The sequence below is a fragment of the Dyella sp. AD56 genome, assembly GCF_002878475.1.
Lineage (GTDB): Bacteria > Pseudomonadota > Gammaproteobacteria > Xanthomonadales > Rhodanobacteraceae > Dyella.
In genome coordinates this window covers 1-57,671 of the sequence record NZ_NRDP01000012.1, presented here as the reverse complement: position 1 = coordinate 57,671, position 57,671 = coordinate 1, and the positions used below count along the sequence as shown (strand labels likewise).

General features: G+C 63.5%; 40 protein-coding genes and 4 tRNA genes (1 of these 44 running past the window's edge). 26 read left to right on the top strand and 18 right to left on the bottom strand.

Going from position 1 to position 57,671, the window contains the following annotated elements; translation table 11 throughout:
- On the top strand, positions 1-98 hold the 3' end of the coding sequence (locus DyAD56_RS10170) for a protein phosphatase 2C domain-containing protein (protein WP_102302657.1). It extends 604 nt beyond the left edge of the window; 98 of the gene's 702 nt are visible here — the last part of the coding sequence; its start codon lies beyond the left edge, outside the window; it ends in the stop codon at positions 96-98.
- Between the two features lie 15 nt (positions 99-113).
- On the opposite strand, the gene dnaQ is transcribed toward DyAD56_RS10170, so the two are convergent.
- The 3 genes from dnaQ to DyAD56_RS10155 are packed head-to-tail and all read right to left on the bottom strand — an operon-like array spanning position 114 to position 1,984.
- On the bottom strand, positions 114-836 hold the full coding sequence (dnaQ, locus tag DyAD56_RS10165; protein ID WP_102302656.1) for a DNA polymerase III subunit epsilon: 723 nt from the start codon (positions 834-836) through the stop codon (positions 114-116).
- Positions 833-1,276, bottom strand: a complete 444-nt coding sequence (rnhA, locus tag DyAD56_RS10160) for a ribonuclease HI (RefSeq protein ID WP_102302655.1) — start codon at positions 1,274-1,276, stop codon at positions 833-835. The genes dnaQ and rnhA overlap by 4 nt, the downstream gene beginning before the upstream one ends.
- 24 nt (positions 1,277-1,300) lie before the next feature.
- Positions 1,301-1,984 (bottom strand): methyltransferase domain-containing protein, encoded by a 684-nt coding sequence (locus DyAD56_RS10155; protein ID WP_102302654.1) that lies wholly within the window; start codon positions 1,982-1,984, stop codon positions 1,301-1,303.
- A 226-nt stretch (positions 1,985-2,210) separates the two neighbouring features.
- Between DyAD56_RS10155 and gloB the strand changes: the two genes are divergently transcribed.
- Positions 2,211-2,975, top strand: coding sequence for a hydroxyacylglutathione hydrolase (gene gloB, locus DyAD56_RS10150; RefSeq protein WP_102302653.1), 765 nt, complete (start codon positions 2,211-2,213; stop codon positions 2,973-2,975).
- 221 nt (positions 2,976-3,196) lie between these two features.
- Positions 3,197-4,207 (top strand): LysM peptidoglycan-binding domain-containing protein, encoded by a 1,011-nt coding sequence (locus tag DyAD56_RS10145; protein WP_102302652.1) that lies wholly within the window; start codon positions 3,197-3,199, stop codon positions 4,205-4,207.
- Positions 4,208-4,298: 91 nt separating this feature from the next.
- On the opposite strand, the gene DyAD56_RS10140 is transcribed toward DyAD56_RS10145, so the two are convergent.
- The 10 genes from DyAD56_RS10140 to DyAD56_RS10095 form a co-directional block, all read right to left on the bottom strand.
- Complete coding sequence (locus DyAD56_RS10140) at positions 4,299-6,203, bottom strand: SurA N-terminal domain-containing protein (protein WP_102302651.1); 1,905 nt, start codon at positions 6,201-6,203, stop codon at positions 4,299-4,301.
- Between the two features lie 89 nt (positions 6,204-6,292).
- Positions 6,293-6,369: transfer RNA gene (locus tag DyAD56_RS10135), tRNA-Asp, on the bottom strand.
- 9 nt (positions 6,370-6,378) lie between these two features.
- Positions 6,379-6,453: transfer RNA gene (locus tag DyAD56_RS10130), tRNA-Val, on the bottom strand.
- A 20-nt stretch (positions 6,454-6,473) separates the two neighbouring features.
- Complete coding sequence (locus tag DyAD56_RS10125) at positions 6,474-6,746, bottom strand: HU family DNA-binding protein (protein WP_102302650.1); 273 nt, start codon at positions 6,744-6,746, stop codon at positions 6,474-6,476.
- 325 nt (positions 6,747-7,071) lie between these two features.
- The gene (gene lon / locus DyAD56_RS10120) at positions 7,072-9,588 is read right to left on the bottom strand and encodes an endopeptidase La (protein WP_102302649.1); all 2,517 of its coding nucleotides are present in this window, start codon (positions 9,586-9,588) and stop codon (positions 7,072-7,074) included.
- 173 nt (positions 9,589-9,761) lie between these two features.
- Positions 9,762-11,057, bottom strand: coding sequence for an ATP-dependent Clp protease ATP-binding subunit ClpX (clpX, locus tag DyAD56_RS10115; RefSeq protein WP_102302648.1), 1,296 nt, complete (start codon positions 11,055-11,057; stop codon positions 9,762-9,764).
- A gap of 106 nt (positions 11,058-11,163) precedes the next feature.
- Positions 11,164-11,793 (bottom strand): ATP-dependent Clp endopeptidase proteolytic subunit ClpP, encoded by a 630-nt coding sequence (gene clpP, locus DyAD56_RS10110; protein WP_102302647.1) that lies wholly within the window; start codon positions 11,791-11,793, stop codon positions 11,164-11,166.
- A 37-nt stretch (positions 11,794-11,830) separates the two neighbouring features.
- On the bottom strand, positions 11,831-13,123 hold the full coding sequence (gene tig / locus DyAD56_RS10105) for a trigger factor (RefSeq protein WP_102302646.1): 1,293 nt from the start codon (positions 13,121-13,123) through the stop codon (positions 11,831-11,833).
- Between the two features lie 85 nt (positions 13,124-13,208).
- Positions 13,209-13,293: transfer RNA gene (locus tag DyAD56_RS10100), tRNA-Leu, on the bottom strand.
- 245 nt (positions 13,294-13,538) lie between these two features.
- Positions 13,539-15,482, bottom strand: a complete 1,944-nt coding sequence (locus DyAD56_RS10095) for an SUMF1/EgtB/PvdO family nonheme iron enzyme (RefSeq protein ID WP_102302645.1) — start codon at positions 15,480-15,482, stop codon at positions 13,539-13,541.
- Between the two features lie 105 nt (positions 15,483-15,587).
- On the opposite strand from DyAD56_RS10095, the gene rnd reads away from it, so the two are divergent.
- The gene (gene rnd, locus DyAD56_RS10090) at positions 15,588-16,706 is read left to right on the top strand and encodes a ribonuclease D (protein WP_102302644.1); all 1,119 of its coding nucleotides are present in this window, start codon (positions 15,588-15,590) and stop codon (positions 16,704-16,706) included.
- Positions 16,707-16,764: 58 nt separating this feature from the next.
- A tRNA-Ala gene (locus DyAD56_RS10085) sits at positions 16,765-16,840 on the top strand.
- A gap of 127 nt (positions 16,841-16,967) precedes the next feature.
- On the opposite strand, the gene DyAD56_RS10080 is transcribed toward DyAD56_RS10085, so the two are convergent.
- Positions 16,968-17,852: an EamA family transporter gene (locus DyAD56_RS10080; protein WP_102302643.1), complete on the bottom strand. Its 885-nt coding sequence runs from the start codon at positions 17,850-17,852 to the stop codon at positions 16,968-16,970.
- Positions 17,853-18,418: 566 nt separating this feature from the next.
- Between DyAD56_RS10080 and DyAD56_RS10075 the strand changes: the two genes are divergently transcribed.
- The 3 genes from DyAD56_RS10075 to DyAD56_RS10065 all read left to right on the top strand — a co-directional run bounded on the left by DyAD56_RS10075 (position 18,419) and on the right by DyAD56_RS10065 (position 22,388).
- Positions 18,419-18,634: a DUF6229 family protein gene (locus tag DyAD56_RS10075; protein ID WP_102302642.1), complete on the top strand. Its 216-nt coding sequence runs from the start codon at positions 18,419-18,421 to the stop codon at positions 18,632-18,634.
- A gap of 88 nt (positions 18,635-18,722) precedes the next feature.
- Positions 18,723-21,557, top strand: a complete 2,835-nt coding sequence (locus DyAD56_RS10070) for a type 2 lanthipeptide synthetase LanM family protein (RefSeq protein WP_158241307.1) — start codon at positions 18,723-18,725, stop codon at positions 21,555-21,557.
- Between the two features lie 165 nt (positions 21,558-21,722).
- Positions 21,723-22,388, top strand: a complete 666-nt coding sequence (locus tag DyAD56_RS10065) for a DUF2076 family protein (RefSeq protein ID WP_102302640.1) — start codon at positions 21,723-21,725, stop codon at positions 22,386-22,388.
- Between the two features lie 54 nt (positions 22,389-22,442).
- Here the strand turns inward: DyAD56_RS10065 and DyAD56_RS10060 are convergent, their stop codons facing one another.
- From DyAD56_RS10060 to DyAD56_RS10050, 3 genes are all read right to left on the bottom strand, one after another.
- Positions 22,443-23,159, bottom strand: a complete 717-nt coding sequence (locus DyAD56_RS10060; protein WP_102302639.1) for a tetratricopeptide repeat protein — start codon at positions 23,157-23,159, stop codon at positions 22,443-22,445.
- Entirely contained in the window at positions 23,156-23,842 is a 687-nt protein-coding gene (locus tag DyAD56_RS10055) for a Fe2+-dependent dioxygenase (RefSeq protein WP_102302638.1), read from the bottom strand. The genes DyAD56_RS10060 and DyAD56_RS10055 overlap by 4 nt, the downstream gene beginning before the upstream one ends.
- A 64-nt stretch (positions 23,843-23,906) precedes the next feature.
- Complete coding sequence (locus DyAD56_RS10050; protein ID WP_102302637.1) at positions 23,907-26,201, bottom strand: TonB-dependent siderophore receptor; 2,295 nt, start codon at positions 26,199-26,201, stop codon at positions 23,907-23,909.
- 479 nt (positions 26,202-26,680) lie between these two features.
- Between DyAD56_RS10050 and tviB the strand changes: the two genes are divergently transcribed.
- The 5 genes from tviB (at position 26,681) to DyAD56_RS10025 (ending at position 33,104) form a co-directional block, all read left to right on the top strand.
- On the top strand, positions 26,681-27,958 hold the full coding sequence (gene tviB / locus DyAD56_RS10045; protein ID WP_102302730.1) for a Vi polysaccharide biosynthesis UDP-N-acetylglucosamine C-6 dehydrogenase TviB: 1,278 nt from the start codon (positions 26,681-26,683) through the stop codon (positions 27,956-27,958).
- A gap of 11 nt (positions 27,959-27,969) precedes the next feature.
- Positions 27,970-28,980, top strand: a complete 1,011-nt coding sequence (locus DyAD56_RS10040) for an NAD-dependent epimerase (protein WP_102302636.1) — start codon at positions 27,970-27,972, stop codon at positions 28,978-28,980.
- A gap of 102 nt (positions 28,981-29,082) precedes the next feature.
- Entirely contained in the window at positions 29,083-30,744 is a 1,662-nt protein-coding gene (locus DyAD56_RS10035) for a GMC oxidoreductase (protein WP_102302635.1), read from the top strand.
- Positions 30,745-30,770: 26 nt separating this feature from the next.
- Positions 30,771-31,514: a 4'-phosphopantetheinyl transferase superfamily protein gene (locus DyAD56_RS10030; RefSeq protein ID WP_158241306.1), complete on the top strand. Its 744-nt coding sequence runs from the start codon at positions 30,771-30,773 to the stop codon at positions 31,512-31,514.
- A gap of 189 nt (positions 31,515-31,703) precedes the next feature.
- The gene (locus DyAD56_RS10025) at positions 31,704-33,104 is read left to right on the top strand and encodes a TIGR03013 family XrtA/PEP-CTERM system glycosyltransferase (protein ID WP_233202371.1); all 1,401 of its coding nucleotides are present in this window, start codon (positions 31,704-31,706) and stop codon (positions 33,102-33,104) included.
- A gap of 104 nt (positions 33,105-33,208) precedes the next feature.
- Here DyAD56_RS10025 and DyAD56_RS24275 read toward each other — a convergent pair whose 3' ends face one another.
- Complete coding sequence (locus DyAD56_RS24275) at positions 33,209-33,535, bottom strand: hypothetical protein (protein WP_233202370.1); 327 nt, start codon at positions 33,533-33,535, stop codon at positions 33,209-33,211.
- Positions 33,536-33,721: 186 nt separating this feature from the next.
- Between DyAD56_RS24275 and DyAD56_RS24270 the strand changes: the two genes are divergently transcribed.
- From DyAD56_RS24270 to DyAD56_RS23890, 13 genes are all read left to right on the top strand, one after another.
- Positions 33,722-34,057 carry a hypothetical protein gene (locus tag DyAD56_RS24270; protein ID WP_233202369.1) on the top strand — a complete coding sequence of 112 codons (336 nt, stop codon included), beginning with the start codon at positions 33,722-33,724 and terminating at the stop codon, positions 34,055-34,057.
- 43 nt (positions 34,058-34,100) lie between these two features.
- Positions 34,101-34,946, top strand: a complete 846-nt coding sequence (locus DyAD56_RS10015; protein WP_102302631.1) for a hypothetical protein — start codon at positions 34,101-34,103, stop codon at positions 34,944-34,946.
- A gap of 389 nt (positions 34,947-35,335) precedes the next feature.
- Positions 35,336-35,470: a hypothetical protein gene (locus DyAD56_RS24440; protein WP_255409213.1), complete on the top strand. Its 135-nt coding sequence runs from the start codon at positions 35,336-35,338 to the stop codon at positions 35,468-35,470.
- Between the two features lie 35 nt (positions 35,471-35,505).
- Positions 35,506-41,046: a polyketide synthase gene (locus tag DyAD56_RS10010; RefSeq protein WP_199178936.1), complete on the top strand. Its 5,541-nt coding sequence runs from the start codon at positions 35,506-35,508 to the stop codon at positions 41,044-41,046.
- On the top strand, positions 40,989-42,770 hold the full coding sequence (locus tag DyAD56_RS24080) for an aminotransferase class III-fold pyridoxal phosphate-dependent enzyme (RefSeq protein ID WP_199178935.1): 1,782 nt from the start codon (positions 40,989-40,991) through the stop codon (positions 42,768-42,770). The genes DyAD56_RS10010 and DyAD56_RS24080 overlap by 58 nt, the downstream gene beginning before the upstream one ends.
- Entirely contained in the window at positions 42,767-49,213 is a 6,447-nt protein-coding gene (locus DyAD56_RS10005; protein WP_102302630.1) for a non-ribosomal peptide synthetase, read from the top strand. The genes DyAD56_RS24080 and DyAD56_RS10005 overlap by 4 nt, the downstream gene beginning before the upstream one ends.
- A 68-nt stretch (positions 49,214-49,281) precedes the next feature.
- Positions 49,282-50,370, top strand: coding sequence for a glycosyltransferase family 2 protein (locus DyAD56_RS10000; protein WP_233202368.1), 1,089 nt, complete (start codon positions 49,282-49,284; stop codon positions 50,368-50,370).
- On the top strand, positions 50,364-51,461 hold the full coding sequence (locus DyAD56_RS09995; RefSeq protein ID WP_102302628.1) for a polysaccharide deacetylase family protein: 1,098 nt from the start codon (positions 50,364-50,366) through the stop codon (positions 51,459-51,461). Before DyAD56_RS10000 ends, DyAD56_RS09995 begins: the two co-directional genes overlap by 7 nt.
- Positions 51,449-52,714 (top strand): O-antigen ligase family protein, encoded by a 1,266-nt coding sequence (locus DyAD56_RS09990; RefSeq protein ID WP_102302627.1) that lies wholly within the window; start codon positions 51,449-51,451, stop codon positions 52,712-52,714. The genes DyAD56_RS09995 and DyAD56_RS09990 overlap by 13 nt, the downstream gene beginning before the upstream one ends.
- A gap of 6 nt (positions 52,715-52,720) precedes the next feature.
- Entirely contained in the window at positions 52,721-54,085 is a 1,365-nt protein-coding gene (locus DyAD56_RS09985) for a phenylacetate--CoA ligase family protein (protein ID WP_102302626.1), read from the top strand.
- 106 nt (positions 54,086-54,191) lie between these two features.
- A complete protein-coding gene (locus tag DyAD56_RS09980; protein ID WP_102302625.1) occupies positions 54,192-55,313 on the top strand; it encodes a glycosyltransferase in 1,122 nt (373 codons plus the stop codon).
- Positions 55,304-56,485 (top strand): glycosyltransferase family 4 protein, encoded by a 1,182-nt coding sequence (locus tag DyAD56_RS09975; RefSeq protein ID WP_102302624.1) that lies wholly within the window; start codon positions 55,304-55,306, stop codon positions 56,483-56,485. The genes DyAD56_RS09980 and DyAD56_RS09975 overlap by 10 nt, the downstream gene beginning before the upstream one ends.
- A 796-nt stretch (positions 56,486-57,281) precedes the next feature.
- Positions 57,282-57,428, top strand: a complete 147-nt coding sequence (locus tag DyAD56_RS23890; protein ID WP_158241304.1) for a hypothetical protein — start codon at positions 57,282-57,284, stop codon at positions 57,426-57,428.
- Positions 57,429-57,671: the final 243 nt, after the last annotated feature.

Below are 57,671 nucleotides of genomic sequence, written 5' to 3'. Positions count from 1 at the left end.
AGCTTTCCGCCCAGGAAAGCGTGGAGCACTTGCTGCTCGCCGCGCTTGACGGCGGCGGCAGCGACAACGTCACGGTGATCCTGGCCCGCATCAACTGAGGCGAGCCAACGACCTCAGTTGATGACAGCTGCGCCTTCGCGGCGCCACACCGACGCGCCACCTGCACTCTTGTCCAGCGCATCAAGCCGCTTTTCGTGGACCGTGCTTTCGTCGGCATCCGCACGCAGCACTCGAGGACGACGATCGAGCACCACCGGTGCAAGCGTCACGGCAGCGCCTCGCTCCTGCGCGCCTTCAAAACCCAGATCGAGCACGACCTGGCCGGATGTCATTGCGATATAGACATCCGCCAACAACTGCGCATCGATCAGGCCGCCATGCAGATCGCGCGCTGAATTGTCGACGCCCAGGCGCTTACAGAGCGCATCGAGGCTGTTGCGCTGGCCTGGATAGCGCTCGCGCGCCATCATCAGCGTATCGAGCACGCTGCAACGGTCTTCCAGGCGGCCGAACGATTCACCCAACCGCGCCAGCTCACCGTTGATGAAGCCCACGTCGAACGCCGCGTTATGGATGATCACTTCTGCGCCATCGATGAAGGCAAGGAACTCCTCCACCACGTCCGCGAAACGCGGCTTGTCCAGCAGGAACTCATCCTCGATACCCGTAACCTGACGAGCACCCTCGTCGATGGCACGATCGGGATTCAGGTAGGTCTGGTAGTGACGCCCGGAGGGACGGCGCTCGATCATCTCCACGCAGGCGATTTCGATCAGGCGATGGCCCTGACGAACTTCGAGACCCGTGGTCTCGGTATCAAGCACAATCTGCCTCATGCCTTGCTCCTGAATAGCTCGGCCTGCTCACGCGCTGCCACATCCACACGCTCGTTTTCCACATGACCGTTATGGCCACGCACCCAATGCCAGCGCACCTGGTGCATCTGCGTTGCACTGGAAAGGCGCTCCCACAGATCCTGATTCTTTACGGGCTTCTTGTCGGCCGTCTTCCAGCCGTTTGCACGCCATTTAGGCACCCATTCCTCGATACCCTGCATGACGTAACGCGAATCGGTGGTAAGGGCGACATTGCATGGGCGCGTCAACGCCTCAAGCGCGCCGATCGCTGCCATCAGTTCCATTCGATTATTGGTGGTAGCCGGCTCACCCCCTGAGAGCATGCGCTCGGTGCCCTTTGCACGCAGCAGCGCTGCCCAGCCACCTGGCCCTGGATTGCCCAGGCAAGCACCATCGGTAAAAGCTTGTACTTCAGTCATTGTCACCATCGATACATAGAAAAATCAGGATGCCGCGTTGCGTCGGGCACCCGGCGCCAGACTCACGTTGACCGTGGCTGGCAAGGTCTTGGGTTTCAATCGTATGGGCGTCGCCATGCGGCGTCGCTTGCGCGCAATCAGAAGGTAGCCTCCGCCAAACGCGTGAGCAGTATCCATGCCCACGCGACTGCTTGGCCACAGGCTCCCGACGCGCTCGATGCGTTCGATATCCAACTCCCGTCGGCGCACCCATCGCTCCAGCAACAGCGGCGAATGCATCGTCGGTGCGTTTCCGCGCGTGCGCCACATCATCCATGGCAACCAGCCACTGAAGGGATGAAGCCCGGTCAACGCAAGCACTCCGCCCGGCGCCAGCACGCGCGAGGCCTCCTCGAGCATCTCCTGCGGCGTCGCGGATACCTCCAGCGCATGCCGGAGCAGCACCAAGTCGAACGCGTCGTCAACGAAGGGAAGCGGCTCATCCATCCGAGCCTTCACATCGCCACCGTAGCGCTGAGATGCCACGTTCAGACGCGTCCAGTTCCCCAGCAAAGGCAACACCGGCGGTGCATCGCCCGCGGCCGCACTCACGAGGAGCGCGTGGGGCCCGCTGCATCGCTGCAACCCCGGAGCCAAGGCGATCGTTTCCTCGGCCAACAGGTTGCGCAACGGGGCGCTGCTGTAGATGTCTTGGTCACGCTGAGACATGAAAGGCCGACCGGTCGTCACGATATCGACAGTGTAACGGGAGGCCGCCCACAACGTGCTCTGGTCGACACCACAAGACTGGCTGACACCACAAGTCTGAATACCCCTACAGCCCATTAACGTCTCACTAACGAGTGAGCCACATTAGGGCTTTATAGTCTGCCACTTCGCGCAAGCCAGGGAGAGGGCCTGCGTCAGTCGATACGAAACCCCGGAGGACGACTCCTTGCACGTCGTACCGCTACCGGCGCTTGCCGACAACTACATCTGGTTGCTCCACGACGAGGAAGGAAACGCCATCGTCGTCGACCCGGGTGACGCCAGTCCTGTCGAGGAAGCGCTTACGCTGCGCCGCCTACGGCTGCGCGCCGTCCTGCTGACCCATCATCATCATGACCATATTGGCGGCGTGGATGAGCTGCTGTCTCGCCACGATGTGCCCGTCTACGCCCCTCACGACGAACGCATCGCTCGGGCAACGCATCGCGTGGGCGACGCTGACGTAGTGCAGTTGGCAACACCTTCCGCGACCTTCAACGTCATCGCAGTGCCCGGACACACCACCACGCACATCGCCTATACCGGCGAAGGTGTCCTGCTTTGCGGCGACACGCTTTTCAGCATGGGCTGTGGGCGGTTGTTCGAAGGCACGCCCGCACAGATGCTGGCCTCACTCGACCGCATGGCGTTGTTACCGGGCAACACACTGGTCTGTTGTGCGCACGAGTACACCGCCGCCAACGGTCGCTTCGCGCAGACGATAGAACCAGCAAACCCCTCGCTCGCAGCACGCCAACAAGAGGTTTCCGCGTTGCGCGCGGACAACCAGCCCAGCCTGCCGGTGGCGCTTTCCATGGAGCAGGCTACCAACCCGTTTCTGCGTACAGATAGCGAAGCGGTTATCGCCTGGAGCCGACAGCAAGGCGTGGATGGCGATCGCATCGCGCGTTTTGCCGCATTGCGAGCCAACAAGGACGTATTCACCGGATGAAAACGACTCGACACTTACGCCCTCTTCCCCTGGCGACGTCCATCTTCCTGGCGGCGTGCGCCTCTGGCCCAGCACAGAGGCCGGCGCAACCGCCCACACCTTTACCAGTACCGCAACAAGATGCATCACACTCGACTGCATCGCACCCAGAAGTCTCATCCGCTCCTGCTAATGCAGCAGACGATGGCAATATCTGGCAAAACCTGCGAAGCAACTTCGCTATGGCTGATTGCGATGCCGACCCGAACATCACGACATGGGCGCGTCGCTACACCAGCAATCCAGATCGCTTCGAAAGCCAGATTGCCGCCGCCGCACCGCGAATCGCCTATGTCCAGCAAGTGGCTGCACGCCACCATGTGGCGGGTGAGTTCGCACTGATTCCCTGGGTCGAAAGCCAATACCGCCCCATTGCAGGCAGCAAGGGAATGCCAGCCGGAATGTGGCAGATCATGCCGCAGACCGCCAATGCCATGGGCATTCGTGTCGACAAGAATTTCGATGGCCGCATGGACGTCCCTGCCGCCACCGACGCCATCATGGCGTTGCTTAGCCGGTACCACGATGACCTGGGTGACTGGCGCCTCGTTGACTACGCCTTTAACGCCGGCGAATTCGGCATCAAGCGCGTCGTCAGCCAGCACGGCGCGCCGCCAGACGAGCCCGTGATCCCCAAGATGCCGGTCAAACCGGTGACACGAGAGCACCTGGTCAAGTTGTTGGCCATCGCCTGCGTCATTCGCGACCCTGGACGCTTCAACGTGAGTCTACCCACCCTGCCTTCGGAGCAGCGCCTGGTGACCGTGAGCGTTGACAATTCCATGCCGATTGCCCGAGCTGCTAGCCACGCAGGCATGTCGACAGACGAGCTGAAAGACATGAACGCCGCCTTCCGCAACGGCGTGGTGGATAAGAACGCATCTCCATATCTGCTACTCCCCAGCAACAAGGTCCAGCAATTCCGGAGCTCGCTGTTGGCGGAAGGCAGCAGCGGCGCACAAAGTGTGCCCGGTACGGCGACGCTTCCACCACTCGGGGCAGCACTGAGCGCCGCCGATAACAACGATGGCGACGCATCCAACAAACGCACCCACACTGTGAAGTCCGGCGAAAGCCTGTGGTCCATCGCCCACAAATATTCGGTGGACATCAAGCAGCTGGAACTCTGGAATCACTTGCAAGGGCCTGGCGTCAAGCCGGGGCAAGTGCTCAGGGTCAGCGCTCCGAGCTGATCTTGTCGTCGGAGCGGTACCCGTTCCTGCTCACATCAAAAAGAAGGGCGACCAAGTGGTCGCCCTTCTTTTTGATCGTTGATGGCCGCGCTTACATGCGATCCGCTGCAATCTTGATTTCCGTCTTGGCCTTCAGTGCATCGAGAAAGCCCTGCGTGGCGAGAATGCCGTAAGCCTGGGACATCTGGTCGCGCAGCGCGCTGCGCTGATCCGGGGTGATCTTGCTCAGGTCACCTTCCTGCACCTTATCCACGGCAACCAGAGCGTAGTTGCCATCATGCATGGCGACACGGGCAAACTGCGCCTTGCCAGCTGCAGGGTGCGGCAGCAGGAACGCCTGCTCAAGCACTTCCGGCGCCACGCCCTGCTGCATACGCACGGCGTCAGCCACGGTCTGCGCGGATGCGCCGACAGAGGATGCCACTGCCTGCATGTCATCACCCTTCTGCAGACGGGCCAGCAATGCATCAGCATGCCTCTGCTCTTCGGCAGCAGTGCGCTCGTCGAGGATCTTCTTGCGCACGTCGTCCTTTACTTCGGCCAACGGACGCGCAGCGGTTGGCACGTGCTTGTCGACGCGCACAACCACAGCATGGTCCTGACCCAGGTCGATCAGACCCGAATTGTTGCCCTGCGTGAGGACATCGTCAGAGAACGCCGCCTGGACCAGCTTCGGATTGGCGGGAATGCCCTCGCCTCCCTTGCGGGAGAACAGATCGGTCGTCTTGATCGGTAGCTTCAGCTCCTGAGCAGCAGGATCGAGCGTCGACGGGTTCTGGTAAGTCTGGTCGGTCAACTTGCCGGCAAGTTCGTTGTACTGACGATCGCGCTCGGTCGACAGGTAATCCTTGGCAATCTGATCGCGCACTTCCGCAAACGGCTTCGCGTCGCCGCTACGCACGTCGCGCAGCCACAACACGTGGTAGCCCTCGTCGGACAACACGGGCTTGGAGATCTGGCCCTTCTGCAGCGAGAACAACGCGGAGTCGAACGCCGCATTCGTCACGCCCTTTTCCAGCCAGCCCAGGTCACCGCCGGAGCGCTTGGAACCCAGGTCCTCCGAGTCCTCCGCCGCGAGCTTGGCGAAATTCTCTGGCGTCGCTTCGCCAGCGATCTTCTCCGCCTTGGCAAGCGCAGCCTTCTGCTGGTCCGGCGTCGCGTTCTTCGGAACATTGACGAGGATATGCGACACCAGTCGCTGCTCGGGCTGTACGAAGCGCTGCTTCTGGTCTTCGTAGCGCTTCTTCAGGTCGTCCTCGCTCGGCTGCGCATCGATCTTCAGATCGGCGCCATTCACCTCAATGTACTTCAGCGAGACCTGCTCCGGATTCATGAAGTCGGCCTGATGCGCCTTGTAATAGGCATCAAGCTGAGCGTCCGTGACTTCGGTGTCCGTCAGCGTCGGGCGCGGTACGGCAAACCAACGCAAGTCACGGCGCTGGTACAACAGGCCGAGATAGCGATCCATGTCGGTGTCAGTGATGACTGTGCTGGCGATGATCGCGCGTGGCAGCAGGCCCGGCTCAAGCGAAGCACGCTGGCTGCTCTCAAACATCGCCGGCGTCATGTTTTGCGCAGCCAAGATGGCGCGGTATGTGGCCGGATCGAACTGACCGTTGACCTGGAACGCCTGCTGGCTGGCAATACGATCGCGCAACTCGGCTCCGGACACCTTCATGCCGAGGTCGTCATTGGCCTGACGGAGCAGTTGCTCATTGATCAGCTGATCCAGGATCTGGCGCTTGGTTTCCGGCTTCTCGAACTCTGCGGCATCGAACTGATCGCCCATCCGCGCCATGGCGTCGCGACGCGCATCATTCATGCGTTCCTGGAAATCGCGCTGACTGATCTCGTGCTTGCCGACCATTGCCACGTAAGTGTCGGTATGCGAGGCGAAATACGACTCGATGCCGAAGAACGAAATAGCGAACACACAAATGCCCAGAATAACAATGGAAGGCCATCCGTGAAGCTTGTTACGCAATGCCTGCAGCATGGAAATGTTCCCGGGCTTTCGTTGTTCGGTGCACTAAAGTGCGGGGTACTCAAATGGCAAGGGCGCCACACGGGCGCCCTTGCGAACTGTGGCGGAGCGGACGGGACTCGAACCCGCGACCTCCGGCGTGACAGGCCAGCATTCTAACCGACTGAACTACCGCTCCGCATGTTACTGGTGGGTGCTGTAGGGATCGAACCTACGACCCTCGCCTTGTAAGGGCGACGCTCTACCGCTGAGCTAAGCACCCGAAACTAAGCAAGTAGTCGCTTAGTTTAGGGCATCCTTGAGGGTCTTGCCAGCCTTGAACGCCGGAACCTTCGAGGCCTTGATCTTGATCGTCTCGTTGGTGCGCGGATTGCGACCGGTACGGGCGGCGCGCTTGCGCACAGTGAAGGTGCCAAAGCCGACCACCGACACGTCCTCACCCTTCTTCAGCGCCTTCTGCACGGTCTCGAAGAACGCTTCGAGAGCACGGCCGGCGTCAGCCTTGGTGAGTTCAGCCTTCTCGGCGATGGCATTGATCAGATCGGTTTTATTCATTGAGACACTCCCTTAAACGGTTATGCAGCCCGCGTGGTCATTCTGGGACCAGGCGACGTCGCCTCGAGACTAGGCACCGGGACATCACCAAGCAATCCCGCATCACTGCGCACCTTGCTTGGCGTCAGGCTGCGGTGCCGCCTTTATACCAGTGGCCCCTAGGGTCCGCAATGACAAGGAATACCAAGGCTTCGCACGGTTCAGCATCATTTCGAATGCTTGCAAAGTACGTAGTGAAACGCTAAGCGACAACAGCATTCGCCCATGTGATCCAGATACGAAAACGGGCGGTCAACCGCCCGTTTTCGCTGACTTCCATCACAACTCAGTGAGGCCGCGTGTAGGACTCCTGGTCCTGCGACTCCTCTCTTGGTGCATCGACCTTCGGCTTATCGCCGTCGGCAGCCTGACGCGGCTGCAGCGGACGCTCCAGCACGATATCCAACACCTCGTCGATCCAGCGCACCGGATGGATATCCAGCGACGCTGTGATGTTCTCTGGGATGTCCGCCAGATCCTTCTTGTTTTCGTCAGGAATGATCACCGTGGTGATGCCGCCGCGGTGAGCCGCTAGCAGCTTCTCTTTGAGACCACCGATCGGCAATACACGTCCGCGCAGGGTGATCTCACCCGTCATGGCAACCTCGGAGCGTACCGGCACCTTGGTCAGCGCCGACACCAGGGCCGTGCACATGGCAATGCCCGCGCTCGGTCCATCCTTCGGCGTAGCACCCTCCGGCACGTGGATGTGGATGTCGTACTTCTCATGGAAGTCCGCCTCAATACCCAGGCGCTCAGCGCGCGCGCGCACCACTGACAAGGCGGCCTGGATCGATTCCTTCATAACGTCGCCGAGCTGACCCGTATGCACCAGGCGCCCCTTACCAGGAACCACCGAGGCTTCGATGCTGAGCAGGTCGCCGCCCACCTGGGTCCAAGCCAGACCCGTCACCAGGCCCACTTCGTTCTGCAATTCCTTGCGACCGAAGTCGAAACGACGCACGCCCAGGTAATGCTCGAGATTCTCTGAGTTCACCATCACGCGACCAGGTGCCTTAGCCTTCGATTTGGCCGTCTTTACGGCTGTGGCCGACTTCTTCGCCACCTCCTTCGAAGCCGCCTTCTTGACCTGCCCCAGCGTCAACTCCTTCACCACCTTGCGGCAGATCTTGGACACTTCGCGCTCGAGGTTGCGCACGCCCGATTCGCGCGTGTAGTAACGCACGATGTCGCGCACGGCACTTTCGTCCACGCTCAGCTCTTCCGGCTTCAGGCCATTGGCCTTCAACTGTTTGGTCAGCAGATACTTCTGAGCGATATTGAGCTTCTCATCTTCGGTGTAACCCGGGATGCGAATGACTTCCATGCGATCCAGCAGCGGACCGGGAATGTTCAGCGAGTTCGCCGTAGCGACCCACATGACCTCGGAAAGATCCAGGTCGACTTCCAGATAGTGATCGTTGAATGCGTGGTTCTGCTCAGGATCAAGCACCTCAAGCAGCGCCGAGGACGGGTCGCCACGGAAGTCCATCGACATTTTGTCGATCTCGTCCAACACAAACAGCGGGTTCTTCGAGCCCACCTTATTCAGGTTTTGCACGATGCGGCCCGGCATGGAGCCGATGTAGGTACGGCGATGACCACGGATCTCGGCTTCATCGCGCACGCCACCCAGGCTCATGCGAACGAATTTGCGGTTAGTCGCCTTGGCGATCGACTGCCCGAGCGAGGTCTTACCCACACCCGGCGGACCGACCAGGCACAGGATGGGACCACGCATGGTGTTCACACGCTGCTGCACCGCCAAGTATTCGAGGATGCGCTCCTTGACCTTCTCCAGGCCAAAGTGATCGGCATCCAACACTTCCTGCGCGAGCTGGAGATCTTTGCGGACCTTGCTCTTTTTCTTCCACGGCACACCCACCAGCCAGTCAAGGTAGTTACGCACCACCGTGGCTTCGGCAGACATGGGTGACATCTGACGCAGCTTGCCAAACTCCTGACGCGCCTTGGCCAGCACGGGCTTGGGCATGCCTGCCGCTTCGATCTTCGTCTGCAGATCTTCAATTTCGTTCGGGCCGTCCTCGCTCTCACCGAGCTCCTTCTGGATGGCCTTCATCTGTTCGTTGAGGTAGTACTCGCGCTGGCTTTTCTCCATCTGCGACTTCACTCGGCCGCGGATGCGCTTTTCCACCTGCTGCAGGTCCATCTCACCATCGACAAGCCCGATCAGCAACTCGAGACGCTGACCCACATCGGCCGTTTCCAGCACCCTCTGCTTGTCGGCCATGCGTACGGACAAGTGCGCCGCAATGGAGTCGGCCACGCGTGACGGATCATCGATACCGGACAGTGTTGCCAGCACTTCTGGCGGCAGCTTGCGGCTCTGCTTGACCAGCTGCTCGAACAACGACACCAGCGTGCGTGACACCACGTCGAGCTCGCGCTCTTTTGCACTGTAGACCGGCTCAATGACGCGCGACGTGGCGGTCAGCATGCCGCCCTCTTCGTCGTAGTTCTCGATGGCCACGCGCGACTGGCCTTCGACCAGCACCTTCACGGTGCCATCGGGCAACTTCAGTAACTGAAGCACGCCGGCCAGCGTGCCGATTTCGTGCAGGTCGCTGATCTTGGGATCGTCGATGTCCGGGCTCTTTTGTGCGACCAGCAAGATCTGGCGCTCGCCCTCCATCGCGCGCTCCAGCGCACGCATGGACTTGTCGCGGCCGACGAACAACGGAATGACCATGTGGGGATACACCACCACGTCACGCAGCGGCAAGACTGGCAGTGCGTCCAGCGTGGCTCCGGTGACTTGGGGGTTGGGGGCGGTCTTTGCCATCGAAGAGAATCTCTCGTGATGAAATCGTCTTTGCACCGACACTGCGCCGGGTGCATCTGTACGTCAAGTGGTGGCTCGGAGGCATGCACTCAAGTGCATGAACCACCACGCAAACAAAATGGCCCTGGCATTTCTGCCAGGGCCATTCAAGTCACTTGTTGCGCTTGAACTGCTCAGGCGGCGTCGCCGCCCTCGCCTGCCGCACGCGGCTGCTTGAGGTTGCCGCGATAGATCAGGTACGGCTCGGCCTGGCCCTCGATGACAGCATCGTCCACCACGACCTTGCTGACGTGCTCCAGCGACGGCAGCTCGTACATGGTGTCCAGCAACACTTGCTCGAGAATGGTGCGCAGGCCGCGAGCGCCAGTCTTGCGCTTCAGGGCCTTGCGAGCGATAGCCTGCAGAGCCTCCGGGCGGAATTCCAACTCCACGCCTTCCATCTCGAACAGCTTCTTGAACTGCTTGGTGACGGCGTTCTTGGGCTCGGTGAGGATCTTCACCAGCGCGGGCTCATCGAGCTCATCGAGCGTAGCCACCACCGGCAGACGACCGACGAATTCGGGAATCAGGCCGTAACGCACCAGATCCGACGGCTCGACCTCCGACAGCAGTTTGCCCAGGTTTTCCTTCCGCTCCTTGCTGCGGACCTCGGCCGAGAAGCCGATGCCCACAGTATCGGAACGCTGCTGGATCACCTTCTCGAGACCCGCGAATGCACCACCGCAGATAAACAGGATGTTCTTGGTGTCGACCTGCAGAAATTCCTGCTGCGGATGCTTGCGACCGCCCTGCGGCGGCACCGAGGCAAGCGTGCCCTCGATGAGCTTGAGCAGCGCCTGCTGCACGCCTTCGCCGGACACGTCGCGAGTGATCGACGGGTTCTCGCTCTTGCGGGAAATCTTGTCGATTTCGTCGATATACACGATGCCCGACTGCGCCTTGTCGACGTCGTAGTCGCACTTCTGCAGCAGCTTCTGAATGATGTTTTCCACATCCTCGCCCACGTAACCGGCTTCGGTCAGGGTGGTAGCGTCGGCGATGGTGAACGGCACGTTCAGCAGGCGCGCAAGCGTTTCGGCCAGCAGCGTCTTGCCCGAGCCGGTCGGGCCAATCAGGAGGATGTTGGACTTGCCGAGCTCGATGTCATCGCTCTTCTGACGCGACTCCATACGCTTGTAGTGGTTGTACACGGCCACCGCGAGCGCCTTCTTTGCTCGCGTCTGACCGACCACGTACTGGTCGAGCGTCTCCATGATCTCGCGCGGCTTGGGCAGCTGGCTACGCCCGGAGGCAGCCTTCTCTTCCAGCTCTTCGCGGATGATGTCGTTGCACAGCTCTACGCATTCGTCGCAAATGAACACGGACGGACCCGCGATCAGCTTGCGCACTTCATGCTGGCTCTTGCCGCAGAAGGAGCAGTAGAGAATCTTGCCGCTGTCGTTGGAACGGCCCTGCCGGTCGTCGCTCATGCCTGGATCCTGCTAGTAAATCGATTGCGGTTTGAGAATAGCACAGCGTTCCGCGTCTGCAGCCAGGCGCGGAACGACTTGCAAACCCGGGACCAAATGCCTGAAATCAGCCCGATTTCACCGATTCGATGGCACGGCGGTCGAGCACCTGATCGATCAGGCCGTACTCCTTGGCCGCCTCGGCGCTCATGAAGCGGTCTCGCTCCATGTCCCGCTCGATCTTGTCCAGGGGCTGACCGGTATGCTGAACGTAAATGTCGTTCAGACGGCGGCGCAGGTACAGAATCTCCTGGGCCTGGATCTCGATGTCGGTCGCCTGGCCGCGGGCACCGCCCGACGGCTGGTGAATCATCACGCGCGAGTTGGGCAACGAGTAGCGCTTGCCCTTGGCGCCCGCCATGAGCAGCAACGAGGCCGCGCTGCAGGCCTGGCCGATGCACATGGTGCTTACGTCCGGCTTGACGAACTGCATGGTGTCGTAGATCGCCAACCCGGCGGTGACGGCACCGCCCGGGCTGTTGATGTACAGATGGATGTCCTTGTCCGGGTTTTCCGACTCAAGGAACAGCATCTGCGCGACCAGCAGGTTGGCGACCTGATCGTTCACCTCGCCCACGAGGAAGATCACGCGCTCCTTCAGGAGGCGCGAATAGATGTCGTACGAACGCTCGCCGCGGGCGGTCTGCTCGACGACGATCGGTACCAGGTTAAGGTTTTGGATCGGGTCCATAGCCATGCTTTGTCGCTCTCCGGTTGATGGGCCTAAGGATGCCTCAGGCACTGACCGGGCGCATCACCTCGTCGAAGCCCAGGTTCTGGACGGTGGTCGTGGCGTGATCAGCCACCCACTCCGCCACCTGATCTTCCATGACGCGATTCTGCAGCCCGGACATCAGTTGGGGGTCACGGTTGTAAAGTTCAACAACCTTCTCCGGCTCCTCGTAGGTCGAGGCAATGGCGGCCAGCTGCTCGGCGATGCGGGTGCGGTCGATGACCAGCGCCTGCTTGCGGGCAATCTCGCCCATCAGCAGACCAGCGATAACGCGCTTGCGAGCAACCGGGGCGGCGGCATCGAGCAGCTGCGGCGGCACCTGCTGGCCACGCGGGATGCTGCCCTGGGCCAGCGCATGGGCCTCGGACTGCACCATCACGTTCGGCACATCCAGGTCCGGATGGGCGTTGGCCAGCTTCTCCGCCACTTCGGACTTCAGGCGAGCCATCAGGGTGGCCTTCAGCTCGCGCTCAAGGTTGGCGCGGACTTCCTTGTGGAACTTCTCCAGATCACCGTCGGTGATACCGAACAACTGGGCAAAGTCACCGTCCACTTCCGGCAGCTTCGGCTCCTGCACCTTAATGACCTTAAAGTGGCACTGGGCGGTCTTGCCGGCCAGGCTTTCATTGCGGAAATCAGCCGGGAACTCGACGTCGGCATTGAACTCTTCGTCAGCCTTGCGGCCGGTGAGCACGTCGTCCAGCGCCTTGAACAGGTTGCCCGAGCCGAGCACGCTGCCGGCCCGCTCCAGGCCTTCCGTCGGGAAGCGGTAGTCACCCGCCTGCGCGGAGTATTCGAACATCACGAAATCACCCTCGACCGAGGCGCGTTCGACCGGGTCGAAGCTGCGACGCTGCAGACGCAGGGTTTCGATCATCTTCTCGATGTCGGCATCAGTGACTTCGGCCACCGGGCGGCTGATCTCGAGCTTTGCGATGTCGACTTCCGGGAACTCCGGCATCACCTCGAAGGTGGCGGTATAGGCGATTTCGCCGTTTTCCGGGCGACCCGTCGTGTCGATCGCAGGGTTGGCGATGGGACGCAGATTTTCCTGGTTGACGGCTTCGCGCAGCGTGCTGCCGATCAGGTCGGAGAGCACTTCGCCACGCACCTGATCACCGAAACGCTGCTGGATCACTGCGGTCGGCACCTTGCCCGGGCGGAAGCCCTTCAGGCGCACCGTGCGACCCATCTCGGCGATGCGGGCGCTCACCTGCGACTCGAAACGGTCCGCGGGGAACTTCACCGTGAGCTTGCGCTCGAGCTTGCCGACGTTTTCAACCGAAACCTGCATGACGTCTCCTGGTGTACCGGTAAGGGCGCCCGTCAAAGGCGCCTGGCGGCCCGGGGCCGCCTGCAAATAAAGAAAATCCAAGGGATGGTGCGAAAGAAGGGACTCGAACCCTCACGGTGTTACCCGCTGGAACCTAAATCCAGTGCGTCTACCAATTCCGCCACTTTCGCATCAGAACTACAAAGAGGAAATGTCCGTAAGCATCGGATTTCCAAGGGAATAAACGAGTCAAAAAAACCGTTACACCCCGCCCCGCCAGCTTCCGGGCACTCCGCCCCTAAGTCGATGATTCCCTTACACGAAAGCGGGTCATTTTACGGTTCGCGTGGGCGGCAGCACAAGCGGGGCAAGAACTCTTTGGCAACCGCCGCGACAGTACCGCAACGACTAGCCTTCTCGAGCATCGGCTAATACGTCACAACTCCCGCAGCACACGGAAGCCAACGCGCCCGCTGCGCACGCTCGCGTCGGCGCCCTGCCGATAGGCCGAGCGCACTTGATCCGGCGAACTTCCCCACGAACCGCCACGTACTACCCGAACGCCACACCCCGGATTGACCCAGGCACTGCCATCGCGGGGCGCTCGCAGGTAGCTATCGTGCCAACAGTCCTGCACCCATTCGGAGACATTGCCGTCCATGTCGTACAAGCCGAAAGCATTTGGCGCAAAGCTCATGGCCGGCGCAGGCCCCCAGTAACCGTCGCGATACCCCTGGAAGGCATTGCTCCAGCGCCGGCCGCTAGGCGAGCGGTCTCCCGAGCCCGTGAGATTTTCCACCTTGCCCGTTGGTGCCCCATCACCCCACCAATAGCGGGTCGTGGTGCCACCGCGCAGTGCATATTCAAACTCGGCCTCGCTGGGCAGACGGTAGGTCTTGCCGGTTCGCTGACTTAGCCAGTCCACGTAGGCCCTGGCGTCGTTCCAGGACACGTTGACCACGGGGAGTCGACTATCCGCGTTTTTGCCGGCGTAGTCGTTCTGCCAGGTAGCGCTGGAATCGTCGCGCATGGCGCCGGTGCCCTCGTCGTACACACTGGCACCACCCAGCTTGACCGAGTCAGGCTGATAGCCGCTGGCCCGAACGAACTCACGGAACTGTCCCACGGTGACTGACGTGCGCGACAGCGCGAAACCCTTGGCGATAGTGACTTCGTGTTGCGGCGTCTCGGCATCCTCGCGCCCGGATTCGTTGTCAGGCGCGCCCATCTGAAAACTGCCAGTAGGGATAACCAACATCGACGGCGTCTGCCCCGGGATGTCAGCAAAACGGTCAGTAAAGACCTGCCCCGGCTTGTAGCTTGCATAGAGGCGCGCGTTGGTGAGCCGCTCGGCGAATTCGTTGAGACCCGCCAGATCCGGACTGATGACCTTGGCCTGGTCCGCCAATTGCTGCGCCAGTGCGAGGTTGCCCGCATCAAGCGCTGAGCGCGCCTGTGCAAGCAAGCCGTTGGCCCGCGCCTGCCGCATGCTATCGACGCGACCATGCACGTCGCGCAGCGCCTGTGAATCGGGTGCCATCTGCCCCGCCTCGGTCAGCGCTTGATCAGCGGCCTTGAAGTCGTTCTGTGCCACGGCGGCCAGTGCGCGATCGAGGATGGCGCGCTGCACCTGCAGCGTGCCCTGCGAGGCCACCGCGTTATCCGGATCCAGCTGCTGGACCTGCCGGTAGAGTTCCAGTGCATTGTTCCCGGCCGGCTGGTCGGCATTGCCTTGCTGCAACAACGCCGCTGCCTTCGCAAGTAATGGACGGACCTGGGTCAGCACCTTCAGCTTGCCTTGAAGCTGGTTCACGTCGTCCGTGGAATCAGGAATGAGCTTGAGCGTATCGAGTAGGTCGCCGGCCGAATCCGCATCACCCACGGCGACGTCCTGGTTGATCTCGGCAACCAGGCGTGCGCGCACTTCGAACAGCCCTTGGGCAGCCCGGCGGCTATCGGGCTTGTCCTTGAGCGCCAGCGCGAACAGCGCCGCTGCACTGCTCGGATCGCCGGCCAACTGCCCCGCCTTCAGTGCCTTATCGGCGCGCGCGATCAGCGCCTCGACCTCAGGCGTATCTGCACTCAGCTGATCGGGAAGGTTGGTGTTCTTCTTGCTCAGGCGTGCCACCACGACGTCCGTGGGCGCCAAGGTCAGCGGCGGCCCCGCATCCACCTCCGACGGCTCCGGCAGGCGCGACGACGATGCCGGCGCCACCGGCGTCATCGGGCCGAGATTCATCGCGCGATGCGTAGCAGTGGCCGACGGCTCGACGTGGAACACCCGCGGGAAAAAGTGATAGACGAGTGCGAGCCCCAGCACGGCGACACCCACGGCACCGCCGAAGGATCTCTGTCGTCGTACGGTTTCCTTGCTCGGCATGTTGGGCGTCCTTGGGTGGCCTGCTATGGTGGCGGTCTAAACCATAGGCACAAACCGATGTCAGGACAATGCACACGTGCACGTCCTGCGTCGCCAGGAAGACGCATGCAACAAGAAACCTCTCTCGCGCCCGACGCCACCTGGATCCAGCGGCGCGAAGACCTGCAGGCTTGGCTGGCAGCTCTGCCGGACGATGCCGCGTTGGGCTTCGACACCGAATTCATGCGCCGAAACACCTTCTATCCGCAATTGGCGCTGATCCAGATGGGCTGGAACGGGCGTTACGCGCTGATCGATCCGCTAGCCTTCGACATCGGCGACGCACTGCGCCCGCAGATCGGCGACGGCAATGCAGTCACCGTGATGCACAGTGCAAGCGAAGACCTCGAAGCGCTCTCCCCCTTCCTGCCCCACGGGCCGCGCCAGCTGTTCGATACGCAGATCGCCGCCGCCTTTGTGGGCATGGGGCTTGGCATCAGTTATCGCGCACTCGTGGCCGAATTGGCCGGCGCGGAACTGGACAAAGGCGAAACACGCTCCGACTGGTTGCAGCGCCCCCTCACCGATTCGCAGTGCGCGTATGCCACGCTGGACGTGGTCTACCTCAAGACCGTGCACGAACAATTGGCCGAACGACTCGCGCAGCGCGACCGCACGGCATGGCACGCCGAGGATTGCGAACGCCTCAAGCAGCGCGCCTGCTATCGCGGTGGCGATCCGCAACCGCAGCGTGGCTTCCGCAGCGCCTCGGATTGGCGTCCCGAGCAACGCGCCCTGCTGCGTCGCGTGCTGCTGTGGCGCGACCAGTCCGCACGTACACTCGATCGGCCTCGGCCCTGGCTGCTCGAAGATGCCGCCGCGATGAGCCTAGTGCAGCAACCGCCGCGCTCCGCCAACGAGCTCGACACACGTACGCGCGGTCAGCGTGCGCTGCGCTCGCCGCAGCGGGCTGAACTGCTTGACCTGCTGCAGCAGGCAGTCGATGCCGACGAGGTCGCCGCCACCGATGCCATTCCCGAGTCGCCGCAGGGCGAAGCAAAGCGCGCCCTCACAGCCATGAAGGATTGCGTGGACAAACGTGCCGGCGAACTCGACCTGCCCCCCGGCCTACTGTGCCCGCGCAAGGCGCTGGAGGAATACGTAGTCACCGCTAAATGGCCTGACTTCCTTGAAGGATGGCGCCGCGAAGCCCTGTTCGAGCCGCTGAGCCGCCTGCTTCCCTGAGCATGAACCCGGGGCTTGGCGAACGCCAAAGATCGCTGGTAACATCTTTGGCTCATGTGGGGCCATAGCTCAGCTGGGAGAGCGCGTCGTTCGCAATGACGAGGTCGGGAGTTCGATCCTCCCTGGCTCCACCACTTCTTTAAAACGAACAGCGCTTTATGCCCCCGGCATAAAGCGCTGTTTTGTTTTGGGCGACGACAGGCTGCCGGTCGATCGCTTCCGCAAGGGTGGAACGCCATGCAGGGAATGCGCGCGCCATCGTCAATTCACCAGCGGTGGTTCGCTCACCACCGGGCGACGCACGCTCAACGCCGTTCCGGCAGCGGCCACGATGATGGCGACGATCGCCAGCCACTGCAGCAAGCTGAGGTGCTCGCTCAACAGGACCGCACCCGCCAGCGCCGCGACGGCCGGCTCGAGGCTCAGCAAGGTACTGAACGTGCGTGCAGGCAATCGCGTCAACGCAACCATCTCCAGTGAATAAGGCAACGCCGAGCTGAGCACCGCCACGCCGAGCGCATAGGGCAACAGCGAAGGCGACAGCAAGGTGCTACCCGCGTGTGCGACACCAAAGGGAATCGCCAGCAAGGCGCCGATCGACGTACCCCAGGTGACCGCATCCCCACCGTGAGCCTCGCCGGCCTTCTTGCCGAATACGATGTACAACGCCCAACCGAGACCCGCCGTGAGTGCGTAGGCCACGCCCACCGGGTCCAGCGTTTGTACCTCGCCGTGCAATGGCAACAACAGCCCCAAGCCCGCGACGACCAATGCAATCCACGCGAAGTCGATCAGGCGGCGCGAACTGAATACCGCCAACGCCAGCGGCCCCGTGAACTCCAACGCCACCGCAATGCCCAGCGGAATGGTCCGCAGTGACATATAGAACACCAGATTCATTGCACCCATGGCGAGCCCATAGGCCCACAGCGAGCGCCAACTCGTGCCATTCAAACGCCGCCACGGCCGTCGCCAAAGTAGCAGGATCAACGCACTGAGCCCCAGGCGATACGCGGTTGCCCCCTGCGCGCCAACAGCCGGAAACAAGTGCTTGGCCAACGAGGCACCGCACTGGTACGAAACCATGCTGATCAACAACGCGCCGATCGCGAGAGCGACCGGGCCTAGGGTGGTGCGTGGGGACATGGGGAGCGCCGCAACGATGCAATGACAACATGATGCCTGTACACCCTTGCGAAGCCCACTGCCTCTGGCACGCGCTCGCGTCCATTGCTGACAGATACCGACAGCAGTGATGCGTCCCGCCTCAACAGGTCATGCGACAAGGTCTGGCTCTTTCGACGCGCACGCACTGTGGCGTCCCTGCGCAACGAGCCTCTGTACCCGACGCTCAAAGCAGAACACCGTTGCAGCATTTTCTTCCCGATACTCGGCAGCGCGTCACATCGTTGCGCGGATCAAAGCGTCAGGGCCGTGAGCTCGATTAGCTCACGCTGTCCTCACGCCCTCTCCCCGATATAGGCCGACGTGTAATGCGCCGGCCACCATGGACAGCACGCCGGCGCACGAAGAACTTGAGTGGCGCGAGCCACTCTCGTGGCGCACACCGCACCCGGGGCAATTTCGTTAGCTATCCATTGGCTTGTTGTAGCGGCCCCGTACCGTGCTGCAAGTGTGCATGTGGGAGCGGGCACTCATCTCCAGGGGATGGGGCCCGAAATCAACTTGTCAAACCAACATGGAGTTCTGCTATGCAATTCGATGACATCGTTTCCAGCTGGCTGAATGGTGAAGATAGCTTTGGCGGTCACGCCAATCCGGCCGGTCCGCTCTATATCCAGGGAGCTGGAGCTACCGAGGCCGCATTGACGAGCGACAAAACCGTCAAGAGCATGCTTACCTCGATCGGAACGACGTGCTCGACCTGCTCCATCCACTCGAGCGGTGGTGGTTGCGCCTGCTGTTGATGCGTGATTGAGTCGGCGTGCAACCGCCGATCGGTTGCGCGCCGATTTTCCCACGAATTTTCCCTTACGCACCGGCGTCGAGAGAATGATGGCTGATACCGCATCCACCAAATCCTTTGCCGCAATCATCGAGCACTTCACGTCGCCATCGCGAACGTGCCTGGAAACCTTCCTCGCGGGTAAGGCGGTGCAACTCCGCGACGGGGAATCCGCCATGATTCTTGCCACGGCGACGCAGGCCTTGAATGATGCGGCAAGGCTAAAGCTCAACCGCGTGCTTCTGCTCGAACTGCATGCCGCCAAATTGGCGGGCGAGTTGACGGCGAGCGGTGATGACGACGGATTCGATGATTTCGTCGAACGGAGTCGTCGCCCCGAGTTCGCCGCGCACCTTGATCGTCGCTACCCACCCTTGCTTGAGCGACTGGAGACCTCGCTCAGCCAGCAGGAAAAGGCGATCGAAGCGATCGTCCAACGAATGGTGCACGACCGTGCCGCGATTGCCTCGCTGCTCGGACGCCCACCAGGTCGACTCATGGCCCTGGGCCTGGGTCATGGCGATCTGCATGCAGGCGGGCAAGCCGTCGCACGACTGACCTTTGAACATGGCATCGCCATGTACAAGCCGCGCTCGCTGCGCGTGGACGCCGTGCTCGATCGATTGCTTGCCGCCACGTTCAAATCCGGCGCGCGCATTCGCGTGCCTCGTGTGGTCGAGCGGGACGATTACGGCTGGGCCGAATTCATCGAGCACCGCTACTGCGAGGGCGACGACGAACTTCGCTTGTTCTACCTGCGACTCGGCCATTGGCTGGCCGTAATGCGCCTACTGGGTGGCACCGACATCCATCTTGAAAACCTGATTGCGCACGGCCCCACACCGATCGTCATCGACGTGGAGAGTCTGTTCTCGCCGCTGCCCGGAGTCCCGCCATCGGGTTATGGAAAAGCCCACGATCTGGCCGAATCGATCGTGCGTAGCTCCGTCCTGCGCACCGGCATGGTGCCTTACCGCGCACCGGCGCTGGGTTTCGATGGCGTGGACATGTCAGCCGCCGGCGCCCTGCCCAACCAACAGCCACAAGTCAGCGCGCCCTTCATTGCCAATGAAGGCACCACAGATGCGCACGTGGAAATCGTCAGTGTCGACATGAACGTCGCACAGAACCATCCAAGCGCCAATCCGCAGGTCGCGCTCTACTGGAACCACATCAGCGAAGGCTTTCTTGAAGCCACTGCGATCTTCAAGGACATGGACAGCCGTGGCGAGCTGACGCCGCTCATCGATGCGTTCGAAGGTTGCTTGATTCGCGACATTCGCCGCCCCACCCAGGCCTACAGCGAGATCGGACGCATGCTGTGGCACCCCGCATCGCTGCATGACGAAGCCAAAGCCATTGAACGCGCCCGCGACCTGTTCGCGCGCAACGCCCTCGTCGTGCCCATCGCTCCTTCGTCTCACCAAGAGATCATGGACGAGATACGCGACCTGCGCTTCGGCGACATCCCGGTTTTCGTTGCGCCCTTGGGTCGAGATCGCATCGACACCGCACTAACCGACTGGCGGTCCATGCGCGTTGAGCTTGAGGAAATGACGATACGCAGCGCTCTCGTTGTGACCGAACTCAATGTCGGCGCGGACGAATCCGAAAAACAGGGGGACATCCTCTATTTCGCCAGACACCCTCATACGCGCCACCTTGACGAGCGTCGCCGAACCTTGGCGGCTGCAGCGGTGGAGCGACTGATCAAACTATCCGTGCGTGGCGATGACGACTCGGTCACCTGGATCACCCCGGAAACCACCAACGCGGGGTGGACCGTTCAACCCCTGCAGGCGGACAACTACTTCGGGCTGGGCGGCGTGCTGTTCGCGCTGGTCGGCTACCAACATGAGGTTATGCAAGGGCGCGCAAACGCCGTCGATGGGCTCGACCGAATCGTCGACGGCAGCCTGCGCGTCATGCAGGTACTCGACGAGGCCGAACCACCGGCTACCTTCGGCGGACTCAGCGGCTTCGGCGGCCGCCTGTGGACCTGGCTGGCCCTCTACGAATTGACCGGCCGCCCCGAATGGCTACAGCGAGCCGAGCATTGCGCAGGCATGCTTGAGACCAAGGGGTTCAATGATGATCGCCTGCTTGATTATCTCGATGGCACCACCGGCAGCATCATTCCTCTGTGCCACCTGGCCGACGCCACCGGCGACTCGCGCTGGCATGCGCTGGCAGCAAAAGCAGCCAGCCATCTTGAAGCGCAAGCCGTGGTCGACGATCGGGGAGCCCGCTGGCACACCTTGGTATTCAACGACCCCATCGGTGGATTCGCGCACGGCGCCACCGGCATCGGCTGGGCGCTGGCACGTCTGGCCTTGACGGAGGCCGGCACGCAGGATGATCGCCTGCGATGGCAGACGCTCGCGCAAAAGGCATTCGCTTTCCAGGACTCGCTATTCGATGAGGAGCTTGGAAACTGGCTCGACGCCCGCCAACTGACTCGCGTGAAAAGCTTCCACACCTGGTGCAACGGCAGCGTCGGCATCGGCCTCGCCGCGGCGGATCTGTTTGCCCGCACCGGAGACCCGCGCTATCGGATCACCCTGCGTCGCGCGGTTGCGGCCTCCCGCAACCGCTGGGGCGCGAATCACACGCTTTGCCACGGCGACTTTTCGCTTTGGGAGTTGTTCATGCGCGCGGTGCATGCCGATCCCGAAGGCTGTGCGTGCGATGTGGACGAAACCAAATCTCAGGTCATCTCCGCCATTGAAGAACACGGCGGCGTCATCGGTGGCATGACGCGCGCGGCATTCACGCCGGGACTCATGACTGGGCTGGCCGGTGCAGTGCACAGTTTCAACCGCATGCATCCCGAATGCCGCCTGCCCTCACCTCTCCTGCTAGAGCGGATGAAGGAGCACGGCTGACGGCTCACGCGATCGAAATATCCTGCGAATTGGCTGACTGCAAGGAAAACGACAGCGGCTTGCCCCTTGATGTCACGCGTGGAGGGCACACTTCCGGCACTGCACGCCGGAAAAAACGGCCGCCACAGTGATTGTCACTTGCCGTCCCACGGAGATTTGTTTGTCATGACCCCGCAGGAACAACAACTACTCGATGATTTCCTCCAGCGGCTCGCCGCCGCCGGTAGCGTGATGAAGGATCCGCAAGCCGATGGCCTGATCCGCCAGCGGCTGGCATCGCAACCCGATGCGCTTTACCTCCTCGTGCAGCGCAGCCTGTTGCAGCAGCAGGCGCTCGATGGTGCCAAGACCCAGATCGCCCAGCTTCAGTCGCAGCTCGCTTCACAGCAAGGCGGAGGCAGCTTCCTTGGCGGCCAGCCCGCGTCCTCGGCCTGGGGCACCGTGCCTCCGCCGATGCCGCAACAGCCCATGCCGCAGCAAGCCGCGCCCGGTTGGCGTGATCGGTTGTTTGGCGGCGCCCCCGCGCAGCCCGCACCGGCCGCCGCGCCAAGTTTCCTGTCGCAAGCGGCAACCACCGCCGCAGGCGTCGCAGGCGGCATGTTTCTGTTCGACGGCATCGAGAGCCTGATGGGCGGCCACCACGGCGGTGGCTTCTTCGGTGGCGGACAGCAGCCCGTGGTCGAGAACATCACTGAGAACAACACCTACTACGACAACAACAACGATCGCCTCGACAACGACCACAACCGCGACGATTTCGCCCCGAACGATGATTTCAATTCGTCGAACGACTTCGACGACAGCGGATCTGACGACAACAACTGGGCGTAACCTGCTCGCCGTTGTCGACGCATGAACGCCTCCCCGTTTGGGGAGGCGTTTCATTTATAGAGGGTCGGCGCCAGCCAGTGCCCTTAGTTGCGGGTGCCGTGATCGGCTCAGGTCCTCGCGCAGCGCTTCCACGAAATAGGTGGGCGCTGCCGCCATAACGCGGCGCAACAAAATGCAGGCTTCATCAATGCGCCCCTGCTCCGTGAGCACGGACGCCCAACTGCACTGCCCCCGATAGTCACCCTTCTCCGCGGAAAGGCGATAGAGCTCGCGCGCTCGCTCGGGATCGGCCTCGGTCTCCCAGCCGAACTCGTAGTACTGGCCGAGGAAATGCATGGCGCGGCCATGCCCGCGCTCCGCCGCACGACTGAACCACAGGAAGGCGGCCGCGCGATCTGCCTTCACGCCTCGTCCTTGCGCGAGCACGTGGGCGTAGTTGTACATGCCCCAATCGGAGCCATGCTCGGCCGATTCGCGGTACCACACCACGGCAAGCTCGTAGTCAACCGCCCCGCCCCAGCCGTTTTCCAGGCAGCGTCCCAGCATGTTCATGGCCATGGCTTCGCCATGGTGCGCGGCATGCTGGAACCAGTAGCGCGCTTCCGCACCATTGCGGTCGCACCCGATGCCTTCCAGGTACATCTGCCCCAGCGCGAGCTGCGAGGGGCCATCACCGGCCAACGCCTGCACACGCAGCATGTGCAGCGCGCTCGGAGGATCGGACCTCAGCAACTGCGGAAAGTCATCGCGGGCACCGTGCGCGGCCGTCATGTCGCTGACCACGCGCGCAACAGGTTGTGATACACGCCAGTAAGGCGCAGCACGTCCGCCTGCGGCGCATTCGCCTGCCCAAGGCTCTGGATGGAGATATCGAGTTCGAGCAGCAATCGGCGTTGGGCTTCGTCGCGTACCAAACTCTGGATCCAGAAGAACGCCGCCACGCGCTCGCCGCGCGTTACCGGTTCCACGCGATGCAGGCTGCTGGCGGGATAAAGAATCATGTCGCCCGCGGCGAGCTTGACGGTGTGTGAGCCGTAGGTGTCGTCGATCACCAGGTCGCCGCCGTCGTACTCCTCGGGGTCGTTGAGGAACAGCGTGGCGGAGAGATCCGTACGCACGGGTACGCTGGTGTCACCGCGACGGTCATAGCGAATCGCGTTGTCAATGTGCATACCAAACGACTGCCCGCCGCGATAGCAATTGAACAGCGGCGGAAAGATGTGGCGCGGCAACGCCCCAGCGAAAAAGGTGGTGTTGCGGGCCAGTGCAGCCTCGACCAACGCGCCCAATTCCCCGGCCTCTGCACAGCCTTCCGGCAACTGCAGGTTGTGCTTGGCCAGCGCGGATTGATGCCCGGCCGTGACTCGGCCATCGCCCCACGGTGCCTGTGCGAGGCGTCGCCGGCATTGGGCGAGCTCGTCGGCGTTCAGTACCTCAGGGACGTGGAGCAGCATCGTGTTTCCTCAATACGTATCGGCCGTGCCCTTCTGTAGGGCACGGCCGAGGCTCACGACCGTATCAGAAACTGATGTTAGCCGTGAGAATGCCCGCCCGTCCCGGGGCGACCGATGCGTAGTGGGACGCGTAGGCCTTGTCGAAGTAGTAACGGTTCGCAAGGTTCTGCACGTTGAGCTGCAGCGACAAATGAGAGTTCACGACGTAGGACACCATGGCGTCGAACCGCGTATACGACGGCACCCATTTGGTGTTGGCCGTGTTGCCGAACACCTTGTCCTGGTAATACGCGCCACCGCCCACCGTCCACTGCGAGGTGATCGCGTAGGTGGTCCACAGGGTGAAACTATTCTTCGGCGTATTGGGGAATACATTTCCCTGGCTGGCCGCATCGCCCGGCCCGGTCTTCACCAGTTCGTTGTCGAGGTAGGTATAACCGCCATAGACATTCCAGCGGTCGGTGACCTGACCACTGAAGCCCAGCTCGACACCATCCACGCGCTGCTCACCCGCATTGATCTGCGGACTACCGCGCCCACCCATCGCCACACGGGCATTGGTCTTTTCGCTGCGGAACACGGCTGCTGTCAGCGACAGGCGCTGGTCCAACACGTCCCACTTGGTGCCCAGCTCGATATTGCGGCTGCTTTCGGGCTTGAGGTCCTGGTTGGTCAGCGCGATGCCATCCGCGCCGTCGCCTGCATCCACACCCGGCGGATTGGACGAGGTGCCCCACGTCACGTAGACGCTGCCATTGGCGGCCGGCTTGTAGACCACACCCAACTGGTAGTTCCAGAAGTTGGAGTCATTGCTGACCCGGCTCACCGCGCTGGTGGTCGTCGTCGTTGTGGTGGAGCGCGTACTGAAGCTATCGAAGCGTACGCCGCCATTGACCGACCATTGCGGATTGAACGCCACCGTGTCGAAGGCCCATGCCGAACGCGTGTCGGTAACGATACGCGTGGGGTTCTGTCCGCCGACGATCGCGCCGTTGAACGGATCGTGCGGGGTCGGATCCTGCGCGCTGGTGCACCAATAGTTGGACCGCGCACCGATGCCGTACTTGCTGCTGCAAGCGCCGTTGACGATGGAACCGGTGTTGTGGGTGTCGCTGGCATTCTTCGCCGGATCGACCAGATAGCTGGTGCGCTGCGTCTTCTCGCTGCTCAGCTCGATGCCCGCAGCAAGGCTGTGCTTGAGCGACCCGGTTTCGAACTCGCCCGTCAGGTCGGTCTGGTTGGTGATGTTGGTCGTGTTGCTGTCGCGGTTGTTGTTGCGGCGCCACACGCCGCCGTTCACCAGGAAGTTGCCCTGGCTATCATCCGGCTGGGTCCAGATGTAATCGTTGGTGGAGCGCGCATAAACCGTGGTGTTGCGCAGCAACCAGCCATCGCCGAAATCGTGCCTGACCAGAATGCTGCCAATGTCGTTGGACTGCTTCTGGTAGTCGCGGTCCAGCCAGCCGTAGTACGTGCCGCGCGGCACCGAGTACGGGCGACCGTCGCCGTTGAGGCGGGCGTACGGGCTCGTGGCGGCAAACGGGTTGTTGTAGGGAATGCCGCTGTCCGGCGTGTCATCACTCTGCAGGTGGTAATAGCTGAGCGTGACGTTGGTCGGCGAGTGCAGGCCAAAGGTCACCGACGGGGCGATGCCCCAGCGCGACATATCGGGCCCGTTGCGGCCGGCCACATCATTGCTGTGTCCCATCACGTTGAGGCGAACGGCCGAGTCCGCGCCCACCATCTGGTTCCAGTCGACCGTGCCGCGGTAGTAGCTGTCGGTACCGACGCCCGCCGTAGCGCGCACGAAGTTCTCCGCCTTGGGCGCCTTGGTGACCAGATTGATGCTGCCGCCGACGCCGCCACGCCCGGTGTAGGCCGAGCTCGGGCCCTTCATCACTTCGACCTGATCGATGTCGAAGATTTCGCGGGACTGCGAGCCGGAACTGCGCACGCCGTCGATGAACACCGAGCTTTCGGAGTCGAAGCCGCGGATGATCGGGCGATCGCCGTTCGGGTTACCACCTTCGCCTGCGCCGAACGTGATGCCGGGCACTTGGCGCAGCACGTCCAGCAGCGAGGTCGCTGCCGTCTGCTGGATGATCTGCTGCGGCACCACGGTGACCGAGCGCGGCGTGTCCAGCAGCGGCGCCGTGAACTTGGGCGAGGTGGCATTCACTACGGTAGAACGCACCTTGATGCTGTCCAGGTTCTGCGCGTCCTGTGGATCGGCAACCGATTCGGCCGGGGCATCGCCGGTAGCCATGGCAGAAGTCGATACCAGCGCCAGGCCAAGGGCACTGGCCATCAGGCGAATCGGCGGGTTGGCCGAAGAAGAGACAAACGTCTTGGGGGTCATGCTCGATCCTTCGCGCAGGCGAACACCGGCCGCCCAGATTCAGGGCAGCCGCTCGCCGTCGGGTTGAGGGGAAAGGTGGGAGCGTGAGGGCCATGCCCTGCACGTTTCGCATGAACTTACGTTAACAATATTGAGAATGATTCGCAATATCTTCCGTCACCACACTCGCCGCCCCTGCGCACCCACCCCTGCCGCGCTCACCGAACGTCCAGTCGCGCTAGAACACATGCGTCAGTCGAGGATCGCCCAGGCGCACCACCTCACATCTACGCATACGCCATCCGGCAAGCATCCTCTGGCCTAGCGGAAAACCGATGCGACCCTGTTAGCCTTGCGCCGCCTGCACGAGCGCGCGCGCCCTTCACGGGCTTGCACGCTATGCATTCATCGGGGGCATGTACGTTCGTACGGCGTTGGGCGATCCATCGGATACCCTGCGGGTCGAATTCACGCCTCCCACCCGACAGCGGAAGAACGGCATGCAGAACCTGGAAGACACCAAGCTCGCCATCATTGGACTCGGCTACGTCGGCCTGCCGCTGGCCGTCGAATTCGGCAAGCACTACGACACCGTCGGCTTCGACATCAACCAGCGGCGCATCGACGAACTCAGCAGCGGCATCGATCACACGCTCGAAGTCAACAACGAAGAACTGGCGGAAGCCAAACGACTGCGCTTCGCCTCGCAACTGTCGGAACTGGCCGACCGCAACGTCTACATCGTCACCGTGCCCACGCCGATCGACTCGGCCAAGCGCCCCGACCTCACCCCGTTGATTCGCGCCAGCGAAACCCTGGCCAAGGTGCTCAAGCGCGGCGACACCGTGGTTTACGAATCAACGGTGTATCCCGGTTGCACCGAGGAAGTGTGCGTTCCCCTGCTTGAGAAAGGCTCAGGCCTGGTGTTCAACCGCGACTTCTTCGCCGGCTACAGCCCGGAACGCATCAATCCCGGCGACAAGCAGCATCGCGTTACCAGCATCCTCAAGGTCACCTCCGGCTCCACGCCCGAGGCGGCCGATTTCGTGGATCGCCTCTACGGCTCGATCATCACCGCTGGCACGCACAGGGCCAGCTCGCTGAAAGTGGCCGAAGCCGCCAAGGTCATCGAGAACACGCAGCGCGACCTCAACATCGCCCTGGTCAACGACCTCTCCATCCTGTTCAACAAGCTTGGCATTGACACGCTTGAGGTATTGCAAGCTGCTGGCACGAAATGGAACTTCCTGCCCTTCCGGCCGGGCCTGGTGGGCGGCCACTGCATCAGCGTGGACCCGTATTACCTCACCCATAAGGCACAGGAGGTCGGCCACCATCCCGATGTCATCCTGGCCGGCCGCCGCACCAACGACGGCATGGGCCCCTACGTGGCCAGCGAAGTGATTCGCCTGATGGTGCGCAAGGGCATCAACCCGGTGCGCGCGCGCGTGCTGATTCTTGGCCTGGCCTTCAAGGAAAACTGTCCTGACCTGCGCAACACGCGCGTGGTCGATATCGTGCAGGCGCTACGCGGCTACAACGCCCAGGTCGACGTGCACGACCCATGGGTCAATGCAGCCGAAGCCGAACACGAATATGCGCTTACGCCCATCGAAACCCCCAGCCACGGCGACTACGACGCGGTGATCATCGCCGTGGGCCATCGCCAATTCACCGCATGGGGAGCCGAAGGCATCCGCGCATTCGGCAAAGGATCGTCCGTGATTTACGACGTCAAATATGTGTTGCCGCGCGAAGCGGTCGACGGTCGTCTCTAAGGGGTTGCGTCATGAAAGTGTTGGTTACGGGTACGGCAGGCTTTATCGGTTCGCACGTTGCGCAGCGTCTGCTCGAGCGCGGCGACGAAGTGGTAGGCCTGGATAACCTCAGCGATTACTACGACGTCAGCCTGAAAAAGGCGCGACTGGCGCGTTTTGCAGACAATCCTGGCTACACGCATATCCAGGCTGACCTGGCCGACCGCGCCGCCGTGGAACAAACGTTTGCCGAGCACCGCCCGCAACGCGTGGTCCACCTGGCCGCCCAGGCGGGCGTGCGCTATGCCGCGCAAAATCCGCACGTCTACACCAGCAGCAACGTCACCGGCTTTTTGCACATACTGGAAGGCTGCCGCCACAACGGCGTGGAACATCTCGTATTCGCCTCCACCAGCTCGGTGTACGGCGCAAATACGGCCATGCCCTTCTCCGAACATAAGTCGGCTGAGCATCCGCTTACGCTTTACGCCGCCACCAAGAAGGCGAACGAGCAGATGGCGCACAGCTATGCGCATCTGTACGGTATTCCCTGTACGGGCCTTCGCTTCTTCACCGTGTACGGTCCGTGGGGTCGCCCGGACATGGCCTTGTTCCTGTTCACCCGCGCCATCCTTGCGGGCGAACCGATTCGCGTCTTCAACCATGGCAAGCACAAGCGCAGCTTCACCTATGTCGACGACATCGTCGAAGGCGTGATTCGCACGCTGGACAAAGTGCCGCCCATCGACGAACGCTGGGACAGCAATCAGCCGGACCCGGCCAGCAGCGGCGTCGCGCCGTACCGCCTGTTCAACATCGGCAACGAGCGGCCCGTGGAATTGCTGAAGTACATCGAAGTGCTCGAAGCATGCCTCGGCCGAAAGGCCATCATGGAGATGCTTCCGCTGCAACCCGGCGACGTGCCGGACACCGAAGCTGATGTAACGGACCTGATACAGGCCGTTGGCTATAGGCCGCAGGTGTCGGTAGAAACAGGCATCGCCAACTTTGTACGCTGGTACAAGGAGTACTACCGCGTGTGATCGACTAAGGCGAACACCAGTCCGGAACGACTGAGCGTAACGCCAAAGACCTGATCCACGATCAACAGGGCAGTAAACGACGTGGATCCGTAGGGGGTTGGTGTGATCATCGACTACTTGAATGGTGCGCATCCGAAGGATGTGGAAGCCGACCTGTGCATCGTCGGCGCGGGTGCCGCCGGCATTGCCATCGCGCACAGCTTCATCGGCACATCGGTACAAGTGTGCCTGCTCGAAAGCGGCGGACTCGGTGGCGAGGACCGCAGCCAGGCACTTTGCGAAGGCAGCTCGTCCGGCCATGTGGAATTCGATCCGGGCACATCGCGCATGCGCGTGTTCGGTGGCAGTTGCAATCTGTGGGGCGGCGGCTGCATCCCGCTGAGCAGCGACGACCTCAAGCCACGCGACTGGGTGCCGCACAGCGGCTGGCCGATCAGCTATGCCGAGCTGGAGCCTTACTACGCGCGTGCACGCTCGTTCTGCCAATTGGGTGACATCACCTTCACCGAGGGCACGTTCACCGAGCCCACCGCGCGCACCGTGCTTCCGTTCGATGACGACAAGCTCATCAACCCGCTGTTCGCACGCTGCAGCATCCTGTTTGGCGATGCCTACCGCGACACGCTGGATCGCGCACCCAACATCAAGGTGCTGCTGCACGCCAACCTGCTCGAACTGATGCCCTCCGCCGATGGCGTGCATGTCCAAGAAGCCGTCATCGGCTCGTTGGGCGGTCAGCGCGGACACGTGCGGGCGCGGCACTACGTGCTGGCCTCCGGTGGCATCGAGAATGCGCGCCTGCTGTTGCTGTCCAACTCCGTCGTGCAGGAAGGCCTGGGCAATCAGCGCGACGTCGTTGGCCGGTATTTCATGGACCACCCCAGCGGCACACTGGGCACGCTGACGGCCGACGAGTCGCACCGCGTCACGCGCCCTTATGAGCGCCTGCGCGGCAAGAATGCACCTTCGTCGTTTCCAGAGATTGCCCTGTCTCCGGCCTACCAGCGCTCGCAACGCGTGCTCAACGGGCGCGTCCATCCCTTTGGCGTGGAAGGCCCACTTCCGCGCGGCATCCGCGCACTGCGCGAACTGCGCACCGCCATGCGCAAAACGGTGCAGGACGAAAACGCACTGCTGGAAGCGCGCCTTTCCGAAGCGCTGCGCAACGCGCCGCCCGGAGAAGTCATCACCGCACCGTCCAGCCTCGGGCTCACCGCGCTGAAACTCGGCCTGGGCGTCGGCGACATCGCCAAGGCCTTCGTCCACAAGCTCACCGACCGACCAGCGGTACGCAATAGTCATGTCGAACTGGTCGGCTATTTCGAGCAGGCGCCCAATCCAGAAAGCCGCATCACGCTGAGCAACGACACCGATGTACTCGGACAGCGCAAGGTTTGCGTGGACTGGCGCCTTACATCGCTGGACCACCATACCTATCGACGTTCCGCCACTCTGTTCGGTAACGAACTCGCCCGCTCGTGCAACGGACATTTTGCCCTGGCCCCATGGCTGGCCGACGCGGGTCGTGCGGAACCTGACATCCACGGCACCGCCCACCACATCGGCACAACGCGCATGTCCGACAACCCCGGCCAAGGCGTGGTGGATCGCGACTGCAAAGTGCACGGCATGGACAATCTGCATGTTGCCGGCAGCTCGGTCTTTCCCACCGGGGGCTGGGCGTTCCCCACCTTCACCATCGTCGCCCTCAGCCTGCGCCTTGCCGATGAACTGCGCGTCCTGCTGATGAGCGGCTTTTTGTAGTGCGAGGCAAAGGAATGCACGCTGCGATGCTCCCCAAGATGACGTTTTCCCGCTTCACACACCGTGTGGCCGCCGCGCTGCGCGCCTGCCGGTTCGCCCCACCCGCCGCAGGCGAAGCGCGCGTCATCGTCTTCGACAGCGCGCCGTGGTGGCCGCTGCGCGAGGACGCGGCGAGCCTGCTTTCGCCCTATGAAGCCGGCCGCGCAGCGCGCTTCCGCCACGCGCTGGACCACGACACCTACACCATCGCCCACGCCTTCTGGCGCGTCGCATTGGGTGCGGCGCTGAATTCTGATCCAGCCGCCGTGGAGCTGGTCCGCTCGGCACACGGTCAGCCCCTGCTTCCGGGCAGCGGCCTTTGCACCAGCCTTAGCCACAGCGGCACCATGGTCGCCGTGGCGATCGCCCGTGGTGCCGCTATCGGCGTGGATATCGAAGGGTTTCCTTCGCGCACACCATTGCACGACCTCGCCGGCGCACTATGCACACCCCAGGAAGCCGCAGCGATGTCGGAACTCGACGGCGAAGCGCGTAGCCGCGCGCTGCTCGACCTGTGGACGCGCAAGGAAGCCCTGTTGAAGGCTTTCGGCGTAGGCCTGCGCGTCCCACCGTCCACCATCGAGGCACACCTCGATGGCCTGATCGATCCACCCGACGAAGCGAAGGACGCTCCGTCCTGCCGCCTGTTCTCACTATCGATGCCGGTGGGCTGGCTGGGATCTCTCGCCATCACCGGCGACATCGAGCACTACTCGCTGCATCACCTCTGACACATCCGACGCTGCCATCCGGCAACGATGCCGCGCGCGTTGGCCGACTCTTCTCATGTAACACCCCTGAGACAGCCGAACAGGCTGTGCCATCGGTAAACCGTTAGTTGCATCGACATGCATGAAGGCGCCGCGATAGCCTCGTTTCAGTCACCGGACGTGGCTGCCAAGGGGAAGTAGGGGGATCGGATGCTTCGTTTTCTACGTCGACAATCCATGCGTTGGCTGGTGCTTCTCGGCTTCTGCGAGCTCGTGCTCCTGGCCCTGTCGCTGACGCTTGCCACTTATCTTCGCTACGCCTACAACCCCGATGAACTCGCCGAGTTCACCGTGCATCTGCCGCAGCGCTCGCTGGTGTTCGCCGTCATCATCCTGATGGGCATGATGGCCCTGGGTCAGTACCAGGCGCACATCCGCATGACGCGCTTTGGGCTCGTTGCACGCCAGTTTGTGGCCTTCGTGCTGGGCGGCGTCCTGCTGGTCGTCGGCTACTACATCGTGCCCCAGGCCTATGTCGGCCGCGGCGTACTCGCTATCGCGCTGGCGCTGGGCTTCATCCTGGTGCTTGGCCTGCGCATGCTGTTCCTGCACCTGGTGGAAGTGGAGGCGTTGAAGCGCCGCGTGCTGATTCTTGGCGCCGGCAGCCGCGCAGCGCAGATCCACAACCAGATGCGCCGACGCACCGATCGCCGTGGTTTCTGCGTGGTGGGCTACATGCCGCGCGCCAACGAAACGATTGCCGTGCCCGAGGATCACCTCATCCGTACCCACATGCCCCTGCATGTCTTCGTGCAGCGCGAGCAGATCGACGAAGTCGTGGTCGGTGTGGACGACCGTCGCGGCCATCTGCCGATGGACGATCTACTCGAATGCCGCCAGCTGGGCATCACCATCACCGATCTCACGTCGTTCTTTGAACGCGAGTCCGGCCGCCTGCAGCTGACCATTCTCGATCCCTCGTGGCTGGTGTTCTCCGGCGGCTTCAACACCACGCCCCTGCGTCAATTGAGCAAGCGCTGTTTCGACCTCGGCGCCGCCACCCTGCTCCTGCTGCTTTGCTGGCCGCTTATGCTGCTGGAAATATTGGCCATCCGCATCGAGTCCGGCGCGGGTCAGCCCGTTCTCTATCGCCAGGAGCGCGTCGGCGCACACGGGCGCACCTTCCTCCTGATGAAGTTCCGCAGCATGCGCACCGACGCAGAGCGCGATGGCGTGGCCCGCTGGGCAGCCAAGAACGACGACCGCGTCACCCGTGTCGGCCGGATCAGCCGCAAGCTGCGCATCGATGAATTGCCGCAACTATGGAACGTACTGAAAGGCGACATGAGCATCGTCGGGCCGCGCCCCGAGCGGCCGCAATTCGTGGCCGATCTCGCCACCCAGATCCGTTACTACAGCCTGCGCCATTGCTTGAAGCCCGGCCTCGCCGGCTGGGCACAACTCAGCTATCCCTATGGTGCCACCGTCGAGGAGGCCGCCGAGAAGCTCAAGTACGACCTGTTCTACGTAAAGAACCACAACCTGCTGCTCGATATGCTCATCCTGATCCAGACCGTTGAAGTAGTGCTGTTCGGCCGTGGAGCGCGGTGAGGTACCTTGACTGCACCGGCCGCCGGGTGGCGGAAGCTCGCGACGCGATCTGACCTACCGCAGATCTCCCGCGACAGCCGCCTGGCGACCCGTGCAGTCAGTCTTCAATGAGCTGTCAGACCCGTATCCGTACGTAACGGTCGCAATGGCGAGCTACGCCATTCAACGACCTCGTCATGGTCGAAACGTACCCACGACGGGCCGTACTCCCACAGGTCACCATGCACCGCGACCGGCTCGCCCTCCAGCGAACGCACATCGTCCGTGGACATGCCGACATGCAATACGGCATCTGTCGCCACCGATTCGTGCGAGACGCCGACGGCATCCACCTGAGTGGGAACGTCTTCATCGGCACTATCGGACGTATCCTGCAGCGAGGTTTCATGCACCGTCCATCCCAGCACGGCGAGCGCAGCAATGACTAGCAAGGCGACGAGCTTCCCGCGTGAACGCGACCTTGCAGGAGGCGGTGCCTCATGCGGCACCGTGTTTTGGGAAACATGGCTGCGCCGGGAGGCAAACGGATCGGCGGCCTCATGGATGGCACCGGGCCGCCCAACGGATACGGTCGGCCCATTGGCGGGTGCCGTACGCGGCGCTCCAGGCAACCGGCCATGCCGACGATGAAATTCCATCGCAGCGCCATACTGCGCGGTGAGCCGCTGCAGCCGCGCCGCCGCGCGTGGATCAACGGGGCGCCCCTGATGACGATCGGGATGCAAGGCGGCGACATGCCTGCGATAAGCCTGTTTAAGCTCGGCCAAGTCACAGCCAGGGTCTATGCCCAGGCGGCGATACAAATCGAGAAAATCGGTTTCGTGCGTCACCACCGTCCCCCAACCATGGCGTCGAACCGTCGTCCCACAAGGACTTCCCGCCGAACATTCGCCAGTATTTCTACATCGTTTGGCCGTCCATTCAATGCACTTGGCGAGCTTGACACGACCTAAACCGAATCACAATATCGTTCCAATACGACAGGAGAATGCGCATATGCAAGCCGGTTTCTCCTCGTTCCATACCCACCCTCGCGGCCGCCGAGCTGCCTTGCTCATGCTGCTCCTCGCCTTCGCCCTGCCCGCGGCCGCCGACGACGCCATGCCGGTCATGCAAATAGCACCCACGCTCGGTGCGCACACCATGCTCACCCAGTCCGAAAGCGACGGCAGCTCACCCGCCGTCACCGCCGGGATACACACACAAGAGGAAGGCAGCTCGTTCCTGGTGCTGGTGGCAGGCCACGCCGACAACGACGCCATCCCCACCGACAGCTATGCCAATACCTGGAAGCGCATCGGCGATCCGGTGACCTACGACGGCTACGACGGTCGCTTCAACGCCAGTGCCTACCTCGCCATCGGCGCACACGGCGGCAAGCACCACACCGTACAAGTCGTGAAAGCCGGCTCGCCCAATGGCGAAATCACCATACCTTTCGTCGAGATCCTCCACGCCGGCAAATTGCAGGATGTCGCCCAGAACTACCCAACGCCCAGCGTGCCGGCCCGCGCGGCCAACAAGCTGACGCGCGCCTGGCAAGGCATGGTGGGCAGCCCGGATACCACCAACAGCCTGCTGACCAGTGGCACGGTAACCACGACCGGCCCCGCCACACTGGTCGCCGTTTGGCTGGGCGATGCCTACATCTACTCGATGACCGCGGTTCCCAGCGAAGGCTTCAAGGTCATCGACAGCTATCTGCACCTGCCGCCGAACAGCGGCGTGCAAGGCGCCGTCGCCGTTCGGCAGGTGGACGCCGCAGGCACCTATTCCGTTACCTGGAGCGGTACGCCGGCACAGGGAGCCATCCTCTGGCTGTTCGCTTTCCAGGCGCCCTAAGGCGCGTCAACGCCACACCTGTTACATCCCTGTATCACTTTTCGTCCCAGCCACCGCCGGGCTTTCTTTTGTCGCGGCAACCGTTGCCACGACACCACGCCAACGCTACCCCTAACAGCCTATTCCGTCGGCGCTGTCGCATCTGATTCGTTGCGAGCCTCTGCTGCTTTGGGCGTATTCACACCCATGCGCGCGAGACGGAGACTAACCCTGTTCCGATGTATCACCGGGTTAGCAGAAACGCCCATCGGAATGCAGCTCTGGGGGACGGCGCCACCGACGCGCGATCGGCTCGCCATCAGCCCACGCCGCGGGAACAGCGACAGTCGCCATGGGATGAATGCGATGTCGCTGCAATGCGAACCACGCTTGTGCAGGGGGAAGAAGCCATGAACGCCGATACCGGCCGGCTGATGAAGGTGGATAGCGACGCTTTCGATCCTCGCCCACGACAGGCGATGCGATACCCGGCCGCCGGCCCGTTGCTGGAACCTGACGACCCGGCCCGCGCCGCGGTCTGTTGAACGATCGCGCAACGCGCCGCGCATGGTGAACGCCCATGAATCATCCCAACATCCCGTCCACGTCAGCCGCCAGCACGGAGCTGTCCTTGCTCGACGTGTTGAGCCGTCAGACGTCGGCGCCAACCGAGAATCCGCGCGCACAGCGGACCCTCGCCATCGACTCGACCGTGATCGACGCTATCGACGCGCGGGCAGCGCGCCTGGATGTTTCGCCCGTACAGCTTCGCCGCGCCGCACTTGCCTTGGTGGATTCGCGCCTTACGGGACAAGCGGAGATCGTGCTGGCTACGCAGTCCGGCAATGTGTCCCACACCATCCCGATGGAAAGTGGCGTCGACGCATGGCTGCTCATGCACACCGTGCCCACTCCCGCTGACGAACGCAGCCCGAGCGCCATTGGCGCGTGGAGCGACGACACCCTGCCGACGGTATCGCTTCCGATCCGGTGGTCCCTCCTGCCGGGAGGCGATCATGTGCAGATCGACTACGACACCGGTGTGTTCGATGAAGCCATGGTGCTCACGCTCGCCCGTGCCCTGCAGAACGTACTGCGTTCGCTTGCGCATGAAGACGCCATTGAGTCCGTATCGGCGCTCGATGGCGAAACCGTCGAATGCCTGCTGTCCACCTGGAACGATACGACCATACCGCGCAACATCGCGGATACCGTGCACGGCCTTTTCGGCGATGCGGCAGCCCGCCTAAGCGACGCCACCGCGCTCGACGGCCCGCTCGGCAAGCTCAGCTATGCCGAGCTGGATAAACGCAGCGAACGCGTCGCCACAGGCCTGATCATGGCAGGCGTCACGCCGGGCTCGACAGTCGGGCTGCTGCTGGATCGCTCGCCTGAAGCCATCGTCGCCATTCTCGGCATCCTCAAGGCCGGCGCGGCCTATCTCCCGCTGGATCGTACGAATCCGCCAGAACGACTCGCTTTCGTTCTCGGAGATGCGCAAGCCGCGCTGCTGATTGCCCCTATCGGCACGGAGCCGCTGCCGGGCGTCGTTGCCCCGATGCGGAATATCGCCTCGCTGATCGACACCACCGGCACCGCCACCCTGCCCGCGCTCGACGGCGACGCACTCGCCTACGTGATGTACACCTCCGGCTCCACCGGCACGCCCAAGGGCGTGGAGATCCGCCACCGCTCGATCATTCGGCTGGTGCGTGACATCCACTACGTAGACTTTGGCGACGCTCCTCGCGTGCTGCATGCCGCTCCGCTCGGTTTCGACGCTGCCACGCTCGAGATCTGGGGCCCCCTGCTCAACAACGGCACCTGCATCGTCCACGACGAACGCGTGCCCAGCGGCGGTGGGCTGGCCAGCACCATTCGCCAGCACGACGCGCGCATCGCCTGGCTCACCGCAGCCCTGTTCAACGCCATCGTCGACGAAGACGGCACCCACCTGAGCGGTCTGGAACAGTTGCTCACCGGTGGCGAAGCACTGTCCGTCCCGCATGTCCGCAAGGCCCAGTCGCTACTGCCGACCACCACGCTGATCAACGGCTACGGCCCCACCGAGTGCACCACGTTCGCCACGACCTTCCGCATACCAGCGAACCTGGATGCGACAGCACGCTCCATTCCGATTGGCCGCCCTATCGCCGACACCACGCTGTACGTCGTGAATGCCCGCGGCCAACTGGTGCCGCCTGGCGTCATCGGCGAGCTGTACATCGGCGGTGAAGGCGTCGCACGCGGCTACATGGCGCGCGAGGAACTCAGCGCCGCGCGCTTCGTCGCCGATCCGTTCGCCGGTAGCGGCAAGCTCTATCGCACCGGCGACCTGGTGCGCTGGCTGCCGGAAGGCATCATCGATTTCATCGGCCGCATCGACGGACAGGTGAAGATCCGCGGCTATCGCATCGAGATCGGCGAGATTGAAGCCTCGCTGCAAAACCTGCCCGGCGTGCGTGCCAGCGCCGTGCTTGCGCGCGAAGACCAGCCCGGCCAGAGGCGCCTGGTGGCCTATTTCGTTGCCGAAGATGCCGCCGTCACGGCACGCACCCTGCGCGCAGAACTTGCGAAGACGTTGCCCGAGTACATGGTGCCTGTCGCGTATGTGCGTATGCACAGCATGCCGGTGACCACCAACGGCAAGCTGGATCGCCGCGCCCTGCCCGCACCCGGCCGTGGCCGCCCGGAACTTGCCGACCGCTACGTGCCGCCGTCCGGCGAGCTGGAGCAACGGTTATGCGCACTGTTCTCCGACGTGCTGGAGATCGATCAGGTGGGCCGCCTGGATCACTTCTTCGACCTTGGCGGTAATTCACTGCTCGCCGTCCGCCTGATGGAACGCGTGCATGCCGACATGTCCGCGACACCCACCATCCCTGCCTTCTTTGCTGACCCGACGCCCGCCGCGCTAGCCGCGCTGATCGAAGGGCGCGGCGCGCGCTCCGCCCTTGCCTCGCGCCTGTCGCGCGGACGCCAGGGCGACGCGAACGAGCCCATCGCCATCGTCGCGGCGGCGGGACGCTTCCCCGGTGCAGCCGACGTGGAAACCTTCTGGTCCCATCTGTGCGAAGGGCGCGAATCCATCACGCACTTCAGCGCAGAGGAACTCGACGCATCCATTCCCGCTTCTCTGCGCAACGACCCTGCCTACGTCGCCGCGCGCGGCATCGTCGATGGCGTGGAAGATTTCGATGCCGCGTTCTTCGGTATCTCGCCGCGCGAAGCGGAACTGATGGATCCGCAACAGCGCATCTTTCTTGAACTGTGCTGGGAGTGCCTGGAGCGCGGCGGCTATACGCCGGACCGCAACGATGTACCGGTTGGCGTGTTCGGCGGCATGTACCACGCCACGTACTTCCAGCATCACCTCACGCATCGCCCGGACCTGATCGACAAGCTCGGTGCGTTCCAGGTGTCACTGGCCAACGAAAAGGACTTCTTCGCCACGCGCGTGGCGCACAAACTCAACCTCACCGGCCCGGCAGTCAACGTCAGCACCGCGTGCTCGACCTCGCTGGTTGCCATCTGCCAGGCCGTGGCCGCGCTGCGCGCCGGGCAATGCGAGATGGCTATCGCCGGCGGCGTATCGATCACCTGCCCGCCACGCAGTGGTTACATCGCGCAGGAAGGCTCCATGCTGTCACCCGACGGCCATACGCGCACCTTCGACGCACAAGCGCAGGGCACGGTGTTCAGCGATGGCGCAGCGATCGTGCTGCTCAAGCGCTGGTCGGATGCGCAACGCGACGGCGACGATGTACTCGCCCTGATCCGCGGCGTGGCGGTGAACAACGACGGCGGCGGCAAGGCCAGCTTTACCGCACCGAGCAGCGAAGGTCAGGCGGCCGTCATTGCGATGGCCCTGACCGACGCCGGCGTGGACGCGCGCTCCATCTCCTACGTAGAAGCCCACGGCACCGCCACGCCGCTGGGCGACCCCATCGAAATCGAAGGCCTGACCACTGCGTTCCGTCAGCACACGGACGATTGCGGTTACTGCGCCATCGGCTCGGTCAAGAGCAACGTCGGGCACACCGTCATCGCGGCGGGTGCCACTGGCGTGATCAAGACGGCACTGTCACTGCACGAACGGCTGCTGCCGCCCTCGCTGCACGTGCAGGCCACTAATCCCAAGATCGATTTCGCCGGCTCGCCGTTCGTGGTTAACGACACGTTGCGCCCATGGCCAACGAGCGAGCAACCGCTGCGTGCAGGCGTCAGCTCGTTCGGCGTGGGCGGCACTAACGCGCACGTGATTATGGAAGCGGCTCCGGCGACGACTCCGTCAGATGCGGCACAAGGACCGCAACTGCTGTTTCTATCCGGTCGCACCGCATCGGCTGTCGCAGCATCCGCCGCGCGCCTGGCCAGCCACCTGGCAGCCAACCCCGATGCCAATCTCGCCGACGTCAGCAGCACACTGCTGCACGGCCGCAAAGCTTTTGCCCATCGGGCATGCGTGGTTGCCACGACGACCGATGAAGCCGTGGCCCGCCTGAATGATCTGTCCGCCGCCAACGTGCGCGAAGCCACCAAGCCGGCACCCGAGGTGGTGTTCCTGTTTCCTGGCCAGGGTTCGCAGTACGCAGGCATGGGCAAGGCGCTGTATGCCAGCGAGCCCACCTTCCGCGCCGCCATAGACGATTGCGCCGAGGCACTGCGCAGCGAGCTTGGCTTCGACCTGCGCGAGCGCCTGTTCGACGGCGATGCCGCCGCCCTGCGTGAAACCTCGTTGACCCAGCCGGCCACCTTCGCCATCGAATACGCGCTGGCGAAACTGTGGCTTTCGATGGACATCACGCCAGTCGCGATGATCGGCCACAGCGTCGGCGAGTTCGTCGCCGCCGTCATCGCCGGCGTCATGAGCCTGACGGACGGCGCGCACCTCATCGCCCGTCGCGGCCGCCTGATGCAAGCGATGCCCGCGGGCTCCATGCTCTCCGTACGACTCGGCGCCGATGCACTGTGTGCACGTCTTCCGAAGTCACTGCAACTGGCCGCGGAGAATAGCCCCAACGCTAGCGTGGTCAGCGGTGAAACCACCGATGTCGAAGCCTTCCGCCTGCAACTGGAAGCGGAAGGCGTGGCCTGCCGCCTGCTGCAGACGTCGCATGCGTTCCACTCCGCCATGATGGAACCGGTGCTCGAACCGTTCCGCACCGAAGTGGCGCGCATCGCGCTTTCGGCACCAACCCTACCAATCATTTCCACCCTCACCGGCGAGCTGCTCGACGCTGCCGACGCCACCTCGCCCGACTACTGGACCCGCCACCTGCGCGGTACCGTGCGCTTCTCGCCAGCGCTGCTCACGCAAATGGGTGAACAGCCGCGCGTATTCCTCGAAGTCGGTCCCCGCAACGCGCTGACCACGCTCGCACGCCAGCACACGCAAAGCCGCAGGCACCAGGTAGTGTCCAGCATCGCGGATGCGGAGCCGGCAGAGCGCAACGCCTGGGTCGCCGCCATGGGCGAGCTGTGGTGCGCAGGCCTGCCCGTCGCCGTGTGCTCGCTGGATCGCCGCGCCAATCGCCGCCGCGTACGCCTGCCCACCTATCCGTTCGAGCGCAAGCGCTACTGGGTGGAAGCCGCCGCACCAGTCGCCGCCACGCCCATCGCCACCACACCTATTCCCTTGGCGGACAACGTCGTGCCGTTGTTCGCCTCTTCGCCTACCTCTGTTGTGGAGCCTCCCATGGATGTCAACGTCTCCGGCGCCCATGCCGGCTCGCCCCGTCACGCCCGCCTGCTCGCCCAGCTCACCGAGCTGTTCGAAGACGTTTCGGGTGCCGAGCTGGAAGGCGTCGAGCCCACGGCCGGCTTCGTCGAGCTGGGGCTGGATTCGCTATCGCTCACTCAGGTCGCGCTGCAGTTGCAGAAGACCTTCGCGCTGAAGATCACCTTCCGCGAACTGATGGAGTCGTTTTCCTCATTCGAGCGCCTCGCCATGCATATCGATCAGATGCTGCCGCCGGATGCCGCCACTCCCGCTCCGGCCAACCCGGTTCTTCCCGCCGCATCCGCGCGTCGGTGGCTCCCGCCGCCATCGCCGCGCCGGTCATGCAGATTGCCGCCAGCGGCAACGCTGTGCAGGACCTTATCCAGCAACAGATGCTGATCATGCAGCAGCAACTTGCGTTGCTCGCCGGTGCAAGCATGGCCGTGGCACCCGCCGCGCCCGCACCCGTGCAAGCCGTCGCTGTGGCACCCGCGCCGGCTGCGCCCGCCGCCCCGGTCGCTAGCGCAACCGCTCAGCCGTCCGCACAGGATGAAGAAGCGACGCTCGCCCACACCACCTATGACGTGAAAAAGGCCTTCGGGGCCATTGCCCGCATCCACTCCACCCAAACGGACCTGACCGATCGCCAGCATGCGCGCCTGGATGCTTTCATGCGTCGCTACATCGACCGCACGCGGGCCTCCAAGGAATACACGCAGCGTCATCGCGACCATCTGGCCGATCCGCGCGTGGTGAACGGCTTCCGTCCGCTGCTCAAGGAAATGATCTACCAGATCGTGGTGAACCGTTCGAAAGGCTCCAAGGTGTGGGATCTGGACGGCAACGAATACGTCGACGCACTCAACGGCTTCGGCATGAACCTGTTCGGCTGGCAGCCTGACTTCGTGCTCGACGCCGTACGCCGCCAGCTCGATGCCGGCTACGAAATCGGCCCGCAACACCCGCTGGCCGGCGAAGTGGCCGAGCAGGTGTGCGAGCTCACCGGCTTCGACCGTGCCGCGCTGTGCAACACCGGATCAGAAGCAGTGATGGGCACCATCCGCATCGCCCGTACCGTCACCGGTCGCGACACGCTGGTGATCTTCACCGGCTCGTACCACGGCATATTTGATGAAGTCATCGTGCGCGGCACCAAGAAGCTGCGCTCAGTGCCAGCTGCGCCGGGCATCCTGCGCAACACGTCCGACAACGTGCTGGTGCTGGAATACGGCACACCTGAAACGCTGCAGATCATCCGCGAGCGCGCATCCACTATCGCCGCCGTGCTGGTCGAGCCGGTGCAGAGCCGCCGCCCGGACTTCCAACCGCGCGACTTCCTCAAGGAGCTGCGCGCCATCACCGCCGACGCCGGGGCGTTGCTGATCTTCGACGAAGTGGTCACCGGCTTCCGCTCGCATCCGCGCGGCGCGCAACAGGTGCTAGGCATCGACGCCGACCTGGCGTCCTACGGCAAGGTGGTCGGCGGCGGCTTCCCCATCGGCGTGATCGCCGGCAAGCGCCGCTACATGGACGCGCTGGACGGTGGCGGCTGGCAGTACGGCGATGCCTCCATCCCGACCGTCGGCGTCACTTATTTCGCTGGTACGTTCGTGCGTCATCCGTTGGCACTGGCCGCCGCGCATGCCGTGCTCAACCACCTCAAGCAGAATGGTGCCGCACTGCAGGAGCGCTTGAACGCGCGCACCAGCCTGCTGATGGACGAACTCAACGCCTTCTGCGCCAGCGTCGGCGCGCCCATCCAACTGGTGCATTTCGCTTCGGTGTGGAAGACCAACTTCACCGAAGACCATCCGCTGCAGGACCTGCTGTTCGCCATGATCCGCAGCCGTGGCATCCATCTGTTGGACAACTTCCCCTGCTTCTTCACTACCGCGCACAGTGAGCAGGACTTCCAGGCCATCGCCAAGGCCTATAAGGATTCCGTGCTCGAGATGCAGGAAGCCGAATTCCTGCCGCGCAACAAGAACGTGGAAGCACTGGCCATCGATGCCAATCGCCCACCCGTGGTCGGCGCGCGGCTGGGCAAGGATCACGAAGGCAACCCAGCCTGGTTCGTGCCCAACCCCGACATGCCGGGCAAATACATGAGGGTGAATGCATGAACCCGCATGAATCCGCGCAGGCAACCGACGCCAGCCCGATCGCCGTCGACTACGACCCGTTCGCCGGTGCGGCGCTGGCTCGCGTAGTACCCGCCACCGCGCCGCAACGCGAAGTGTGGCTGGCCTCCACGCTGGAGCCCGAGGCCTCGCTCGCCTATAACGAATCCGTGTCGCTGCGCCTGCATGGCGATCTCAGCGTGGAGGCCTTGCAGACCGCGCTGCGCCAACTGCCGGAGCGCCACGAAGCGCTGCGCGCCACCTTCGCCAGCGACGGCGGCGAGCTATGCATTGCTGCGGAACTGGACCTGCCTTGCCCGCTGCGCGAGCTCTCGTGGCTGGGGCCAGACGAGCAACAGGCCGAGATCGAAGCCACGCTCGCGCGCGTGGTCAGTGAACCGTTCAACCTAGACACCGGCCCACTAGTGCGCGCCGAAGTGCTGCGTCTGTCATCGCAAGAACACCTGCTGGTGTTCACTGCGCACCACATCGTGTGCGATGGCTGGTCGTTCGGCGTGATCGTGCGCGACCTTGCAGCGCTCTATGCGCAGCAGATCGGCAAGGGCGAGGAACTGCCACCTGCCGACGTGTTCGCCGACTACGCACTCGCGGAGGCGGATCACACACAGAGCGCCGCCGGCAAGGACGACGAAGCCTACTGGCTCGCCCGCTTCGCCAACGCCACACCGTCGCTGGACCTGCCCACCGATCATCCACGCCCTCGCCAGCGTAGCTTCCATTCGCGCCGCGAAGATCTATCGCTGGACGCATCGCTCGTCGCTGACATCAAGCGCATGGGTGCGCAGCGTGGCGCGAGCCTGTACGCCACCCTGCTCGCCGGTTTCGGCCTGTTGCTGCAACGGCTCAGCGGGCAGGACGATGTGGTCATCGGCATCCCCTCGGCCGGACAGGCTGCAGGCGGCCACCAGGATCTGGTAGGTCACTGCGTCAACGTGCTGCCGCTGCGCGTGATGCTCGATACGGCCGCACCGTTCGAGGACAGCCTCAAGCAGGTGCGCAGCGACATGCTCGATGCTTTCGACCATCAGCAGTACACGCTAGGCAGCCTGCTTGCGCGCCTCGCCCTGCCGCGCGATCCGAGCCGGCTGCCGCTGGCTGGCGTCCTGTTCAATCTGGATCAGGCGCTGGACGAGCGCACTGTCAGCTTCCCCGGACTCTCTTTCGAATTCGCCGGCAACCCGCGCGCGTTCGAGAACTTCGAGTTGTTCGTCAACGCCGCGCAGTTGCCGAACGGCATCCGCCTGGAATGCCAGTACAACAGCGACCTGTTCGAACCCGCCACCATCCAGGCCTGGCTGGACGCCTATGCCACCTTGCTGCGGCACGCCACAGCGGCGCCTCAGGCGGCCGGCAGCGCGCTCGGGCTTGCTTCGCCATCGGCGCTCGCAGCCCTGACAGCGCTGCAGCCATCACGCACCGCGTATCCCGCGGAACGACTCGCGCACGAATACGTCGAACAGCAGGCCGATCGCGTCCCCACCCGCATTGCCATCGCCGGCGATGCACCACTGAGCTACGCCGAACTGGACGCCCGCGCCAATCGCATCGCTCGCGTGTTGCGCGGGCGCGGCGTGCAGCGGGGCCAGTTGGTCGGCCTGTCACTCAGCCGCAGCGCGGACATGATCGCCGCGCTGCTGGCGGTGCTGAAATCCGGCGCTGGCTACGTGCCGCTCGACCCCGGCTTCCCGGCAGAGCGCCTCGCCTTCATGACGCAGGACGCCTCACTCGCCGCGCTTATCGTCGACGACGAAGCCTCGGCCATCTTTGAATTCCCGGCAGCGAATGTGCTCTCGCTCAAGCGCGACGCAGCGCTCATCGACGCAGCGAGCGTAGAGCGCCTGCCGCGCGACGAAGGCTCAGCCACGCCGGAATCCGCCGCCTACGTGATCTATACCTCCGGCTCGACCGGCAAGCCCAAAGGCGTGCGCGTACCACACCGCGCGACATCGAACTTCATCAGCAGCATGCAACGGGAACCCGGCATCCGCGAGGATGACCGCCTCGTCGCCGTGACCACGCTGTCCTTCGATATCGCTTTCCTCGAACTGATGTTGCCGCTCAGCGTGGGCGCCGCCATCGTGCTGGCGGACCACGACCATGTACGCGACGGCAGCGCGCTGCGCGAGCTGGTGGAACGCAGCGGCGCCACGATCATGCAGGCAACGCCGGCCGGTTGGCGGGTACTGCTGGAATCGGGCTGGGCGGGACACGCCGGCTTCAAGGCGATTGCAGGCGGCGAGCCGCTGCCGCTCGATCTAGCTGAAGCGCTGCTGGCACGTTGCGGCGAGCTGTGGAACGCCTATGGCCCCACCGAAACCACTGTGTGGTCCACACTGTGGCGCGCGCACGATCCGCGTACCGGCATCACCATCGGCCAGCCCATCGCCAACACCACCGTCCATGTGCTCGACGAGCACGGCGCACCCTGTCCGCTGGGCATGCCGGGCGAAATCTACATTGGCGGCGATGGCGTGACCCTGGGTTATCTCGACCGCCCGGAACTCAATGCGGAACGCTTCCTGCCCGATCCGTTCTCCGGCGAAGCCGATGCGCGCATGTATCGCACCGGTGATCGTGGCCGCTGGCTGGCCAAGGGCGAGCTGGAACACCTCGGTCGCCTTGATTTCCAGGTGAAGATTCGCGGCTACCGCATCGAGCTTGGCGAAATCGAAACCGCGCTGGCCGATCTGCCGGAAGTCGCCCGTGCCGTGGTGATGGCGCGTGAGGACCGCCCCGGCGACGTGCGCCTGGTCGCCTACGTGGTGGCCGCCGAAGGCGCAGACCTGGAAACGGTCGATCTGTGCCCGCCCCTGCGCCAGCGCCTGCCCGACTACATGGTGCCGCAGCACTTTGTGGCGATGCCGGCCATTCCCCTGCTTCCCAACGGCAAGATCGACCGCAAGTGGCTTCCCGCACCTACGCACCCCACCGCCGAAGCGCGCCGCGACCGCCTTATGCCCCGCACCGACACCGAGCGCCGCGTGGCTACCGCGATGGAAGCCGTGCTCGCCCTGCCGGAACTGGACGTTCGCGACAACTTCTTCGCACTGGGCGGCCACTCGCTGCTTGCCGCACAACTCACCGCACGCTTGAATCGGGAGTTCGGCATCGCGCTGTCCTTCCGCACACTGTTCGACGCACCGACCATCGAAGGACTGGCCCAGACCATCGACGGCTATCGCGCACCGGATACGGCCACGCCATCGGCGGACATCCCGCGCCTCGCGAATCGCGACGTGGCACCGCTCTCCTCGATGCAACAGCGCCTGTGGTACCTGGAACAACTGCACCCTGGTCGCGTGGTCTACAACACGCCCTCCGCGCATCGTCTTCGCGGCCCAATGAACGTAACGGCTTTCCGCCAGGCATTGCGCGACGTGGTGCAACGCCAGCCAGCCCTGCGCACCTCCATCGAAACCGGCGAGAACGGCGGGCTACAGCGCATTCATGCAGGGCTCCTGCCCGAGCTGCTTCTGGAAGACCTCTCCGCATTGCCTGCGGAGGCACGCCTGGACGTGCTGAAGCAGACGCTGGACGCCGACATCGCCCAGCCGTTTGACCTTGCGCAGCCACCGTTGTATCGCGCGCGCCTGTTCCGGCTGGATGACAACGACCATGTGTTCTTCTTCATGGCCCACCACATCGTGTGGGATGGCTGGTCGTTCGATCTCTTGTACGAGGATCTGTCGCGCGCCTATGTCTCGCGCTGCGCTGGCGACGGCGCCAGCCTCCCGCCATTGCCCATCGAATACGCCGATTTCTCCGCATGGCATCGCGACTGGATGCGCACCGACACCGTGCAGAAACAACTCGCGCACTGGCTCAAAACACTAGACGGCGCGCTGGAACCGCTCGAACTTCCCACCGACCGCCAACGCCCTGCGCGTATGTCGGGCGCAGGGGCTACCGAATGGGTCCGCATTCCCGCCGAGCGCGCCGCCGCCGTGCATGCGCTGGCGCAACGCGAAGAAGCCACGTCATTCATGGTGCTGCTGGCGACGTACTACGTGCTTCTGCATCGCCTGAGCGGCCAGCGCGACCTGATCGTCGGTACGCCGGTCCGTGGTCGCGACCGTGTGGAGACCGAAAGCATCATGGGTCTGTTCGTGAACGCGCTGCCGCTGCGCGTGGCGGTCGATCCCGAGGCCCCGTTCCGCGACGTACTGAAACAGGTGCGACAGGTAGTGCTTGATGCGTTCGCGCATCCCGACGTACCGTTCGAGCAACTGGTGTTCTCGCTCGGGTTGGCACGCGACGAAAGCCGGCCACCGATCTCGCAGGCGATGTTCTCCTTCCAGGATGCACGCCGTCGCATCGTGTCCTGGGGCGAGCTGTCGCATGAGCATCTGCCCGTATTCCAGCGCGGCGCCGCGGACGACATCGGCCTGTGGTTCCTCGAACAGGAACAAGGCTTGCTGGGTGGCATCACCTATAACGCCGACATCTTCGACCCGGCAACGGCAGCGCGCTTCCGTGATTGCTACGAGAGCCTGCTCGCCTCCGCGCTGGCCGATCCCAGCCAGACTGTCGCGCGCCTCGACCTGTTGCCGGAGCACGAAAGCGCCCTTCTAGCCGAGTGGAACCAGACCTCGCTAAGCATCCCCAATGCCCGTCTGCATCAGCTGTTCGAGCTGCAATGCGACAAGGCACCGGAACGCGCGGCCATCCGTTGCCGTGACGTCACACTGAGCTATCGCGAACTGGATGCGCGTGCCAACCGCATTGCGCATGCCCTGCGCGAACGCGGCGCGGCGCACGGCGCACTGGTCGGTGTATCCCTCACGCGCAGCCTCGACATGCTCGCCACGGTGCTGGCCGTGCTCAAGACCGGCGCGGGTTATGTCCCGCTGGACCCGGACTTCCCCGCCGACCGCCTGTCCTATATGGCGCAGGATGCCCGGCTCGCTGTACTGGTCACCGAATCCGCCATCGCTGCGCGCATTGATGACAACGGCGGCGCGCGACTCCTGTTGGACGAAGCCGCCGCCGAGATCGCATCCCGGCCCGATACGCGCCTGCCGACGAATGCCACGCTCGACGGCGAATCCGTTGCGTACGTGATCTACACCTCGGGCTCTACCGGCCGCCCCAAGGGCGTCGCCATCCCGCATCGTGCGGTGGTGAACTTCCTGGCTGGCATGGCGCAGCGCCCAGGCTTGCATGCAGACGAACGCCTGCTCGCCGTCACCACGCTCTCCTTCGACATCGCCGTGCTGGAACTGTTCGGCCCACTCAGCGTCGGTGGCGAAGTACTGCTCGCCACGCGCGAGGAGTCGATGGACGGCGATGCCCTGTGCCAACTACTGGACGCACACGCCGCCACCATCATGCAGGCCACGCCCGTCACCTGGCACCTGCTGCTGCAAACGCCCTGGCAGCCGGCAGCTGGTTTCCATGCGTTATGCGGTGGCGAGCCGCTGTCCGGCGATCTGGCGCAACAGTTGCTCGCACGCGGCGCCGAATTGTGGAACATGTACGGCCCCACCGAAACCACGGTGTGGTCCACCTGCTGGCGCGTCGAGCAGCCTGAACGCGGTATCTCCATCGGCACGCCCATCGCCAATACCACCATCCACGTTCTCGACGAATACGGCCAGCATTGCCCCATCGGCGTACCCGGTGAACTGTGCATCGGTGGCGAAGGTGTGGCTCTGGGCTACCTGCATCGCGAGGAACTGACCGCCGAACGTTTTCCGGCCGATCCCTTTGCACCCGGCAAGCACTTCTATCGCACCGGCGACCGTGCACGCTGGCTGGCGAACGGCACACTGGAACACCTCGGCCGCCTCGACTTCCAGGTAAAGCTGCGCGGCTACCGCATCGAGCCCGGCGAGATCGAAGCCGTAGCGCGCATGGAACCCAGCGTGCTCGATTGCGTCGTGGTGGCACGCGAGATCGCTCCCAATGACGAACGCCTCGTGCTGTATGCCGTGTGCACGGAAGACGAAGAACTCGTTTGGCCAAAGCTGCGCGCACAGTTGGCAGCGCGCCTTCCCGCCTATATGCAGCCGCAACATTTGGTGCGCCTGTCCGCGCTGCCACGCACGCCGAACGGCAAGACCGACCGCAAGGCGCTGCCGCCACCTGTCCTCAACACCACACTGACGATTGATGACGCCGAACCGGGCGTAAGCGCCAGCGATGACCCGCGCGAACGCTACCTCGGCGAAGTCTGGTGCAAGCTGGTGGGCGCGGACGACGTGCGGGCCAGCGACAACTTCTTCGACATCGGCGGCCATTCGCTGCTCGCGATCGAAATGGTCACGCTGGTGCGCAAGGAAACCGGGGTAAAGCTCAACCTGCTCGACGTCGCGACCAGCCCGCTGGCATCACTGGCGGCGGCCCTGCCGGAAGGCGACCTGACGGAACCGCAAAAAAGCGCCTCGCTGGGCGGACGCTTGCGGCAACTGTTCGGCCGACGGTGAACGCGCGTGACCACAGGGGGCGGGACATGACGACAATGGCGACATGGGTATGCAGGGGCAGCTTCTGGATGCTGCTCTACATTTTCATCGGCTACCCGCTGATCGCCTGGCTGTGCGGCAAGCTGATGCATCGACCGGTGCGCAAACAGCCGGTACTGCCCACCGTGTCCATCATCATCGTGGTGCGCGACGGCGTGAGGCATATCCGCGCCAAGCTGAAGAACCTGCGCACACTGGACTACCCTGCCGAGTACATCGAGATCATCGTGGCCTGCGACGGCTGCAAAGACCGCACCGCCGCTCTCGTGCGCCACTCGCACGACGCGCGCGTACGGGTGCTCGAGTTTCCCGTGTCACGCGGCAAGGCGCTGTGCCTCAACGATGCCGTGGCCACCGCGCGCGGCGAGATCCTGCTGATGACGGACGTCCAGCACAAGCTGTCGCCGCTGGCGCTGCGCGAAGTGGTGAGCAACCTGGGCGATCCGCAGGTAGGTGCAGTCAGCGGCAGCCTGGAACTGGAAAACGTGAGCAGCACCTTCGCCCACGGCGTGAATGCCTACTGGCACTACGAGAAATTCATCCGCCGACAGGAAAGCCTCTGCGGCTCATCGGTGGGTGTCTGCGCGGCGCTGTATGCCGTGCGCGCCGAGTACTACAGGCCCTTGCCACCCGACACCTTGCTCGACGACGTACTTGTACCCATGAGCGTTGCCGCCCACGGCCGGCGCGTGGTGTTCGAACCGCGTGCCGTCGCCTGGGGCGAAACCGCACAGGCGCCGCTGGACGAACAGGCGCGCCGCATGCGCGCCATGGTCGGCTGCTTCCAGTTGATCGACGTGGCGCCGTGGCTGCTCTCACCCGCCCGCAACCCGCTGTGGTTCCAGTTCATGAGCCACAAGATGCTTCGCCTGCTGGCGCCGTGGTTGCTGCTGTCGCTGCTGCTGTCCTCCGCCTATCTGGCGCGTCACCAACTGGCGTATGGCGCCGTGCTTGCCGTCTTGCTGGGCGGCGTCGGGCTGGTCGCCATCGAACGTGCTCGGCCCACGGCAGGGCGCTGGTTGCCGGTGCGCCTGATGGTGGCGTTCTTCTATCTCAATCTTTACGCGGCGCAGGCGTCCATCGCCTATGCGCGCAGCCGAGGGGAACAACTATGGTGAGCCAGACGCCGCACACTGGCATCCGTGAACGGCTAGGCGAGCTGTGCTACAGCGCGGGCCTGCTCAGCCCGCTGCAGAAAATGCGCGCCTGGTGGCAGAAAGACCTGCGCATCCTCGCTTATCACCGCGTGATGCCGGTACCCGATCCGGAGCAGTACGAGTTCGACATGGAGCTGGTCAGCACCACGCCGGAAGAGTTCCGCGAACAGATGACACTGGTGCGCGACCGCTATCGCCCCATGCGCCTCAGTGACGTGGCCGCCGCCATCAACGCGGGCCATCCGCTGCCGCCCGATGCGGTGGTGATCACCTTCGATGACGGCTACGACGACAACTACCGCATTGCCTATCCAATCCTGAAGGAACTCGGCGTACCCGCCACTTTCTTCATCTCCACCGGCCACATCGACAGCGGTCGTCCGTATGCGTACGACTGGCTGGTGCACCTGATCCTGCTTAGCGATGCATCGCGGCTGGAACTTCCCGAGCTAGGCATGGATGTGCCGATGCCAGCGACGCGCGACGAACGCCGCGCCCTGGCAGGACGCGTACTCGACAACATGAAGGAGATCAGCGCGCTGGCACAGGCAGCGATGATCCGCCGCCTGGAGGACGCGTGGCAGATGCCCTCCGAACATGCGCGACCGGCGGACTGTCGCCCGATGAGCTGGGATCAGCTACGCGAAATGCGCGCCGCCGGTCTGGAGATCGGCTCGCACGGCGTGAATCACTGGATGCTCTCCAAGCTGCCGCGTGAGGAGCTGGAGCACGAGGTTCTCGACTCCCGCAATGCCTTGCTGCGCGAACTCGGCCCCATGCCGTTGCTGATGTCCTACCCGGTGGGCAGCAACCGCGCATTCGATCGACAGGTCATCGAGGTGACGCGCGATGCAGGCTTCGACCTGGCCTGCAGCTACATCAGCGGCACCAACCCGCGACCGGCCGATAATCGCTACTCGCTGTACCGCATCGCCGTGGAGCGTTACTACGGCAAAGCCTGGTTCGCCGCTTTGCTGGCCATGCCTGGCGTGGTCGGCTATCCGACGCCCGCCCATCTGGCGTCGACGGACGATGCGTCATGTTCCCACTGATCCTCTGCTACGTCGTCCTGACCATCGTCAGGCCGCAGGAATACATACCGGCGCTACTCGGCGTGCCCGTGCTGCCGATCGTGCTGGCACTGGCCTTCGCCGCGTGGCTCACCTCGGGCGCGCGCAGGCCGCGTGCGCCGCAGTTCGTCATACTGTTGGCCTTCTTCGCGGTGCTGATGCTGTCGGAAGTCGCCAACGGCTGGGTCGGTGGCGTGAAAGATCAGCTCGGCAAGTTTGGTCCTGTCGTGCTCACCTTTTTCATGATCGCTGCCGCATGCAATACGCAGCGACGCATCCTGGTGCTTATGGCGGTGATGGTGATGTGCGCCACGGTGCTGGCGATGCACGGCATCGGCCAAGCCAGCGCCGGCATCGGCTGGACCGGCATCCCGCTTGGCGATGACGGCCGCATCCAGTACGTGGGCATCTTCAACGACCCGAACGACTTGGGCATGCTGTTCGTTTCGGTACTTCCCATGGCCTGCCTGTTGCTCAAGCGCGCGGGCTTCTTCGGCAAGCTGCTCTGGCTGGCCTGCATCCTGACCCTGCTCTACGGCGTGCGTCTCACCAATTCACGCGGCGCGATGCTGGGCGTACTCGTCGTCGCTGGCGGTTACATCTGGTATCGCCGGGGCGCCATCGTCGCGGGCGTATTGGGCGCGGCCGGCCTTGCGGTGATGAAGATGCTTTCGTCACGCATGCAGGAACTCGATGCTGGCGAGGAATCGGCCAGCGGCCGCGTGGACGCCTGGTATGAAGGCCTGCAGATGTTCAAATCCCACCCGCTGCTCGGCGTGGGCCCTGGCAATTTCACCGACTACAACCCGCTCACCGCGCACAATTCGTTTGTGCTGGTGCTGGCAGAAACCGGTTTTGTCGGCTACGTGCTGTGGCTGATGCTGATCGGCTACACGTTTTGGATGGTCGCGACCGTGCTGCGCCTGAAGCCTGATCCCATCACCGATCCCGAGCGGCATGCCGCCTGGAGTATCGAGCGGCCGATGGCGCTGACCCTGCTGCTGTCGCTGTGCGGCATGTTCACCTGCGCGTTCTTCCTCAGTCGCAGCTACATGATCGTGTTGTACGTGGTGCTGGCTATCGTCACCGGCTTCTACCTGGGCGCGCGCGAGCGCATTGGCGACCTACCCTCCTTCCGCATGAGCGAAAGCGGCATGCGCTGGGTTCCCGCCGCCATCGGCAGCATCGCAGGGCTGTTTGTGCTGGTCAGCATCCTGCTGAGGACGGAAGGATGATTTGCCATGAGTGAATGGTACGAACGGGTTTTCCGCCGTGTGCTCTACCCGGCCTATGAGAGCGGCCTGCGTCGCCGCAGCACGCTGTCCTGGCTGGATACCTATGAGCGCGACCAGTGGTACTCGCCGGAGGCCCTCGCGGCGCTGCAGTTCCAGCGCCTCAAGACACTGATCGAACACTGCTATCGCGACGTGCCCTATTACCGCCGGCGCTGGCGCGAGCTGGGCATCCTCCCTGAAGACATCCGCAGCATGGACGACTACGCGCGGCTGCCCGTGCTGACCAAGGCCGACATCCGCGAGAACTTCGACGACTTGCAAGCCACATCCTGGCGCGACCGTCTGCTGTTCAAGCGCACCGGCGGCTCCACCGGCGAGCCGCTCAAGTTGGGCTACACGCATGAAAGCTACGAACGCCGCATGGCTGTGATGTGGCGCGGCTACGGTTGGGCGGGATCGCGGCTGGGACGTCGCACGCTATACCTATGGGCGGGCGCGGTGGGCACGCCGGGCCGTGTGCACCAGTTCAAGGACGATGTCTACAACACGCTGTTCGCCCGCCGCATGCTCAACAGCTTCGAGATGACCGAATCGAACCTGTCCACCTATGCCGACGCCATCGATCGTTATCGACCGGCCATCATCGTCGGCTACGTGAACCCGCTGAACCAGCTCGCCAAATGGATCGTGGAGACCGGACGCAAGATGCATCGCCCCGACGCCGTGATCGGCGCAGCCGAGGCACTTCACCCCCACCAACGCGACACCATTGCCAAAGCCTTCGGTTGCCCGGTCTACAACACCTACGGCTGCCGCGAGTTCATGCTGATCGCCTCCGAATGCGCGCATCACCATGGCCTGCACATCAATGCCGACCATCTTGCGCTCGAACTGCTCGATACCGATGGCAGCCGAGTCGCCAATGGTCCCGGCGAAGTAGCGATCACCGACCTGTCCAACTACGGCATGCCGTTCATCCGCTACCTCAACGGCGACCTCGCCACCGCCTCCGCCGCTTACAGTTGCCCGTGCGGACGCGGCCTGCCTCTGCTGGAGCGGATCGAAGGACGCGTGCTCGACGCCATCCGCACGCCGGATGGTCGCATCCTGCCGGGCGAGTTTTTCCCGCACATGCTCAAGGATGTGCCGGGCCTCACGCGCTTCCAGTTGGTGCAGCGGGAACTCCACCGACTGGAGCTTTCCATTGTGCGCGGCGACGACTTCGACGACGCCTCCATCGCCTACATCCGGCGCGAGACCGCCAAGGTGCTCGGCAACGAGGTGGCGCTGGACCACCGCTTCGTGGACGACATCCCACTCACGCGCAGCGGCAAGCACCGTGTCACGCGCTCGGAACTGACGGGAGCTTGAGCGCCATGGCCCACGTCCACCAGGCCGGTCACTGGCTACCAACAACCCTTGAGAAAACGAGGATGCCCATGCCCCAACCTGGCCACGCAATGAGGTCCGATTCCCCGTGAACATCACCCACGTGGTCGAAAACCTCAATCGCGGAGGCCTCGAGCGCATGGTGCTCGACCTGGTGCAGCGACAGCAGCAACAGGGACACCAGTGCCAAGTGGTCTGCCTGTACGAAACGGGTTCTCTCGCACACGAACTGGATGCCGCCGGCATTCCCGTCATCGCCTGCAACAAAGGGCGCGGCATCGACCTGCGCGCCTTGGCGCGCGCGCGCTGGGCCATCGATCGCCACGCCACCGACATCCTGCATACGCACAACGCGGTGGCGCATTACCAAGCCGTGCTGGCCTCGTGCGGCCTGCGTGTGCTGCGCATCCTCAACACGCGCCACGGCATGGGCGCAGGACAACGCACCGGCCGCAAGGAGTGGCTATACCGGCGCTCACTGGCACGCACGGACATCGTAGTGACGGTGTGCGAAGCGGCGCGCCGCAACGGGATCTCACGCGGCATGCTTCCGCAGGAATTGACACGCGTCGTGCCCAACGGCATCGCGGTCGAACGTTTCCGGCCGGCGTCTAGCCCCATGCGCGAACAGTTACTGCAGATGCTTGGACTGCCGGATGACGCGTTCCTCATTGGCAACGTCGGCCGGCTCAACTGGACCAAAGACCAGGCCGGGTTGATCCGCGCGTTTCGGCAGATCCACGCACGGCATCCATCCGCGGTTCTTCTACTGATCGGCGACGGCGAACTACGCGCCGACCTGGAACAATGCGCCACAGAGGAAGGCGTGCATGATGCCGTGCATTTCCTTGGCGATCGCAACGATGTGCGTGACTTATTGCAGGGACTGGACCTCTTTGTGCTGTCCTCTGCCAGCGAGGGCTATTCCATGGCCCTGCTGGAAGCCTGCGCCGTCGCCCTGCCCATCGTCGCCACCGACGTCGGCGGCAACGGCGAGATCATCTACAGCGGCCGTACCGGCCAACTGGTGCCGCCGGGCGATCCGGATGCGCTGGCCGAAGCCATGCTGTCCCTGCTGAATCAACCGCACCGCGCATCGGCCTACGGCCACGCGGCGCGTGTATGGGTGGAGAAACACGGTTCGCTGGAAGCCATGGCGGCTCGCTACGAACGCCTGTACCTCGACATGGAGTGCGAGACATGCGCCTGAAGGTGCTGGTACTCACCAATCTGTTCCCATCGCCCTGGGACCCATTGCGCAGCCCGTTCAACCGCCAACAGTTCGAGCGACTCGGCCGGGAGCACGAGGTGGATGTGCTCACCGCCGTGGACTTCCGTGAACGCTTTGGCCGCAAACCCACTGCGTTCCGCGCTAACAACGTCAACACCGACCACTTCGTTTTCTTCTATCCACCGGTGATCGGCCGCTCAATGCACGCTGCCTTCTGGCTGATCTCGCTCTTGAGCCAGAAGCTGCGCCGCCTGAGGCGCGCACAGTACGACTGCATGCTGCTGAGCTGGGCCTACCCGGATGCCGCCGCGGCGAGCTGGGTCGCGCGCCACCTGGGCATCCCGTACGTGGTCAAGGTGCACGGCACCGATCTGAACGTCAAAGCCACCCAGCCACTATTGCGGCCACAGATCCGCCACGCATTGCGCGGTGCTCAGGGCGTAGTGGCAGTCAGCCAGGCACTGGCTGATAAGGTGGTGGAACTAGGCGTCGATCCGTCGCGCGTGCACGTGATCTACAACGGCGTCGAACCCAACCTGTTTCATCCCGGCTCGCTAAGCGAAGCCCGCGCAAAACTGTCACTGCCGCAGGATGAACGCATCATCCTCTACGTAGGCAACCTCAAAGACACCAAAGGCTGCCTCGACCTGCTCGAAGCCTTCCCCCGCGTACTGCTCACCCACCCCGATGCCAACCTGCTGTTCATCGGCGCCGGTCCCTCCCGCGAAGCACTACTGCAACGCGCCGCCGCCCTGGGCTGCCAGAACCGCGTACGACTGGTCGGCGCCATCGAACACTTCGCCCTGGGCGACTGGTTCCGCGCCGCCGACCTGCTGTGCCTGCCCAGCCACAACGAAGGCGTACCCAACGTCGTACTCGAAGCCATGGCCTGCGGCACACCCGTCGTCGCTACGCGCGTTGGCGGCATTCCCGAAGTGCTGCCCGAACATGCGGGCGTGCTGGTGGATGCGCATGATCGCATCGGGCTGGAGGGGGCATTGGTCGACGCGCTGGGCAGGTCGTGGGATGGCGGACAGATTGCGGCGCATGCGGGTCGGTTTCGGTGGGATGAGAATATCCAGCGGTTGAGTGGGATTCTTGAGGCGGCGGCGATGAGTCGTACGGGGCAGGTGAAGTATTTGGCGCCATGAGTGGCGCGCTGCTCTTGTCCCTCTCCTCTTCGGGGAGAGGGTTGGGGTGAGCCCCGAAAAGGGGGTAAAGGTTGGGTGCTCGCCGCACCGTCTCGTCTATGCCGTCATCCCTGCGCAGGCAGGGATCCAGTAGCCGTGAGTGTGGTTATCGCCTCGTGCGTTGCCGCGGCCGGGCCGCTTACGCAGCGGGCGTTTCGATCGTCTGCCGACGCTCGAGTCACTTTTCTTTTGCTGGCCCAAAAGAAAAGTAACCCAAAGAAAATGGCCTCTAAAGCTCCGGCAGCACAGTGTTGAATACGAGCCTTGGAGTTCGAGGTATTCGGCAACAAGCGACTTCCTTATTGGGGAATACGGCTACACCGCAACGCACCGATACGCTGAGGAGCTCTGCATAGCGCGGGGATAAGCCCGAACGGGTGAGGAATCGTGAGGTTTGGCAACCTCCGCCGCTACACAGCGGGTACTCCGGAGCGCTTCGCAACGCGCCGATGCGAAGAGGACTTAAAGCAGGTAGCGCCACACTTCCCGATCGCTGAGGCTAGGGAATGGGGACGCTACGCTTTCCTACCGCAGAGGCTAGGTAAAGGGGACGCTACGCTTTCCTATCGCTGCGGAGAACTCGCCGCGTTACGGCACGGTCCGTCTTCTCTGGCTTTGCGCACTAGAGCAGGAGCAACGCGACCTGCCGCGATGCGATGTGCAGCTCCGCTGCACGAGCCGTCCGCTTTCGCCTTTGACCTTCGGGCCCCCTGTGCGGCGGTGAGGGGTGGACGAAAAGGCCCGCAGGGGAATCGGCATGGATGCCGATTCCTTTTCGCCAGGGCAGGAAGCCCTGTCGAAAAGCCCGGCCGCCCCACACGAACTGGCCGGCTTCGCCGGCCAGCGCCAAGTGGGGGTGCCTTTTCTTTGGGTTACTTTTCTTTGGGCAAGCAAAGAAAAGTGACTCGGCCTCCGGTAGGAGGGCGAAACGCCCACCGCGTAGGCGGCCAGGCCGATGCAACGCTAAGACCAAGCGATACCACTACTGGATCCCGGCCCTTACCCCCTTTTGTGGGGCGCGCAGGGGTGACGGTACAGATGAAACGGTGCAGCGAGCACCCACCCCTCACCCCAACCCTCTCCCCGTAGGGGAGAGGGAGAAGAGCAGCGCGTGCGACACCCCACCCTCTACTTATCCGACACCGCC

Excerpts from the sequence above, each read along its gene's own strand:
- dnaQ (WP_102302656.1), bottom strand. The coding sequence starts at position 836 with ATGAGGCAGATTGTGCTTGATACCGAGACCACGGGTCTCGAAGTTCGT.
- rnhA (WP_102302655.1), bottom strand. The coding sequence starts at position 1,276 with ATGACTGAAGTACAAGCTTTTACCGATGGTGCTTGCCTGGGCAATCCA.
- DyAD56_RS10155 (WP_102302654.1), bottom strand. The coding sequence starts at position 1,984 with ATGTCTCAGCGTGACCAAGACATCTACAGCAGCGCCCCGTTGCGCAAC.
- DyAD56_RS10145 (WP_102302652.1), top strand. The coding sequence starts at position 3,197 with ATGGCTGATTGCGATGCCGACCCGAACATCACGACATGGGCGCGTCGC.
- DyAD56_RS10140 (WP_102302651.1), bottom strand. The coding sequence starts at position 6,203 with ATGCTGCAGGCATTGCGTAACAAGCTTCACGGATGGCCTTCCATTGTT.
- DyAD56_RS10125 (WP_102302650.1), bottom strand. The coding sequence starts at position 6,746 with ATGAATAAAACCGATCTGATCAATGCCATCGCCGAGAAGGCTGAACTC.
- lon (WP_102302649.1), bottom strand. The coding sequence starts at position 9,588 with ATGGCAAAGACCGCCCCCAACCCCCAAGTCACCGGAGCCACGCTGGAC.
- clpX (WP_102302648.1), bottom strand. The coding sequence starts at position 11,057 with ATGAGCGACGACCGGCAGGGCCGTTCCAACGACAGCGGCAAGATTCTC.
- clpP (WP_102302647.1), bottom strand. The coding sequence starts at position 11,793 with ATGGCTATGGACCCGATCCAAAACCTTAACCTGGTACCGATCGTCGTC.
- tig (WP_102302646.1), bottom strand. The coding sequence starts at position 13,123 with ATGCAGGTTTCGGTTGAAAACGTCGGCAAGCTCGAGCGCAAGCTCACG.
- DyAD56_RS10095 (WP_102302645.1), bottom strand. The coding sequence starts at position 15,482 with ATGCCGAGCAAGGAAACCGTACGACGACAGAGATCCTTCGGCGGTGCC.
- rnd (WP_102302644.1), top strand. The coding sequence starts at position 15,588 with ATGCAACAAGAAACCTCTCTCGCGCCCGACGCCACCTGGATCCAGCGG.
- DyAD56_RS10080 (WP_102302643.1), bottom strand. The coding sequence starts at position 17,852 with ATGTCCCCACGCACCACCCTAGGCCCGGTCGCTCTCGCGATCGGCGCG.
- DyAD56_RS10075 (WP_102302642.1), top strand. The coding sequence starts at position 18,419 with ATGCAATTCGATGACATCGTTTCCAGCTGGCTGAATGGTGAAGATAGC.
- DyAD56_RS10070 (WP_158241307.1), top strand. The coding sequence starts at position 18,723 with ATGGCTGATACCGCATCCACCAAATCCTTTGCCGCAATCATCGAGCAC.
- DyAD56_RS10065 (WP_102302640.1), top strand. The coding sequence starts at position 21,723 with ATGACCCCGCAGGAACAACAACTACTCGATGATTTCCTCCAGCGGCTC.
- DyAD56_RS10060 (WP_102302639.1), bottom strand. The coding sequence starts at position 23,159 with ATGACGGCCGCGCACGGTGCCCGCGATGACTTTCCGCAGTTGCTGAGG.
- DyAD56_RS10055 (WP_102302638.1), bottom strand. The coding sequence starts at position 23,842 with ATGCTGCTCCACGTCCCTGAGGTACTGAACGCCGACGAGCTCGCCCAA.
- DyAD56_RS10050 (WP_102302637.1), bottom strand. The coding sequence starts at position 26,201 with ATGACCCCCAAGACGTTTGTCTCTTCTTCGGCCAACCCGCCGATTCGC.
- tviB (WP_102302730.1), top strand. The coding sequence starts at position 26,681 with ATGCAGAACCTGGAAGACACCAAGCTCGCCATCATTGGACTCGGCTAC.
- DyAD56_RS10040 (WP_102302636.1), top strand. The coding sequence starts at position 27,970 with ATGAAAGTGTTGGTTACGGGTACGGCAGGCTTTATCGGTTCGCACGTT.
- DyAD56_RS10030 (WP_158241306.1), top strand. The coding sequence starts at position 30,771 with ATGCTCCCCAAGATGACGTTTTCCCGCTTCACACACCGTGTGGCCGCC.
- DyAD56_RS10025 (WP_233202371.1), top strand. The coding sequence starts at position 31,704 with ATGCTTCGTTTTCTACGTCGACAATCCATGCGTTGGCTGGTGCTTCTC.
- DyAD56_RS24270 (WP_233202369.1), top strand. The coding sequence starts at position 33,722 with ATGCCGACGATGAAATTCCATCGCAGCGCCATACTGCGCGGTGAGCCG.
- DyAD56_RS10015 (WP_102302631.1), top strand. The coding sequence starts at position 34,101 with ATGCAAGCCGGTTTCTCCTCGTTCCATACCCACCCTCGCGGCCGCCGA.
- DyAD56_RS24440 (WP_255409213.1), top strand. The coding sequence starts at position 35,336 with ATGAACGCCGATACCGGCCGGCTGATGAAGGTGGATAGCGACGCTTTC.
- DyAD56_RS10010 (WP_199178936.1), top strand. The coding sequence starts at position 35,506 with ATGAATCATCCCAACATCCCGTCCACGTCAGCCGCCAGCACGGAGCTG.
- DyAD56_RS24080 (WP_199178935.1), top strand. The coding sequence starts at position 40,989 with ATGCAGATTGCCGCCAGCGGCAACGCTGTGCAGGACCTTATCCAGCAA.
- DyAD56_RS10005 (WP_102302630.1), top strand. The coding sequence starts at position 42,767 with ATGAACCCGCATGAATCCGCGCAGGCAACCGACGCCAGCCCGATCGCC.
- DyAD56_RS10000 (WP_233202368.1), top strand. The coding sequence starts at position 49,282 with ATGCTGCTCTACATTTTCATCGGCTACCCGCTGATCGCCTGGCTGTGC.
- DyAD56_RS09995 (WP_102302628.1), top strand. The coding sequence starts at position 50,364 with ATGGTGAGCCAGACGCCGCACACTGGCATCCGTGAACGGCTAGGCGAG.
- DyAD56_RS09990 (WP_102302627.1), top strand. The coding sequence starts at position 51,449 with ATGTTCCCACTGATCCTCTGCTACGTCGTCCTGACCATCGTCAGGCCG.
- DyAD56_RS09985 (WP_102302626.1), top strand. The coding sequence starts at position 52,721 with ATGAGTGAATGGTACGAACGGGTTTTCCGCCGTGTGCTCTACCCGGCC.
- DyAD56_RS09975 (WP_102302624.1), top strand. The coding sequence starts at position 55,304 with ATGCGCCTGAAGGTGCTGGTACTCACCAATCTGTTCCCATCGCCCTGG.
- DyAD56_RS23890 (WP_158241304.1), top strand. The coding sequence starts at position 57,282 with ATGGATGCCGATTCCTTTTCGCCAGGGCAGGAAGCCCTGTCGAAAAGC.